We start from the raw sequence: 57,671 nt of genomic DNA, 5'->3' as shown, positions 1-57,671 counted from the left end.
TGATATAAAAACCCATAGATTATATGGTTTTATATAACGTGCGAGTCTCCGAAAAGCAGAATTTGATCGAAACAAAGGCATCCCTCTTTTTCGTTGCTCACACTTTAAGCCAGTGCGAACTTTTTAGATTGGCAATGGACGTCATTAAGATGTCTCTGTGTCTGGTATGAATGAGTGTCTATACAGAAAAATTGGATTCTCATCTGCGCTGGAAAATACATCATGGTGGTATTTTTATCGATTATTGTTGAGATGGTGATAACGGAAGTGTGTCGTGATGTGTAGGTCTTTCAACTCTGTCTGAATCGTGGTTGTTAAGTACTTGTATTGTAAGCAGTATGAGCAGCCGTAGCGTGAGCCTTCGGTGGGGATGCGGATAGAATGTTCTCGACTGCGCTCATAACCTCTTGCTCTTGTTCATGGATAAAAAAGTGATTCCCTTCGAACATTCGGACTTCCATAGGGAACGTCGTATGCTGCTGCCAGGCATGGAGCGAATCTGTGCTAACCTCAAAATCCTTCACTCCCCCTAGAATTGTCATTGGGCATACTAGAGGATTTCCCGGCTGATAAACATAAGTTTCACATACTTTAAAATCTGCACGCAGACGAGGCATAATAATTTGCATCAATTCTGCATTTTGCAGCACTTCTTCGGGTGTTCCTTGCATCAAGCGTAGCTCTTCGGTGAAAGAATCGTCTGCTAAATCATGGAGTTGTTTTTTGGAGTAGGGAAGATGTGGTGCAGACTTACCAGATACGATAATATGCACAGGTAGTTTTCCAGTTTTGCTGTGCAAATGCCGGGCTGTTTCAAACGCGATCAGTGCCCCCATGCTGTGTCCAAAAAAAGCAAACGGCTTATGAATGTAGGGAGCTATGGCGGGAACTAAGGATTGAACAATATCTTGAAGAGTTTCCATCGGAGCTTCAGTTGAGCGGCTCTCACGTCCGGGGAGCTGTATAGGCAGCACGGTAATATCGGGCGCGAGCCTGGACTTCCAAGAGTTAAATATGTAAGTGCCGCCACCTGCGTAGGGGAAACAGAATAGTTGAAGCTTTGCAGCTGGTTGGACCTCTGTTTTCGCGAACCAAGATTGTGATCGAGTCGTCATATGAATTCCTCCATCCTCTATGCAGTTCATAATTTTACAATAAATCCTTATATCTCTTTTTTTCTTCCAACACTTTCTAGCTTTTTTAAATATACAAACTTTAAAACCGCTTGGCATGGGACAAAAGGGCTAAATTGATTGGTTTCATAAAAATAAAACAAATTCCATATTATTACATATGTTTCTCGACTTCAAAAGCACAATTTCACTTTTTTCCTTCATTCGCTACTCATTATGAACTGTTAATTAGATACAAAACAAAATTTCAGATTTTCACGAATCTTGTAAAACTATAATCATTATGATTTACAAAAAAGCTCAAACCCCTTTTCCTACAACAATTTTACCTTTACATGCCATTAACATAAATGTAACAAATTCAACCTGATATCATCCGACAAATTCCGCCTTTTTTCGCACCCCCTCTCCACATCCTATATAATGGAATTAATTTAAAACAAGCTCACATAAACCCAATATAATAACTTTTTAAATATTAAATAAACGGAGTTTATTTGTGGTTCTAAAGAACTATATTATACATAACTTTCTTGGACCCTTCGTCTAAAAAATTTAGTTCGATTCGATTTTTCTCTTCCGATACTATAATTTTTCTTTTCAAATCCTAATAGAAACGTTTCTATTTTCACTTCAAAAGTGCAAGCTTTTTAGAAATTTATATCCCCGCTTTGTAGTCCTTCATCTCCTATAAAACAGTAACAGCAAACAGCAAGTCCCCAGTTGTTAGAGACTTGCTGTTTTATAAGTTGATTATGATTGATTTTAGCAGTAAGGTAAATCTTGACTTCAAAGATCAAGAGGATGCCGCGGCCGCAAGCGTACCGGAAGAATCCGCTGTATGATGAATACTTCGCACGAATCGAATCGTTTTTGTATCCGAATGCATTACAACTGAATGGGTTTCAGCTCTGTGACCAGGCAGAGAACGAACACCCTGCAACCATTCACCAGACGTCACACCTGTAGCGACAAACATCACGCCTTGGCGTCCAACCATATCCTCCATTGACAGCAATGCCCCCGGATCAGTAATACCCATGCGCTGGCAACGTGCAATCTCTTCTTCTCCATGAGGCAGCAGGCGGCCCTGTATTTCTCCACCCATGCATTTTAGCGCTGCGGCAGCCAATACGCCCTCAGGAGCGCCACCAGACCCGATATGCAAATCTACACCGCTATCCAGGCATGTTTCAATTGCACCCATCACATCCCCATGACCAAGCAGCTTGATCCGAACACCGCTTTCCCGCAAGAGCTGGATGATCCCGGCATGCCGGGTACGATCCAGAATCGACACCGTAAGGTCGGACAAGGATTTCCCCAGTATTCGCGCTGCTTTTGACAATGTGGTCGGGATCGATTCCTCTAGTGACAGCTTGCCAGCCAATGCGGGTCCCACGGCTAATTTTTGCATGTACATATCTGGAGCGTGAAGTAGACCCCCACGAGGTGCAGCAGCAATGACCGACAGTGCATTATTTAAACCGTTCGCCACCGTTTCCGTCCCCTCCAGAGGATCAACAGCAATGTCCATGGCTGGACCTCTGCGATTGCCCACTCTCTCCCCGATATACAGCATGGGAGCCTCATCCATTTCACCTTCGCCAATCACGACCGTGCCGTCCATGGATACCGCGTTAAAAAGAGTACGAATGGCTACTGTTGCCGCCTCGTCCGCGCTATTCTTATCTCCACGCCCTGTCCATTGTGCCGATTGCAGTGCCGCTGCCTCTGTTACCCGAACGAATTCCAATGCCATTTGACTCTCCATACTTATCCCTCCACCTCTCCTAAATATAATGGGTACCCATAGGCAAATAAATATTTTCAGGGCAGTTTTGCTGCCATTTATATTTACACTCCTGTATCCTGTGATTCATGTTCTCTTTATATAAGCTACTTCTAGGTTACTTCGCTTCTACAACATTCGGACAATCAAGCCTGCTGTCTCTTCAATTGCTTTATCTGTAACATCAATGACCGGACAATTCAGCTCTTTAAACAAAGACTGCGCATACGCGATTTCCTCTTCCACCCTTGTCGCTGTAGCATACTGCACATTATTAGGAAGCCCCATAACCTTTAGTCGTTCACTGCGTATTTTCAACAGCAGCTCCGGCTGGATCGTCAATCCGAACACTCGGCCATGCTGAATGTCCTTCAATTGAACGGGCGGTGTCAGCTCCGGTACAATCGGAATGTTAACTGTTTTATAACCTTTATGTGCGAGAAACATAGATAAAGGAGTTTTGGAGATACGAGACACGCCCAGCAATACTATATCTGCTTTGAGAATGGCGCTCACATCTTTGCCATCATCATATTGAACCGCAAAATCCAGTGCCTCTACACGCCGAAAATAGTTGTCATCCAGCCGGTGTAGTAGACCAGGCTTTTCTTTGGGATCGTTATGAAACGTATCAGCAAACGCCTGCATCATCGGTCCCATAATATCGACTGCTCGCACATTCAGCCGGACAGCCTCCTCCTTCATGGCCTCTCTCAATTCTGGCTGTACCAGCGTATAAGCTACAAAGCCCTTACGCTCGGTAACTTCCTCCATTACCCGACTCAGCTCGTCTTCATCCCTCACGTTCATAAATCTTTTAATCTCTGTGTCTGGTAACTCAAATTGGCGCATGGTCGCCTGTACGACAGCTTCTGCCGTCTCGCCAATCGAGTCTGAACAGATCGCTATAAAATGACTGCTCGCCTGAACCATTCGATTCCTCCCATTAATCCTCTGCTACCATATCGAGCAACATTTTAATAATATTTGTTTTTGTAATACGTCCCACAACTTTCCAGTGCTCTCCTGGTTTGTTGGAATCCGAGGGGACGACGACAGGCAGGCTGTCGATTTGACGGGCAATAATTTTGCGTGCCGCCTCTAATACGGTATCCTCTGGGGAAACAGTGACCACATTCGCCTGTCGGGTCATCACCAGACTGACAGGAATGGTTGCTGCGTTAGGATTGCCTAACGTGACCTTGAGCAAATCCTTGCGGGAAGCTACCCCTGCTAAATCCCCATCTTCATCAGTGACGATCAAATTGCTCACATTTTCCAAAAACAGGGCTACGACTGCTTCCTGAATTGTGGTTGTTTCACGTACGATGACTGGAACCCCGTGAAGATCACCGACCTTCATTTGCAAAAGCCGGAATTTTTCCTCCCGGTTCGGCGTGCCCCGCTTTCCAACAAAATAACCGACTTTGGGCTTTGCATCTATGTAATTCAGAATGCCCAATTTGGAAAGGTCGGTCCGAATGGTCGCCTTACTGAGATTAAGCATTTCCGCAATCTGGTCACCCGTAATCGGGGCATGCTTTTGTACGATATTTAAAATTTCTACTTGTCTTGCCGTAAGGTCGATGATGAACGCCCCTCCTTTTTAACTTGCGATCTGTTATTGAATATAATACGTCATATATGATAATAAATCAACCTAAAAAATTATATAAAACATCACATATATAAAATTAAGGTCGTTATTCATGTCCTTTTATCATTTAAAACACTTATTTCATGCAAATTTCATACAAAAAAACGGGTACTTTATCCCTCTCTTTCAAGTAAGGCAAAGCACCCGTTTCCCTATTCATATCTTAAAGCATCAATCGGACGCAGCTTCGAGGCCTTGCGCGCCGGATATACTCCGAACAGCACTCCAACTCCCATGCAGCACAGAAAAGAATACACTACTGGCTCCATCGAATACACAATTGGCATTTGGACGAATTTCTCGAGCAGCTTTGCACCCCCAAGACCCACCATTACGCCGACCAGTCCACCCATTAGACTGAGAAAAACAGCCTCGGCCACAAACTGCAGCATAATATCACTGCGCTGCGCACCGATCGCTTTGCGAATTCCGATCTCTCTCGTACGCTCCGTGACGGACACCAACATAATATTCATGATGCCGACACCGCCAACGCCAAGCGCAATTGCAGCCACGCCGATCAGTAGCATATTCATAACCCGGTCAACCCCGGACACTGTTTTTAGGATTTCCGTCTGGGTCATAATTTGAAAATCATCGCCCTCTGATGGCTTTAGCTCATGTCTGACACGCAGCACCTGCCGAATTTGAGCACTTGCCTGATCAATCTTGTCCTCCGTTGTTGCAGAGGCATTCACCTGCTGAATGCTCATATTACCTAGTCGTTCCATCCCCGTAGTGATCGGCACATATACCTGCTGTCCGCTATTATTCATATTTGAATTGGAATTAGCCAGCACACCAACCACCTTAAAGGGCAGTTGTTTGATCATAATGATCTCACCTATCGCTTTGGAAGCATCCGGGCCAAAAATATTACGGGCCGCATCACTCCCCAATACAGCCACATTCAATCGTTTATCCACTTCATAGTGGGTAAACGATCTGCCCTGAGCGAGCGACAACTTTCTCACATGAACAAATCCCAGCGAGGTTCCCTCGATTTGCCCGTTAACCTTATTGCGACTCCACGTAATATCTGCATTGGTCATCGCACTTGGCGCCACCTCGGCTACTGCCTTTTGCTGCTCTAGCGCCTCAATATCTTCCAGCGATATTCCTTTCGTCTGATTAAACGACATGGAACTTGACCCATCATATGGAGCATAAGGATAAATCATCAGCAGATTATTTCCCATACTATTGATCTGCGATGTAATCGTAGCCGTTGATCCTTTACCAATGGCTACAATCGCAATCACAGCAGCCACTCCAATAATAATGCCCACCATGGTCAGCAAGGATCGCAGCATATTAGTACGCAAACTGTTAAGCGATACACGAATAATTTCCCGAAATTTCATGCCTTCACTTCCTCTGCCGCCATTCTTCGTTCCTCAACAGGCTGATCCTCTTCAATCCGCCCATCCCGAAAGTGAATCAGACGCTTGGCATATTCCGCAACCTCTTGATCATGAGTAACCAGTACAACCGTTTTCCCTTGATCGTTCAATCGCTGGAAAATCCCCATGATTTCCACACTTGTTCGGGAGTCCAAGGCTCCTGTCGGTTCATCCGCCAAAAGAATAACCGGATTGTTCACAAGTGCACGTGCAATGGATACCCGTTGTTGCTGACCGCCTGACAATTCGTTTGGCCTGTTGTTCATCCGGTCGCCTAGACCTACGCTTGTGAGGGCTTCCATGGCCCGCAAACGACGCTCCTTGGCAGAAACCCCCGCATAGATCATAGGCAGTTCCACGTTTTCCAGAGCTGTGGATCGCGGAAGCAAATGGAATTTTTGAAATACAAATCCGATTTTCTGATTACGTATAATAGCCAGTTCATCCTCGCGGGCATCTAGTATCGAATATCCATCCAAATAAAATTGTCCTGACGTAGGTAAGTCCAGACAGCCAATGACATTCATCATTGTGGACTTGCCTGATCCAGACGGTCCCATAATTGCAACAAAATCACCGTCAGCAATATCAAGCTGAACCTCACGCAGAGCATGAATTTCCTGATCTCCAACATGGTATACTTTTTTCAAACCCTCAATTTGAATAACATGTCTCATGCCTGTTTAAAAGCCTCCCTGCATGCCGCCCATTGCGGAAGGATCTGGCGGAGGTTCAGGGGCAGGCACAATAACCGTGTCCCCCTCCTTAACACCGGACTTAATCTCTACACGGTCTGGCGTGTAAAATCCAAGTTCTACGGGCTTGAATGTGCGTGCCCCCGGATTCGCAGCGTTATTAGCGGATACATACACGCCGTCCTGTCCTCCTTCGGATCTCAGTGCAGTCGCAGGAACGAACAGTACATTTTTGTGTACTCCCAAAATAACGGCCACATTCATAATCATGCCTGTTTTAAGCTTGCCTTTCGGGTCGTGAACAGACAGTTCCATCAGATACGTGGTCATCCCTTCATCCGTAGAAGCTTCCGGTGAGACGAATTGCACTTTCCCTGGAAACGATTCACCCGGATATGCATTGGTCGACAACACAGCCGAAAGCCCCTTTTTTACCTTGACAATGTCATTCTGACTTACCTTCACAACTACCTTAAGATCGTTGGAATCCGAGTTATTCATGGTAATAAATGGAGCCGTCGGACTGGTCCCCACATCTCCGTTTACCTTCAGGATCACACCATCCCACGGTGCCGTGACCTGAAGCTTGTTCAGTTCATTTTTTTTCTGCTCCAGCTCGGTCGCCAGTCTTCGTACCTCTATCCGTGAGGATTGAATACTCGATGCATCAGCCGGAACCTGAGTCTTGTGAAGCTCAGCCAATGCGGCACGGTAACCGATTTCAGCCTCTGAAATGGTACGACGTTTTTGCGACATGATTTTGCGGAACTGTAAGTTTAGATTATCATAGTCTGTTTGTGCTTTATCCAGTGCTTGCTCTGCCTGCTCCAATTCACTGTTGGATACAGCCCCGGCATCGTGTAAAAACTTTTGGTCTTCATATGCCTTCCGCGCTTGCTCCAACTGCTTTTGGGAAGCTTTCTTCTGACTCTCGGCTTCTTCCAACTCAAATGATTCTTGCGCTGTATCGACAGCCATTTTGGCTCGAAGTACATTGGTTTTCTGAATTTCAACGTCCTCGGCCTTGGGACCCTTCTCCAATTCAGCCAGTTTGGATTTGGATATCTCCAAAGAATCAGACGCACTCTGAATTTGCATTTTAATTTCCGAGCTGTCCAGAAGCGCCAGTACTTGCCCTTTTTTCACCTTGTCCCCGGCTTTCACGTTGACCGCAGCCAGCTTGTTTTCGCCTGCACTCGTGAAGTTCAGCTTCACTTCCTTGGATGCTTGCACAGTACCGGACGTGTCCAGCTTCTCGCTCACATCGCCGCGCTCTACTTTAAGCTTCTCATCCTGAACTATAGGTGCTGCCTGCTCTTTGGGCATATTCAGATATACTGCTGCACCGCCACCGCCTACAACCAGTAAAACAATTGCAGTCCAGATCCATTTTTTTCTCCGTTTTCTCCGTAGCTTGATTAAAGCATCATTTAAAACCGTTTCTGCCAACGCCTTTTCCTCCCTATGTGCTCCATGGCTTGTTCAACGTATACTCGTTTTGATCCAACTCGATCGCCAGCTCTTCCATTTGGCGTTCAATCTGGTTCACTTTCAACTGATTATTTTTCAATTCCATCTCGATAACCAGACCTCTGGCCCACTTTTTGCGTGATAACTCCAAGGCTTCTTTTGCCGTGCGCAAGCTTTCCTCCAGCTGTACGTATTTCTTTTGGTTTTCCTTAACCGTAGCATACAAATTGCGGAGTGATTCGGCAAAATCCTTTTGACCTTTGGCAAGCTCCTCTTTAGCTGTATCGACATCCATTTTAGCTAGATCGTAAGCACCGGCGCCGTTGTTAAAATCAAAATATCTTACATTAAGTTCCGAAGTTTTGATACTATCCTCCAGCTTCCACAAATTTGGATTCATGTCTGTCAGCTGTTGTATATGTAATTCGATATCCAGCTTCTTCGGTTCTTTGTACACAGGTCGATCCACCATTTCATAGGCTGTCCCGTTAGGCTGTCCCATGAGGAAGTTGAGTGCATCTCTGGATTTTTGCAATGCAATTTTTCCCTGTTCGACCGCTTGTTCCGCCTGGACCCTGGCCTGTGTGCTCTCGTTTTTCGCATATTCAGACAGCTTGCCACGCGCAAATTTGGCAAGGGCAATCTTTTCCTCCGCTTGGGCGATTTCCAGCGCCTCCAGATCATTTTTCAGCTGATTCTCTGCTACAAACACACTTTGATAGCTTTTCATTACATTAAAATAAATCTGGTCTTTGGCGTATTGCGCCTGCTTTTTGCTGGCTAGATAAGATAACGTCGAGGAACTGTAATTCCTCCAGGACGTTTCATTATCCACATACGCATCGTCTATATAATCGACAGGTGAATTGCCCAGCTCCTTTTCTGCATTTTTCAATTCAAGTCTGCGCCGCTCTACATCCCGCTCGGCAGAACGCGTATTGTAGCTGTTCGTCTGTGCCCATTCTACTGCCTGCTTGAGCGTTAATGGAGGTAGAGTCTGTCCCGTGACAGATGGTGTCTTCGGCGTAGCCGCAGCAGATGATGAATTAACTGATACATTTGCTGTAATGCTTCCTGATGAACTGTCAGCCTGGACAGTGGTGACCAAGCCTGTTGAAAAAGACAGTACAAGCAGCACGGCAGCCGCTTTTGGCTTCATAAATGAGTTTCTCCCCTTTCAAGTGCATCCTTCGAATCTTTTCCATTCTTTTCGACATAAATTTCCACGAATTCCTCGCATTCTAATTGTACTTTCAGGTTTATGTTGGTACAAGGTGTCAAAACAATACATTTTTGTAACCTTTACTGCCAGATAACTCGTTGTAACCTACTTTACGTCCCACTAGACATAGATTTAATCTATTTTTACCTGAACTTTACCTGAATTTCAGCTAATTTTAAGGAAACCAACAGCATCTATTAAGGTTTGAAGCATATACTAGAGAAAGAATAACAGCCGCTCACTAGGAGGGTTAATAGATGATAAAAGAATCTCGCATGACAACTACTAACGAACCGTCTGACTTGTGGATGACTCGCTTTCTGCGCGAATCAGAACAAAAAAAGAAACAGCTCATTCGGGAAGCTCGAAAAAATAACGATATCCCGCTGATGAACAGTATTTCTTTTCACCTTGCCCAGCGGGATCAGCAGCATCTGATTGGATAAGCTTACTTGGAAATCTAGTGCTTTAAATGAACGCCATCCTTCATAATCCGCATGATACGCTAATTAAAAAGAGACAGGACAAATCATAGCTTGATTTGTCCTGTCTTTTTTGGGCGAGGATTCAGACCAGTGTATAGTAGCTCAAAGTCATTGCCACCTCTGCTGATTTCTCGCCTATTCGTCCATCTCCGCCTGCGGATGATAAAGATATTGATCCAATGGAATACGTCCGTTTGCATTAAACTGTATGCCTTCCTCTTCCAGGTACAAGCGCTGCAAGGATGCGGATTCATCCTCCTGTAAAGCAATCTCACCCAAGCGGTTGACTACTCGGTGCCAGGGGAGTCGGTGTTTTTGGCTCATTGTATGTAAAATTCGCACCACCTGTCTAGCTCCTCTTGGGCTTCCGGCCTCTGCCGCAATTTGACCGTAAGTCATTACTTTTCCCTCAGGGATCAGCAATATAATTTGAAGCACACGGGCAGTGAAAGGCTGCATGTTCTCATTCCTCCGCATTACTATTGCTTTTTCTATTATTATAGCACCCTGAACAGAGACCAAAAACCCCTGCTCCTTCACATGTAAGCAGCAGGGGAATTCTTTAATTGCAATTTAGAACCCACTCAGACCCTGTCTTTTTAAATCCTGCGCTACCAATCGCGCCAGTTCCCTTGCACCTGCATGGTTTGGATGCAGGGTATCACCTTTCATATACAAGGCCAGCGTAGCTTCTTTGCCAATAGAGGTGAAATAAGCTGAACTGAGAACATTCAGATCGACTAAAGGCGCTTGTTCTTCTTGAGCCAATGCCAAAATAGTGCTTCTATACCATCTGTTTTCTGCGTTGTGTACATTGTTAGCATTAAAGTCAGTGGCTCGGCCTTGCGGTGTTGATAGAATTACCGTCGCCCCCTTAGCTTTTACCTGCCGGATCATATCCCGCATCCAGTCCTTAAATTCCGCTTCGCTTTCGTTATGCTTTGGATTGGTATCATTAATGCCTAACTGGAGAATAAAATAATCCCCCGGCTTGATATATTGAACGATTGCCTCCAACTGGCCGTCCTGATGGAACCCTCTAGCAATTTGGCCCCCTGACGCCATATTGCGAATTTGAAAAGTATTTGGGTTTACAAACTCCGGCAGCAGTTGACCCCATCCCGCCTGCACGCTGCTGTCTAGCGGATAATAGTTACAAACCGTGGAATCCCCGCCAATATAAATTGTGCGCTTCGTAACCGGATTACTAGACAATTGCTTGATTTCCAGTGCACTGAGCGTGAAGGATGCACCCTCTTTGCCTTCAGTAACCAGCAGATTTAACTGACCGTCTGTCACTGGGATTTGAAAGCGATCTTTGGCTCCATTTCCCGTCATATTTATAACCTGATACACCCCTTCGGCCGCAACACTTGAACGGGAAGTATCTCCTAAAGTAACCGACACCTCGTACAAACCTGGAGGAAGATCGACGTCAAAAGTATTCTCGCTTTTCGTACCTGTAGCCAGGAATTGTACCGCATCACTTGCCACTCCAGTCCCTGACGCATTGACATTACGCATTTTCTCAGGGGTACGAAAGCCATAACCGCGTGCTGAATTATAGGACAGTGAGGCACTCACTCCGGTATAACCCGTTTCGACCGCACCCCCGCCAAAATCAAACTTGTACTCGATCGTAGATGCTTGTGCCGGGGTAGCTATACCTAACCCTGGTACGCTACATAAAAAAGCTGCCAAAAGCATACCAGTTAATCCTTTGTTCCACTTCATTTTTCATTCCTCCCCAGATTTTTAATTGTACGAAGCAAAAAACAACTTAATGTAAGCGCATACACAAAATTCTATCAATAGTTGCATGGTTGTACCTATGTTATTCTTATGCAAATAAAAAGGAGTCTGCATAGTAAGTTGATCTACTATAATAGTATGCCCGTACATAAAAAAGCTTCGCAGACCCAACTGCGAAGCTTTATGAAGCAAAATTCATTATTTTAAGATTACTATATTAATCGGCAACCAGAATACCGTCAAAACTCTCTGGACCTACACGTATTGTGCCCAGCAAGTTAGAAGAAACAAAAGCCGTGTATACCAGTTGTGGACTAATCGGCGGGTTAAAGTCATCTGCTGAGAACGCAATAACCTGTGGAGCTAATAAACTCAAATTAAAAGTTGACGTAGCTGAATAAACAACAGGATCTGTTACCTGCGTACCTCTTACAATCGTAATTGTAATCCCTACTAAAGCAAGCGGAAGCTGAAGCGATATGGTTCCTTTAAGCAAAACCCTTGGCGTACCTGTAGCTCCCTGTGTGTTTAATCCGATCTGCCCAAACAATTGAGGCGTATTGATAAGAGTAATCGGAATAGCAATAGAATTGGCTGTTGAAGCATTTTGGGATGTTCTTCCGTCAATAAATGTTCCCATGGTTTCTCCTCCTCTCTCTATCAGATATTCATAGTTTATGAGAAAATTCGTTTTCTGCTTGGACTGAATAACTTGTGAAACACACAACTTCTGCTGCATAGGCGAATGTACAGCCCTTTCGCCGGTGCTGTGAATACACTAAATCAACACTGGGAAAGGAGGGACGTAATGTCTAATAAGTTTAGAGCCACATTAAGAGGGGCTAATGAAGTACCTCCGGTCAGAACAAATGCAACAGGAACTGCGGAATTTCATTATCGTCCGTCAAGCCAGCAATTAAGCTTTGAGCTAACTGTTCGCAATATTTCACGAGTAACTGAAGCGCACATTCATCTGGGACGAAGAGGTGAAAACGGACCTATTGTTGCTACCTTGTTTGGTCCTTCAAAATTCGGGATAACTGTAAAAAGAGGCGTCGTTAGTGGTGTGCTACGTGCATGTGATCTTACTGGTCCGCTCAGAGGCAAAACCATTTATGATTTGGTATGCCAAATCAGAGAGGGCAATGCCTACGTCAATGTCCGCACAATCCGTCATCCGAACGGCGCCATTCGTGGACAAATTAGACGCGCACCTATCAAACGCTGCAAATAACAAATGAACATGATTAGTAAAAAGAACTTCCATGCCGCTCATTTTGAGCCTATGGAAGTTCTTTGCTTAATTCTTAACAAAAGTTAAGAAGTTGATAAGCGATTCTTAAGCCACTCCCTTTCAGGTTGTTAAGAACTTTATCTTTTAATAGAAGGAGTTCAACAAGATATAGTTCACTACTGAAAGGAAATGAAGCTTATGAAGCCTAGGACCAAAGAAAAAATTCCTGAATTACAGTTGGTCAGAGCCATGGCAATTCTAGCCGTCCTAATGGTACATGCCACGTCTTATGCAACAGTTCAACTTACACATTCCAGCCTGTATGTTGTATATAATGCGCTCAATGTATTGATGAAGTATGGTACCCCTGTATTTATCGCACTTAGCAGTATGGTGCTGTTCTACAACTATAAGGATCGTCCGATGGGACGACAGCTCTTGAGACGCTTTTATAGGCAAAGATTGCTGTACATCCTCTTACCTTATGTCATGTTCTCTCTCTTTTATTTCATCCTGTCCCTTATGGCTGGCAGTAACGAACCGTGGAGTATAGCTGCTTTGGCGGAAAGCTTTGCTCTGAAGCTGATCACAGGCAAAGCCTACACCCATTTATATTATATTTTTATCATGATGCAATTTTATCTTGCATTTCCATGCGTGCTGTGGCTATTCCAGCGCTATCGGCAATTTCCGCAATGGTCTATTGTCATTGGATTGCTGGTAGAGTGGGCATTTATAATTAGCAATAAATTTCTCTTTCAGGTTCAAAATAAAGGCAGCTGGGCACTGTCCTATGTGGCCTGCTACATGCTGGGCGCTGCTCTCGGTTACTACTATCCCCAGCTCCGAACTTGGTTTCTAATGCGTAAAGGGGAACGAAGCTTTGCCGACGTGCTGACATGGATTGTAATTTGGGCTTTATGGCTGATTTCAGCCACCATTCATGTCTATATGTGGTATGAAAATAGAATGAACGGAACTTCGTACAATTCGCTAGTTTTTGAACTTATGTACAATATGTACAGCCTATCTAGTACGTTAGTATTACTACAGATTTCCTTTCTCATGTATAGGAGACAACATTCCTTTGTCATTCGCAAGCTGGAGCGTCTGGGCACACTATCTTTTGGTATGTATCTGATTCATCCGTTCTTCCTGCTTCTGTATCGGCAGTTTTCACCACACATCGGCTCACCGCAGCTTATTCATGTGTGGTACGCTGGAGGTTTTTTTTGTGCACTTTTTTGCTCTTGGCTCGTCGTGTCAGTCATCGCTCGCTTCCTGCCCTTTGCCTGGATCTTGTTCGGTCAACTACCGGGAACAGGCAAAGGCAGCTCAAGCAAAGAGACCCTGCTTCCCCAGCCAAAATCGTTCTATCCAAAGGCTGATGACACCCAGCAAGCAACCTGAAATCAGTGTTCGTAGCCTCCGCCTTTAAAAAAGTATATAATACGCCCATATTGTATACAGCTGGAAAGAACAGAAAGGGTGCAAAATCATGCATAACGGAACCATTTTATTAGTAGACGATGAACCTGAGATTATTAAGCTCATGCAAATATATTTGGAAAATGAAGGGTATCGCTTGCTCGTGGCCCGGGACGGACTGGAAGCGCTGGAACAGGTCAATCGGGAGCAGATAGATGTAATGGTGCTGGATGTGATGATGCCCAATATGGATGGGATTGAAGCATGCATGAAAATCAGGGAAACCGAGCATTTTCCAATCATTATGTTGTCCGCGAAGGGACAAGATATGGACAAAATTACAGGGCTCAGCGTTGGGGCCGATGATTATGTCACCAAGCCGTTCAGCCCGCTGGAGCTCGTGGCGCGCATCAAATCCCAACTGCGCAGAGTACGGAAATATACCCAATCCTCGCCTGTTTTGGAGCATGAAATAGTACTGGATGAACTCTCTATTAATGCTGTTACGCATGAGGTCACTCTCGCCGGAGAACCCGTCAAGCTGACTCCACGTGAGTTCGCCATTGTCGAGTTTTTGGCTCGGCACCGGGGCCAAGTGCTGAGCATGGAGCAGATTTATGAAAAGGTGTGGAAAGAGCAATATCTGGAATCCAATAACACGTTAATGGTTCATGTGCGTAAAATTCGCGAGAAAATTGAGACAGATCCGAGAAAACCCAAATATCTAAAAACGGTGTGGGGCATTGGGTATAAAATGGTAAAATTTGATTGATGGAGGATTTGCGTCTTGAAGGCAAAACGATACGACACGCTGGGATGGAAGCTGGCAGCCCTTAGCCTTGCCGCCTTCACTTTAACTGGACTGATTTTAATGGTGTTTTATTATGGGGCATCTCTGCTGTTATGGCTGAATCCCTCCCGTTCATTTTTTGGTACTCGGTTGATCCGCTGGACCGTAAATCATATTGGTTCCTCACTGATCATGCTGGTAGGCGGGCTGCCTTTATATATTTATTTCTTTTTCCTTTTTACCAAAAATACGATTGGCTATTTACGCGAGATTACGACAGGGATGCAGAAGTTTGCGGACGGAAATCTATCCTATTCGATTCCGGTATCTTCAGCGGATGAGCTGGCAACCTTGGCGAAAAATATGAATACGATGGCAGACAAGCTCCGTCGTTCACTAGAAGAAGAACGAGCCTCCGCCAAAGCGAAAAACGACCTGATCACTGGCGTATCCCACGATCTTCGCACCCCGCTAACATCCGTGATCGGCTTTTTGGAGTACATTGAAACCGACCGTTACCGGGACGAAATTGAGCTGCGCTACTATGTGAACATTGCTTATGAAAAATCACTGACGCTTAAAAAGCTGATCGACGAGTTATTTGAATACACACGTGTGAGTGGTGGCAGCCTGCCACTGGAGCTGGAGCCTGTAGACCTCGGCAAATTGCTCACTCAGCTTGCTGAGGAATTTGTACCCTCGCTGGAACAGGCCGACATGTCTTATCGTGTCCGAATCGTTGAGACCGTTCGGATTTTGGCTGATACGGACGAGTTGGTACGCCTGTATGAAAATTTATTTTCCAACGCGATTCGATACGGCAAGGAGGGCAAGCGGCTCGATATCACCATCGGACGTGAAGGCGATGAAGCGATAGTCATCTGCACCAACTACGGTACCCCGATTCCACCAGAAGACGTTCCGCATCTGTTTGAACGGTTTTACAGAGTGGACAAATCACGCTCCAAGGAAACGGGAGGCACCGGTCTGGGGCTGGCCATTACCAAAAGCATTACCGAGCTGCACAATGGCCGGATTTCGGTTAGGAGCAATCACAGACAAACAGATTTTGAAACTCGTTTTCCGCTCTATCGTGCCCGTTAGACGGGAAGTGCAACGCTCTAACCAATCAACAGCGTATACACGATACCTGGTCCATGTACCCCGATCGTCAAGTCGTTTTCAATATCGGATGAACGGCTCGGACCGGTAATAAAATGAATGCCTGCCGGCAACTGCTCGGGTCCGGCTTCATCAAAGCGGCTTAAAATCTCGCCCAGTCGTGTTCGCAGACGCTCCACTGGCAGGAGAATGATCAGCGCGGTCGGCAGCAGGCTGACCGAGCGCCCCTTCCCCGGCGCAGATAGCACCGCTACCGAGCCGGTGTAGGCGGCGGCCTCATCGGCCATGACAATGCCGATATCGGCTTCCGCAGCGCGTGCCCTCCAGTTCTCGGCTGAATCGGTGTTCCACACCGACAGTCGAACTTCCGGTAGCGCTGCTTCCAACTGGAGCGCATCCAGGTCCGGCTCATTTTGCCGGACGATATAAGCCGCTCCCAGCTCGCGCGCCTTGTGCGCGATCCAGTCTGCCGTCTCCTCCAAATCCGGCAGACGCACGACATGTCCGCCAACACTTGTAAAGTTGGCGGTAAACTCCTCGATCCGCTGCTCCGCATCCCATTCGAATTCGTGCCAAAACGCAGGTGCGCCGCGAAACGGCTGCATCGGTGGCTCCGTCTGCCGCGGACGCTTGAGCCGCGCCGCAATTCCCCCCATAAAGCGCGTCTGTTTGACACGGGATTCGGCTTCCATTTGATGAAGCCACGCTTCATGCTCCGCTTTTGCTTGCGCAGAAGGACTACGCCGTTCATTCATGCTGGGCCCCTCCTTTACTTCTGTCTGCCAAGATTGTCTCCATTCGGCTGAGAATGTCCGGGTGCATGACCTTGCGTTCCTGCTCCAGCTCACGTGCCAGTGTGTTCCAGTGCTGACGGAAGGATTTTTTCGCTAAACCAGGAGCCACACGGTACGTATTCCAGCCTTTTAAGGGACCAAGCTTAAGGGTAATTTCTCCTTTACGGACGACCGCTTTCTGTGCGATCTGCCCAAGCCGGATCGCCGCAGCGAATCGCTTCGAGCTGGAAACGACTGCCGCAAAACCCTTCATCCCGGCCGTCTCCAGCTTATCCCCTTGTCCCCCTTCCACCTTGCGTCTACGCAAATAAACCAGCATATCATGCAGTGGGATTTTGACCGGACAAGCTTCATAACACGCCCCGCACAAGCTGGACGCACTCGCAATATCGTTCCACTCTTCAATGTTGCCATGAAGGGCAGGCGTAAGCACTGCACCGATAGGGCCGCTATATGTCCCGCCATACGCGTGTCCCCCAATGTGTCGGTACACTGGACAGGCGTTCAGGCAAGCACCGCAGCGAATGCAATTCAACAACTCCTGAAATTCGGGATTGCCTAACTGAAGCGAACGTCCATTATCTACGATGATGATATGCATTTCCTCCGGTCCATCAGCATCCTGGCTGCGCCGGGGTCCAGAAATACCGGACATATACATCGTCAGCTTCTGTCCGGTAGCGGAGCGTGGCAGCAATGTAGCCATCACTTCCAAATCTGTCCAGGATGGAATAATCCGCTCCATACCCATCAGTGTAATTTGTGTTTTGGGCAGCGTGGAAACCATACGTGCGTTACCTTCATTTTCGAACAGTACCATGGAACCCGTCTCGGCAATGGCAAAATTGCAGCCTGTCATGCCAATATCCGCATCCAGAAACTTTTCACGCAGCTTTTTTCGGACAAAGCCCGCCAGAATCGTCGTATCTGCGGACAGCTCCTCCCCCGCTTCTTTGGACAGCAACTCGGCAATCTGATAACGGTTTTTGTGAATCGCAGGGATTACGATATGAGATGGCGCCTCACCTGCCAGTTGAATAATATACTCACCGAGATCACTTTCAATCGTCTCGATATCTGCACCTTCCAGCGCCTGGTTCAAATGCAGCTCCTCTGACACCATCGACTTGGATTTGACGACAGAACGTACTTGGTTATGCGCGGCAATGTCCAGTGTAATGCCTACGGCATCCACTGCGGTGTCAGCAAAATGGATGTGCACCCCGTTGGCACGGGCATTTTCTACAAATAGATTTAGGTAATAGTCCAGATGGGCAATGGTATGAAGCCGAATTTGACGCCCTCGCTCACGCCATTCCTCCCAATTTCCGTGCTGTTCTGAAGCTACCCGCTTGCCGTTGCGCAGTCGCTCGGTAGTGAAACGAACTGCATTCCGCAGAAAATCGTCATTCAGAGCTAGCTCTGCGCGTTCTTTGACCTTTTGGTTCATAGAATAATGTGTATGTACAGCGGTCATGCATGTTTCACCCCTTCATACAGCAGCTCTGCCAGATGCATCACCCGAACTGGCTCTTCCCGATATCTAAGATTTCCGGCGATGTTCATTAGGCAGGCCATATCCAATCCCACCAATACCTCGGCTTCCGTCTCCCTGATATGGTCCACTTTTTCAGTTACCATCGCTCCCGAAATAGCGGGCATTTTCACCGCAAAAGTACCACCAAACCCACAGCAGTCCTCAGCAAAAGGAAGCGGCACTAATTGCAAACCCTTTACGCTGCCAAGCAGCTTCATCGGTTCCTCCTTTACGCCGAGCAAACGTGTTCCATGACAAGACGGATGGTAAGTTACCGTATGCGGAAAAGACGCGCCCACATCGGTCACGCCAAGCACCTGTACCATAAATTGTGTAAACTCATACGTCTTTTGCTCCAGCCTCCGTGCTGAATCCAGCCATTTGGGCTCATCCTTAAACAATTCCGGGTAATGATGAATCATATACGTGCAGGAACCGGAAGGAGCTACGACAAAATCGCTGTCATTAAACGCTCTCAAAATCGTTTTTGCCGCAACCCTTGTTTCGTCCCAATAGCCGCTGTTATAGGACGGCTGCCCGCAGCATGTCTGCACCTTGGGAAATTCCAGCTCGACACCATATCTGGCAAGCAAGCGTGCCATCGCTTCTCCTACTCTTGGATAAATGGCATCACTCAGGCAGGTAATAAATAAAGATACCTTCATACGACACACCCCTTCCGTCCATTTTCCACAAGGAAAACTTTCATCATAAGCATAAGCTTGCAGTGGGATGCTCGCCTATAGGTGTTTTACATCATCAATGAATCCCACTGCAACAGCAATCGTAAGATCAAATGAAACGAGGAGCGACCTCCCTCCAGAAACTCCATACTTACACAATCGTAACTGGAATGGACAGCTCTGCGAGTTGACTACGAATCGGGTCCGACAACCGTGAATCTGTGATTATTTCGGACACTTGTGACAAGTGCACGACATGTGTAAACGCCTGCTGCCCGAATTTGCTCGCATCCGCCAATAAAATCACGCGATCCGCAATGCTGACCATTTTCTGCTTCAAACGAGCTTGCAGCTCATTCGATTCACTAATGCCGCGATCCAGATGAACTCCCTGGCTGGAAAAAAATAGCTTATCTACATAATAGGTTTCTAATGAACGCTCTGCAAGAGGACCCACGAACGACAGTGAACGTTGAAGCAACTGACCTCCCGTCGAAATGACCTCGATTTTTTCCTTACCCGCCAGCTCTGTAGCTACCCGAATCGAATTGGTCAATATCGTTAAAGGAATATCTGGCAGACTGGAAGCCATATACCAGGCCGTCGTACTGGCATCCAGTAAAATGCGATCATGCGGCTGAATCTGCTTGACCGCTTCCTCAGCAATTCGACGCTTTTCCTCCGCGTTCATAATTTCCCGTACCGCATAGGGGGTTTCAGGCTGCTCGTTTTTGACGCTAACCGCTCCCCCATGCGAACGGCGCAGTCGCCCCGCCTGCTCCAGTCGATCCAGATCGCGTCGGATCGTTTCTTCCGTTACTTTACACAACTCACTTAATTCGGACACTCGTATGCTTCCTCTTTCATTCACGAGCTGTACAATCATCTCATATCTTTCTGCGACCAGCATGGCAATCTCACTCCACCTCTTTAATGTACAAAAAGTCCTGTCACCCGCCGGAACCGCCCATAGGCATCCTCCCACGCTTCTGACTCGGCAGGTTCATATTCCTCTACGACAATAGAATCTGCAATGACCCCGCGTGCTTCCCATATATCGGAGAACTTTCTCTGTGTCATCCATTGTACCGCAAGATTGCCAATTGCGCTCGCTTCTGCGGGTCCCGCCCACACCGGTTTTTGAATCGAATTGGCCGTCCATTGGCACAGCAAGTGGTTCTGAATTCCCCCACCGACCATATGCAAACCATTAAAACGCTGTCCTGACACCCGTTCGGTAAGCTCCAAAATATAACAATACTTTAACGCCAGACTTTCAAGAATGCAGCGCGTAATCTCTCCCGGCGTATCCGGCAATGGCTGCCCGGTATTGCGGCAGTATTGGCGGATACGTGTTTTCATATCCCCGGCATGCAGAAACAGTTCATCATCCGGGTCAATCAAACAAGTGAACGCCGGTGCCTGTTCTGCCAACCGAACCAATTCAGGAAAGGAATAGGAGTATCCCTGCCGCTCCCACTCTCTGCGCGCCTCCTGTAGAATCCACAGTCCCATGATATTTTTTAGCAGCCTGTAGGTCCGACCCACGCCGCCTTCATTTGTAAAATTAAATCGAAGCGTATCATCATTGATTACAGGCTGTGCGGTCTCCGTTCCCATCAGGGACCATGTTCCGCAGCTCAAGTACGCAAAGGACCGTTCCAGCGCAGGCACCGCAGCTACCGCTGATCCTGTGTCATGCTCTGCTACTGCAATCACAGGAATCGCTCCAACACCCAAATCCGTCATCACCGATGAACGGATTGTACCTGCAACACTTCCCGGCTCCAGTACCTCTCCAAACCAAGAACGGGGAATGTTGATTCCAGACAAAAGCTCATCATCCCATTTTTGCTGCAGCGGATGATATAATTGCGTGCTCGTTGCATTCGAAAATTCATGAAACATTTCACCTGTCAGAAAATATCGCAGCAAATCAGGGATCATTAAGAAATGCGTTGCCTGCTCCAGCAAGGGTGAACTCATCTTCCGCATAGCGGCCAGCTGATAAATCGTATTAAATGTCAAAAACTGAATGCCTGTGCGCTGGAAAATAAACTCTTTTCCCAGCCGTTTCTGTACGTTCTCCATCACCCCATGTGTATGCCAATCCCGGTAATGGTAAGGGTTGCCCAGCAATTCTCCAGTTTCCCCAATCAGTCCAAAATCAACTGCCCAGGAATCGATCGCCAGGCTGGACGGATTCACTCCCATATGCTTGGCTTTGAGCAATCCCTGCTGCACCTCGTGATAAAGACGCAGTATGTCCCAGTGCAGGCGTTCGCCGACCTTGACCGGATCATTGGAAAAGCGATGGATTTCCTCCACCACGATACGTGAATCGGTTAATTTTCCGAGCAGAACCCTACCGCTACTTGCCCCCAGATCATATGCAAGGACGCTCACCAGCTCGCACCGCCCTTGCCTCTTTGCAAAATCTGCGCACCATACTCAGAAGCCAAGTAGGCTTTCATGGGATCTGCAGGTAATCCTTGCTCTTCGCGGATCGCTTTGAGCAACGGTGCCACATCAAACTCGAACGCTTGGCGTACGGCATCCTCCGCACCCAGCACATCCTGACGACTCGCCGCTTCCTCCACTTCTGCATGATTAATCAAGAGTGCCTTCGCATATTGAGTTTGCACATTCAGTACCGAGCGAATCATGGCCGGAATTTTGGGTTCGATATTGTGCGACTGATCGATCAAATAAGCGATTTTATCGACAGCATGGCGGATATCTGCATCAACATCCTGCGCTGCGTTCAAAATCTGGTAAAAGATTAAAAACAGCTCATACGGATTGGCAGAGCCCACAATCAGATCATCATCCGCATATTTATAACTGTTAAAATGAAAGCCACCCAGTCGCTGCTCATCCATTAAAAACGCAACAATATGCTCTACGTTGGCTCCGGGCAGGTGATGCCCAGTATCCACCAGCACCTGTGCTTGCGGCCCCAACTTGGTCGCGTAATGGTACGCCATGCCCCAATCGGCAATATCCGTATGGTAAAAGGCTGGCTCAAACGCCTTGTATTCAATCAGCATGCGCATATCCGGCGTAAGCGCCTTATACATTTCACGCAGCGCCTCCAGCATCCAATTTTTGCGTTTGCGAATGTCCCCCTGGCCGGGATAATTGGTTCCGTCTGCGAACCATAAGCTAAAATCGTTGGAGTCCGTTTCCTTGGCAATATCCACGCATTCTAACAAATGGTTGATAGCCTTGCGACGGATTGCCGGGTCTACATTGGTAACGCTACCGAGCATATAGTCCTCGTCTTGAAACAGATTGGGATTGATTGCCCCTATTTTTAGACCGAGAATTTCAGCATGACTGCGAAGCTTGCCGTAATCGTCTACTTTATCCCATGGGATGTGAATAGCAACAGATGGGCATAAACCTGTCACGGCATGAACCTGTGCGGCATCCTCCAGCTTTTCGTACGGATCGCGCGGCACGCCCGTTTTCTGGAAGACCTTGAACCGTGTACCTGAGTCTCCATATCCCCAGGAAGGTGTTTCTATATTAAGCGCTTTCAGTCTTGACTTTACTTGCTTCAGGTCAATGCCTCGTTGCTGCTGTTGTTCCTCGAATAAGGCGTACGCTTTGTCACTCATCGTGGTTCCTCCTTGGAAAATGAAGTGAGTTATGGGAGGCCGCTTCGCGTGCGGATTGCTCTTCCGATCGCTGTTGCAACGGGATTTTTCATTTTGCAACACATAATAAGGTTAAAATCCCGTTGCAAAGGCGAACGCTCCGCTTCTTCAAAACAATTCCGCCCGCTCCGCTGGTGACTACCCATAAAGTCACTTTTATTTTAAAATGTTAGGTTCATTTCAATTTGGCTAGCGTGTAAAGGCTGCTGAGACGCCGCCGTCGATGGTCAACATACAGCCTGTCGTTTTCTCCGCCTTGGATGAGGCGAAAAAGGCAATGCCCTCAGCAATATCCTGCGGGTAAATGTTGACCAGCAGCGTCGTTCGCTTGCGGTAATGTTCCTCCAGCTGATCTGGCTCGATGCCGTAGGCAGCGGCTCGCTCATTGCGCCAATTGGAGTTCCAGATTGCCGAGCCTTGCAAAATCGCATCCGGCAAAATCGTGTTCACGCGGATGCCGTATTCGCCGCCTTCTGCGGCAATACAACGAGCCAGATGCGCTTCCAGCGCCTTGACCGAGCTGTAAGCCGTTACATTTTTACCTGCGTAGACTGAGTTTTTGGAACCAACGAACACCATGCTGCCGCCAAGTGTCTGTTCCTTCATCAGCTTGAATGCTTCACGCGCGACCAAAAAATAACCTGTTCCCAACACGTTTACATTTAAATTCCATTCCTTTAATGATGTTTCATCGAACGGACTGGATGTAGCAAGCCCTGCATTGTTAACGATGACATCTACACCACCATAGGTCAGCGCTGTCTCGGCATAGGCCGCCTGGATCTGCTCCTCTTGCGTCACATCCATTTTCACGGCAATCGCTCGGTTTTTACCGTAACTGCTATTGATGTCTGCGGCTACCTTTTGCGCGCCCTCCAGATTCAGGTCTGCCAATACGACATGCGCACCTTCATCCACCAAACGCCGTGCGGTTGCACTACCAATTCCTCCTGCACCGCCTGTAATGAACGCAATTTTGCGTGAAAATTCTGCTTCTGCTGGTACCAGTGATAGCTTGTAAAGCTCCAGCGGCCAATATTCCACGTTGTAAGATTCATTTTCACTAAGCGAAACAAACTCTCCTAACGCCGTTGCTCCTCGCATAACAGCAATAGCCCGATGATACAGAGCGCCGCTCACCTGTGCATTACTCCAGCTTTTGCCTGTGTTGATCATACCGATACCCGGAATCAGGATTACACGCGGTGCTGCTTCAAATCTCACATCTCCTTCATGTCGATTGCGCTCGAAATAAGCTTGGTATTGCTCTTTATAGGCTGCTATACCCTCGGCAAGCTTAACTTTCAGCCCCTCTACATCCTCCAAATCTGGTGTCCAATCTATATAAATCGGTTTCATTTTGGTATGAACGAGATGATCCGGGCACGCTGCTCCGACCTGGGATAAAGCGGCAGAATCGCGGCCGTTCACAAATTCCAACACATCCTCTGCGTCATCAAAGGTGAGGATCATCTTTTTCTCATCACTGACTGCACCCCGGATGGATGGCATGACTTGGGACACAATACTACGGCGCCCTTTTGAAGTAAGCGATTTATACTTTGCGCCTCCAAATCCCTGCTTTTTCGCTTGACGAGCTTTAATATAGCTTTCTGCTTCTTGAATGATTTCGATCGTTTTGGCATAAGCCGCTTCGGATGTGTCTCCCCAAGTAACCAAGCCATGCTTTTCCATCAATACCAACTCAGCTTGTGGATGATCAAGAACCCCTTGGGCTATCATTTTCGATAGCTTAAAACCGGGACGGATATAAGGTACCCATACAAAACGGTCACCGAAAATTTCCTTAGCGATTTCCTGGCCGTTATGCGAACAGCATAAGCTGATAATCGCGTCCGGATGTGTATGATCGACATGATTAAAAGGCAAAAATGCGTGTAGCAATGTCTCAATGGAAGCACGCGGATGCTTGGCATCTATCATACAGTTCGCCAAATATGCGACCATATCCTCGTCAGACATATCTTCCCGTTCAAACAATGGACGAATATCCTCCATACGAAGCCCGGTGAAGTTATGCGCTTTCATGGTTGCAAGATCGGAACCGCTCCCCTTAACGTACATCACTTCAACTTCACGCCCGCGAAAATCTTGTATCGTCGTTTTAGCCGAAGTGTTGCCGCCTCCCCAGTTGCACACGCTTCTATCCGTACCGATGAGATTAGAATGGTAGACGAGCTGCTCCAGCGTGCTTTTTGGCTCAGATGCTTGTGAAGAATTCCACAGACTTTGTACCATAGGAAAAAGACCTCCAAGTTCTGTTTTAGTTTTGAATCACTTTATTATAGTGTTTATTTTTGTTTATGGAGACTATAACACTTTTGTTTGAATTTGAAAATATGCAATACAAAAATAATCAAAAATAAATTTTAATTTTTACTAACCTGTAAAACGAGTATATTCATCCAGCTTAAAATATAATAAGGCCGTACCAGGTCAGGTCATAAAAACCTTTTCCGGTACAGCCTTTTGGCAGGTAAATCACTTCATTGCCAAGCAGATTGCTACGAATTTGAATATGCTCTGTTTCAAAAGAAGGAGGCTTAAGGCATATCAAGTCGTTTTTTAACGACGGCTGGTATACCTGCAGCCATGCTAAAGCTGGGTATATCCTCTTTCACAAAAGCACCTCCACCGATCATAGAACAACAGCCGATGTGGCATTTCTCCCGCACCGAGGCGCCAATGCCGATATAGGCTCCCTCATCTATGGTTACATTGCCTGCCAAATTTACACCGGGGGCTATGGTTACATAATCGCCAATAACCGCATCATGACTCACGTTAACACTCCGATTGATAATTACGTGCTGTCCGATCTTAATATTGTCCGACAGGACAGCTCCTTCAAAGATCATACTTCCCTCTCCAATGGTGTTTCTTCGAGACAATCGAACACGTGGATGTATTAGCGGGGCCGCGATACGAAATCCCGATTGAATTGTATGATAAGCGAATCGCTTCTTTAACGCTGGATCACCCACCCCCGCACATATCAGCTCTACCTCATATTTTAACGCTTTAATGTCGGTCAACGTCCCCAGTACAGGAACACCATCTACACTCTGCCCTTTTGTCTCAGGCCGTTCGTCTAAGAAACCTATCACTCGAACTCCTAGCTCTTCACATAACCAGTTGATTTCCCTCGCATGTCCGCCCGATCCCCAAATAACGAGTTCCCTCATCTGGCTTTCTCTTTTCCCAGGTTTCTTAGAACGTTCACAATTTTTCGAATAATAATCTCGTCCAGTTCCTCCCACAAGGGCAGGCTGACAATATGTTTGGCAATATGTTCGGTAACATGAAGAGTAGACCGCGTATAGCTTTGGAACTGCTTCTGCTGATGGCACGCCGGAGAAAAATAGGTTCTAGCTTCTATTGAATTAGAGGCTAATAACTTAACAACCTCTTGATTCGTGTGTGAATCCGGACTAAGAATAGGGACAAATTGATGAACAACCGATCCTTGCGTTTTTTGTACGGACCATCCTCGTTCTAATAAGTCTGCTTGGATCAGTTCTTGAAGATAATATTCGTAGATCGTCCTTCTATTCTCCCGTACAGTCTTGAAATGATCGAGTGTGGCTAAAGCGATAGCGGCGGTATACTCGGATATCTTACTGTTAAGACCTTGGATGACAGATTCCCTGCTGCTGGAGAAACCAAAATTTCCCGCTTGACGAATTCGCCTAATAACATCTCGGTCCAAACTGTATACCAATCCACCCTCTCCAATACCAAATGATTTGGTGGCATGAAAGCTGAATACTACGGCTCCTCCAAAGCCTTTGCCAAAATGGGTGGCTTCCTCGGAAGTTATCGTTCCAAAACTGGCAGCAGCATCAATGACTACCGGAATTCCTTGCTCCTGCAGCTTATTGTACACGGATAAATCAAGGGCTGTACCGAAAGTGGCATAAGGAACGATTACCGCAATCTCATCTCCCAGCAGCTTGACTGTCTGCTCTAACTGCTCCCTATTCATTTGCCAATTTTCCGGCTCAATATCAAGGAAGTAGGGTTCTAGCCCGCACCACTCAGCGGCAAGTGGAGTGGCAGCAAAAGTAAAACTTGGCATAACAGCATATTTGCCCTGTGGTCGCTTGCTTTGAGCGATCGCCAAAATCAAGCCGATTGTAGCGTTATGAACGGTCACAGCTGAACCGATTCCATCAAACATTTGTGCAATTACCCGCTCTTCAAACAGATTATTTAAGGGACCATAATTGGAGTAAATCCGCGTCTCTTCTATTTTCTCAAAATTAGCAATAAATCGTTCCTTTTTTACTAAATTAGGTCGTAAGAAGGGAATGTCGAACATCAGCCAGCCTCCTTTGCATATGGGATGAGCAAGCTAGGTTTCTAATGTTTTTAATATCATTTCAATTCGCTTGATATCTGCAACAAATGGTGGACGACCTCTTATACGTTCCTGATAAGAATGAAGTGCAGCTTTAAACAAATCGTTAGTATCAAGAAATCCATCCTCTCTTGAGGCAATTATAATATCTAACCATTCCGTGAACGCACTTTGACCAAGCGTCTGATTATTTTGATTGGGATGTATTCGGAAATAGCTCAGCGCTTCAGTAATATACACTGCTTTTCCCTTTGATAGTAAGTTCAACCAAGAAGCTAAATCATTAAGAAGAGAATACTGTTTTCCTTTATATACTCCAAACCGTTCGATAAGATCTGCTTTTTTAAATAACACTGTCGTAGGTTCACCAATCACATTTAAACAACGAGTTAATGCAACGTTTGCCAACATTCTTCCGTCCATTATCCTTGTTTCCTCGTACAACCTTTCCGTTGCACAGAGCGGTGGGAGAATAGCCCCTGATTCATCCATGGTTTGCCGATACGAGGTAACCAGTGTGATGTTTTCAAAATTTTCAAAAAAATAAATCATCTTTGCTATTTTTTCTTTGTGAAACATGTCGTCATCCATCAAGTAATTGATATATTCACCTGACGCTAAATCAAAACATTTATGCCAATTTCCGAGAAAAAGATTTTTATCATTTTTATAATATTTAATTTGGGGAAAAGAATCTAAATAAGAATCAAGCATTTCTTGTACTTCATTCGTTGTACTGTCATCGCAGATAATGATCTCGATGTTCGGATAAGTTTGTTCCAATACACTGTCGATGGCGATTTTTAGCGTATACGGCCGATTATATGCAGGTATAACTACACTTACTAATGGGCATTGCACGCTTACTCCACCTTTCTTTTATGCTTAGGTGTCTAACGGAGGTTTCAAACGATTTAATTCGCTATGTTTATATGGGCTGGCATTTTCCTCACATCCCCGAACACATGCACATACACATACATATATATTGCTGGGAAATAGAATGATGCCGGGAAAATGAATGTTTCAGTAAAAACAATAACTTACGTCTGATCGGCACATCCCTCTCGTTGATGTTCGAAACTGGTAAAGGGGAATGATTATGTCATTGAATTTCACTCCGCTATTGACAGCTCATTTATTTGTATCGAAGAAGGTTTTAAAGGATCATGTAAAAGAATTGATAGATAGATTAGAAAAAAATCACATTACAATAAACTTGTATGAGGCTGATCAACCACTTATAGACAATAGCCTCCAAAAGCCTCGGGTTTACGTCTCGCTTGGAGGAGAGTGGGGAGAATTTTCAGCACTAAAGGCGTTACCTCGCCACGAAAAAAAACGCTGGTTGCACTTCCAATCACCAGACGGAATTCAACCTATGCATTTATTTTTCTGCTGGCTTAAGGCAACAGATCCTCTTCCGGAGAATAAAATGATTCCTCCAACACATTTCTCTTCAAACACACCTTTAATATCCGTGTTTACTGCCAGTTACAGATCAAAAGAAAAAATTCAACGACCTTACCAATCTTTGTTGAAGCAGACTTACAAGAACTGGGAATGGGTAATCGTGGATGATTCCGGGGATGAAGATGAGACATACCAGGAGTATTTGCTCCCTTTAGAGGATCACCGTGTGCGGAGATATCGCCAAGATTCCCGCAATGGTTATATAGGGGCTATCAAAAGGTTTGCAGCAGGTCTCTGTACAGGGGAAATTTTAGTAGAAGTCGATCATGATGATGAGCTAACTCCTGACTGCCTAGAGAAAATCGTCAAAGCATTTCAACAAAACCCTGACTGTGGCTTTGTTTATGGAGATTGTGCTGAGGTGTATGCAGGGAGCAATCATGCGCATTGGTACGGCTGGGATTGTGGCTTTGGTTACAGTGTTCATTATCGAGTCTGGTTGCATGAAATGAACAGATGGCAAAATGCACAAAAGCATACGACCATTAATGGCAAAACCATTCGTCATCTGGTCGGTTTACCCAATCATCCACGTGCGTGGACGAGGGACTGTTATCATCTGATCGGAGGCCATCGCAATGAACTGCTGGTAGCAGATGATTACGATATGCTGGTTCGGACATTTCTTTGTACTAAAATAGTGAACGTCCCTGATTTAATATATATCCAGTATCGTAACGAACATGGAAATAACACTACATTCCTCAGAAATAAGCAGATTCAGGTTCTTGTAGGGGAACTATACAGATGCTATTTTCAAAGGATTCAAATGAGATTGAAAGAACTCGATTTACCCCAGCTACTGCCATATCGTCGTATATGGGAGACTTCTACGAACGATCCTGCCCGGAAATCTGCTCACGTTATTCAAGAAGATACCTCAAAATTCTCAATATTGTTCCCGATCCCCCATTCCTACCCTGAAATAGAGCATACACAATTAAATAAGACACTCCAAAAGGGCATTGAAAACAACTTTAGGGAGATTGAAATTGTGGTTGTAGGTCGAATTCCATCAGAAATCGAAACCTATGCCTCCAAAGCTCCCAGGGGAGCCATTCGATGGTGGCCAATGGAGCCAAATGATTCATTGGAAACTTGTATTCAATATGCAAAATTTGTTGCGTCCTGTAAAGAGAAAGTGGTTGTGTTGCCCTAAATTACAACAAGGCTGAATAGAATATTGGCCAACAATTATTTCCCAATGCCTTTGTCGAAGTCTCTTGGAATAATTTCCATGAAGCTTCGACAAAGGTATTTTTTCGTTACACCATAACTGCAAACATGAACTTAAGAAAAAAAGAACCCAAAAGTTATAAATAACTTTTGAGTCCTCTAAATATACCTTGACCTTAAGCTGGTCCTTGCTCGCCTTGAGGTCCCTGAGGGCCTTGGTCACCTTGGACTCCTTGTGGTCCCTGGTCACCTTGGACGCCTTGCGGTCCTTGATCACCTTGAACACCCTGAGGTCCCTGGTCACCCTGAACTCCTTGAGGTCCTTGATCACCTTGAACACCCTGAGGTCCCTGGTCACCCTGAACTCCTTGAGGTCCTTGATCACCTTGAACACCCTGAGGTCCTTGATCACCTTGAACACCCTGAGGTCCTTGGTCGCCTTGAACTCCTTGCGGTCCTTGGTCTCCTTGAACACCCTGAGGGCCTTGATCACCCTGAACGCCTTGAGGGCCTTGATCACCCTGAACTCCCTGAGGGCCTTGGTCGCCTTGAACTCCCTGCGGTCCTTGGTCTCCCTGAACTCCCTGAGGTCCTTGGTCGCCTTGAACTCCTTGCGGTCCTTGGTCTCCTTGAACACCCTGAGGGCCTTGATCACCCTGAACTCCCTGTGGTCCTTGATCGCCTTGGACTCCTTGTGGTCCTTGATCACCTTGAACACCCTGTGGTCCTTGATCGCCTTGAACGCCTTGAGGTCCCTGATCACCTTGAACGCCTTGAGGGCCTTGGTCGCCTTGGTCGCCTTGAACTCCTTGCGGTCCTTGGTCGCCTTGGACTCCCTGAGGTCCTTGATCACCTTGAACTCCTTGCGGTCCTTGGTCACCTTGAACTCCTTGTGGTCCTTGGTCGCCTTGCGGTCCTTGGTCTCCTTGAACACCCTGTGGTCCTTGATCACCTTGAACACCCTGAGGTCCTTGATCGCCTTGAACGCCTTGAGGTCCCTGATCACCTTGAACTCCTTGCGGTCCTTGGTCGCCTTGAACTCCTTGTGGTCCTTGGTCTCCTTGAACTCCTTGTGGTCCTTGGTCGCCTTGCGGTCCTTGGTCTCCTTGAACTCCCTGAGGTCCTTGATCGCCTTGGACGCCTTGAGGTCCTTGATCACCCTGAACTCCCTGAGGTCCTTGATCGCCTTGGACGCCTTGAGGTCCTTGGTCGCCTTGGACACCCTGTGGTCCTTGATCGCCTTGGACGCCTTGAGGTCCTTGGTCGCCTTGGACACCCTGAGGTCCTTGATCACCTTGAACTCCCTGAGGTCCTTGAACTCCTTGAACACCCTGAGGTCCTTGGTCGCCTTGAACTCCTTGTGGTCCTTGGTCTCCTTGAACACCCTGAGGTCCTTGGTCGCCTTGGACTCCTTGTGGTCCCTGATCACCTTGAACTCCTTGTGGTCCTTGGTCGCCTTGGACTCCTTGTGGTCCTTGATCACCTTGAATACCCTGTGGTCCTTGGTCTCCTTGAACGCCCTGAGGTCCTTGATCACCTTGAGCTCCTTGAGGTCCTTGATCACCTTGAACTCCTTGAGGTCCTTGATCACCTTGGACTCCTTGAGGTCCCTGATCACCTTGGACTCCTTGCGGTCCTTGATCACCTTGGACTCCTTGAGGTCCTTGATCACCTTGGACACCCTGTGGTCCTTGGTCTCCTTGGACTCCTTGAGGTCCTTGGTCACCTTGAACTCCTTGAGGTCCCTGATCACCTTGGACTCCTTGAGGTCCCTGATCACCTTGGACGCCTTGAGGTCCTTGATCACCTTGGACGCCTTGAGGTCCTTGATCACCCTGAACTCCCTGAGGTCCTTGATCGCCTTGGACGCCTTGAGGTCCTTGATCACCTTGAACACCTTGCGGTCCTTGGTCTCCCTGAACTCCCTGAGGTCCTTGATCACCCTGAACTCCTTGAGGTCCTTGATCACCTTGAACACCCTGTGGTCCTTGGTCGCCTTGGACACCCTGTGGTCCTTGGTCTCCTTGAACACCCTGAGGTCCTTGGTCGCCTTGAACGCCCTGTGGTCCTTGGTCTCCTTGGACTCCCTGTGGTCCTTGGTCTCCTTGAACTCCTTGCGGTCCTTGGTCTCCTTGAACACCCTGAGGTCCTTGGTCTCCTTGAACTCCTTGCGGTCCTTGGTCTCCTTGAACACCCTGAGGTCCTTGGTCGCCTTGAACGCCCTGTGGTCCTTGGTCTCCTTGAACTCCTTGCGGTCCTTGATCGCCTTGGACGCCTTGAGGTCCTTGATCACCCTGAACTCCCTGAGGTCCTTGATCGCCTTGGACGCCTTGTGGTCCCTGATCACCTTGAACTCCTTGCGGTCCTTGATCACCTTGAACGCCTTGAGGTCCTTGATCACCTTGAACGCCTTGAGGTCCTTGATCGCCTTGGACTCCTTGTGGTCCTTGAACACCTTGAACACCTTGAGGTCCCTGATCACCTTGAACTCCTTGTGGTCCTTGATCTCCTTGGACTCCCTGAGGTCCTTGATCACCTTGAACTCCTTGCGGTCCTTGGTCTCCCTGAACTCCCTGAGGTCCTTGATCGCCTTGGACTCCTTGAGGTCCTTGATCACCCTGAACTCCCTGTGGTCCTTGATCGCCTTGGACGCCTTGAGGTCCTTGATCGCCTTGGACTCCCTGAGGTCCTTGGTCGCCTTGGACTCCTTGTGGTCCTTGATCACCTTGAACTCCTTGTGGTCCTTGGTCGCCTTGGACACCCTGAGGTCCTTGGTCGCCTTGAACTCCTTGCGGTCCTTGATCGCCTTGGACGCCTTGAGGTCCTTGATCGCCTTGGACGCCTTGAGGTCCTTGATCACCTTGAACACCCTGTGGTCCTTGGTCTCCTTGGACACCCTGTGGTCCTTGGTCGCCTTGAACTCCTTGTGGTCCTTGGTCGCCTTGAGCGCCCTGAGGCCCTTGGTCGCCTTGAACTCCTTGTGGTCCTTGGTCTCCTTGGACTCCTTGTGGTCCCTGATCACCTTGAACACCTTGCGGTCCTTGGTCGCCTTGGACTCCTTGTGGTCCCTGATCACCTTGAACACCTTGCGGTCCTTGGTCACCTTGAACACCTTGCGGTCCTTGGTCACCTTGAACTCCTTGTGGTCCTTGAACACCCTGAGGTCCTTGATCGCCTTGAACGCCTTGAGGTCCTTGGTCGCCTTGAGGGCCTTGATCACCCTGAACTCCCTGTGGTCCTTGATCCCCTTGGACACCCTGTGGTCCTTGATCACCTTGAACTCCCTGTGGTCCTTGATCACCTTGAACTCCCTGTGGTCCTTGAACACCTTGAGATCCTTGGTCGCCTTGAACTCCTTGTGGTCCTTGGTCGCCTTGGACTCCTTGTGGTCCTTGATCACCTTGAACACCTTGAGGTCCTTGGTCACCTTGAACTCCTTGGACTCCTTGTGGTCCTTGGTCGCCTTGGACTCCTTGTGGTCCTTGATCGCCTTGGGCTCCTTGAGGGCCTTGAGCACCTTGTGGACCTAGAGGACCTTGAGCACCTAGAGGGCCTTGAACGCCTTGTGGACCTAGAGGACCTTGAGCACCTAGAGGGCCTTGAACGCCTTGTGGACCTAGAGGACCTTGAGCACCTTGGACACCCTGAGGTCCCTGGACGCCTCGATCGGTTCCTAAAAGTTCATCAGATACTAACCGATGCGCAGGTACTAATTGTCCCAATGCATCTTTACCCCAAACAGAAATTTGAGTTTCATCCTCTGCTGGTCCGCTTGTGGTAAACACAAACTCAAATGCGTTGAAACCTGCAAAGAAATTACTAGTCAAAACTGCATTTGGTCCCACTACTACTTGTTGTTGTACATATAATGTTCTGCTACCGTTTAAAATAAAACCCTCAATCAAAACAGTAGAAGAATTTGCAGAATCTCGGTTATCTATTTTTACTGTGACTAGTTGGGTGGGTCTGACTCCTAGAACAGGATCGTTTGCAATGGGTCCAGTTGATAATACTGCCATTTAGACACTTCCTCCTCTCTAGTAAAGTCAAGCTTTTGTTGAACAGTGAGATCTTTCTCAATATCCTGTTCCCTCCATTTTATGTCTCAACCATTTGCTGCGATTGTGGTTCTATCTCTATAGATATGTTGAGTTTTAAGACCCTAGTTGCTCATCCGCAACAATACGCTGAACATCAATGATTGTACCGCTCGCGTTTTTTCCCCAAACTGAAATATCAGTACTTTCTTCTGCTAAACCGCTTGTGATAAAAACGAATTCATATGCGTCGAAGTTCGCTAGATAATTTCTCGTAACAACTGTATTGGGGGCTAAATCTATTTGTTCTAGTACATACAATGTTCGTAAACCATTTAAAATGTAGCCCTGAATTAAAATAGTTGAAGAATTGACCAAATCGCGGTTAATTATTTTAACGGTAACCTGCTGAATAGGCCTAATTCCACTAACAGGACTATTCTCAATAGGTCCAGTTGATAATAACGTCATTAGGTTGACCCTCCTTTACTGATTATTAATAATCCATTAAATCAATTAGACATGCTGGAATGGAAATAGCAAAAGACATTAGGATTTCCATTATTATATTTATAATTAGTTAAATATGATTGTTTGTTTACCTATTGAAATAAGATATTTATTCTGTCATTCAATCCGATCAAGCCTCTATCTATCGTTGGTTCTCAAGTTTGGATTTGAAAGGCTTGCCTCCCCATTCCCGAAATATAAAAAAACCCTCTAAGAGAGAGGGGCGCACTCATCCTGTTACCCATACCATTTACATCATGCTATAACACTCCTACAGACTGTTTATCAACAAGTTATTTAAATATGTTAGCAAGCTTTGATTTCACTATTTGACTAGCCCGAAATTTACTTTTCACTTTATCCGAACCATTTTTCCCAACGATCAGCGCTTCTTCAAAGTGATTCTGAATCCAAAATAATCTTTCAGAAATTGCGTACCCGTTAGGTTCAACTTCAAAATAGTCCTTACCTTCCTCAAGAATAAATCTATCATTTCGGGGGTTTGTCGTAACAAGTATACATCCTGTCGATAGTGCATCAACGGCAGCTGTGGTTGGAAAACCATCTAATGCAAATCTATCCGGAACACTGCAATTTAGAAATATATGAGTTCGTTCATACACTGGCTTTAATTCTTCAGGGGAAAGTAGACCATAGAATGTATAATTCTTATTTTTCAATAAATGTAATTGGTCTTCCCAATCACCAATTAGATTAAGATGAAAATCGTCCGTAAGTCGATTAAATGCATCTGCCATAAAGGGGAAACCTTTTCTAATAGCATTAAAAGCACAAAATGTCAACTGTATCGGCTTTTCAACTTTCTTATGTTTAAATATATATAAGTCGGTATTAATCACAACAGGATAATAAATACTTCCAACAATCGCTTCCATGACTTCATTAATATTTGTGAATACAGTCGAACAATGCTGTCCTGCGATAGAAAGAAACTCTTTTTTGGTCCATGGATCCAGTCCGCCACCTGGGTATAAGGTAGCATGAAGATGGATATTCCGCTCATCTAAGAATGGCTTGATATTAAGATTAGGATTTGCTCCTGGCAAATAACTTCCATCCGGAAGAAAGCAATGTCCAAGCAAACTAAGTGTTAAATTTAAAAAAACACAATATACATCTGTAACCCCCTCAGACACCGCAACTTTCATAAAATCAGAGAAAGGATAAACTTTACATGGAAAATAATCATCATGAAGTTCGGTTGCAAAGAATAATGTATCAGGCTTTTGCTGGAATATATTCAAGTTCTCCCAATATCGAAAACCACTTAGTTTCCATGGAAACTTTGTATCAATCACAGCAAGACGCCGGTTAGTATGAGATTGAATCTGAGAATCAAAGAGATCCATATCTTCCCCCTTTCTTGTAGTCACTGCTCATAAGCTACGCTTCACAAGCACTTCCCGTATATCTATGGTTTCAATGGTCGAGTTTTCAATACAACATCGCGAATAATCCCTGCAATTGCAAAAAAAATCACCAAATATGTAGTTCTCCACCAATTCACAAGCAGGTGATCCTCTGGCAGGAACAGGTGAGTTTGTAGATTGGGAGCGATAGCAATCAACTTTATCCCTTTAGACATACACTCCTTACAAATATGCTCTCACGTTAGGGGCATAGAAATCCTCATCTACGTTATAGATCTAACTCAGTATTATCTTCTATTTTTCACAAAAATTAGTTTAATTTATTTTATACGGATCTCTCACTAGAATATTGCCTTTTACTTCAAATTTATCATATACGGGAGCATCTTTTCTTCATTCTCAGCATAAAGCATTACATGAATGTGTTCTTCCCCTTTCAAACTCAAAGCTTATGGACCAACTTGCTTGATATTATATGCAATTTATAGCTGTAGGGTTCTAGTCGATAGAGCTCCTGAAATGTTTTTCCTGCTCACATTAAATTCCTCATCCATAGGATAGAAAATGCTGCTCAATGGATTAAAAAATGTTGTGTTCACGTTCTGGGAATTGTACACGTGAACTGCACTGCACTGAACCTATTTTATTGTTAAGTATGAGCTTTTAAAAATATAACAAGGCCGTGTCAGTATCGGTTATAAAAACCTCTCTGGCACAGCCTCGTTTGTTTAACTCATCATTTAGCCATCTATGCGCATCATTTGGGCTAGCAGCTCGTATGAGCGCAAACGTGCCTGATGATCATATACCTGAGCGGTCGTAATCAACTCATCGGCTCTTGTCTGACTGATTATAAAATCCAACCTTTGCTTGACGGTGTCAGGACTTCCGATTGCTGAATAACCCAGCATATTACCGCGAACCATTTCCTTCTCCTGCTCACTCCACAGCTTATCCATATCATCGACTGGTGGTTTTAGCCCTCCACTGTGCCCACGCAGCACATTTAGAAATTGTTGTTCTTGTGAAGTAAAAAGCCGTTTTGCTTCCTCATCAGAATCTGCGACAACCACATTCACACCAACCATCACATACGGCTGATCCAGTGCCTTGGACGGTCGGAAATTGCGATGATACAATTCCAGCGCCTGTAGCAAATGAGCCGGGGCAAAGTGGCTAGCAAACGCGAACGGCAAACCAAGCTGACCTGCTAGTTGAGCGCTGAATCCGCTTGAGCCCAGCAACCAGATAGGTATATCCATCCCTTCTCCTGGAATTGCTCTTACACCCGGAACGGCTCCGTTTAGCGCTGGATTCAGATAAGAACGCAGCTCGTTCAATTGCTCGGGAAAATCTTCTCCCGTGCTGTGCAGCCCTCGCCGCAACGCTCTCATTGCAGGTTGATCCGTGCCAGGAGCCCGACCAAGTCCCAGATCAATTCGTCCCGGATAAAGCGACTCTAAGGTTCCAAACTGCTCTGCAACCATGAGTGGAGCATGGTTAGCCAGCATAATACCGCCTGAGCCGACCCGAATCTTATTCGTATGTGCAGCTACATGCCCGATGATCACGGAAGTAGCTGCACTGGCAACCGCCTGCATGTTATGATGCTCCGTTAGCCAATAGCGAAGGTACCCCCATTGTTCAGCATGCTGGGCAAGATCCACCGTATCACGAAAGGAATCGGCAGGAGTACCACCTTCAATGACAGGTGCAAGGTCTAATATAGATAGTGCAATATTCCGCGTAGTCATTTTATATAAACCTCCTGTCAAACTATTTATTTTACGTATTTCTTTTAACGCCTTAATTCTTTGACCCATCAATTGATGCATCAACTATAATAATGCGTCCCCTTATGAATTGCAAATAATTTAAATTTTAGTTTTTTTCAAAAAACAGTTTACTTTTACGATCAGCTCGTCTATCATGCTCATATGTGGATAATGATTATCCATATTAGCCTGGTTATAATGTATTGAGGTGATTGCTAGTGCATATGAAAACAGGTGTCGAACAATCTGTCTACGCCCTCCTTCTGCTCACGATGCTGCCGGATAAAGCGGTTTTACCTGGAGAGGCCATTAGCCAGCAGTTAGGCGCTTCACCTACTTATTTTCATAAGTTGTTACGAAAATTGGTTAGCTCCGATTTGATTACTTCTGTACCTGGTGTCAAGGGCGGGTTCAAATTAAAGAAAAAACCTGAAGATATACGGGTGTTTGATATTTATCTGGCGATTGAGGGCCAGCAAACCCTCTATTCTTCCAGCGGCATATACAATGACATGCTTGAATTAAAGAAGGACGATCAGTGTTGTTTACTGACCAATTTGATGGAAGAAGCGGAAGATTCCTGGAAGGCCGTTCTGAAAAGAGAAACCATCGCGTCACTATCCGCTGAATTTTTTAAAGAAGGATATGAAGCCAAAATTACTTCTTTGGAAAATTGGATTCAGGAAAAAATGGTGTTGTAAAACTTTAATACACAGAAAGGGATATGAACATGAATGATTATTTAGTAAAAGCTCTTGCCTACAATAACCAGGTGCGGGCTTATGCTGTGACAACAACGGAAACGGTAAGTGAGGCCCATCGGCGTCATTATACTTGGCCAACAGCATCAGCTGCATTGGGCCGTTCTATGACGGTGGGCGTCATGCTGGGAGCCATGCTTAAACATGAGGATAAACTGACGATCCGGGTTAACGGCGGGGGGCCCATCGGCACTATTCTGGTTGATACCAACGCCAAAGGGGAAGTTAGAGGCTACGTAAAAAATCCGCAAACCCATTTTGCGCTTAATCAGATCGGGAAATTAGATGTCGCCCGAGCCGTAGGGACAGATGGAGCGCTGATTGTATCCAAAGACATCGGCTTAAAACAACCCTTTGTTGGACAAGTCCCTCTCATATCGGGTGAACTGGGTGAGGATTTCACTTCTTATCTCGTCCAATCCGAACAAATCCCTTCTTCTGTAGGGGCAGGGGTTATTGTGAATCCAGACAACTCTATTCAGGCGGCTGGAGGTTTTATTATTCAGCTATTGCCGGGTACACCGGAAGAGGTCATCAGTTTTATCGAGAGACGGATTGAGAGTATCCCGAGTATCTCCGCAATGGTCATGGAAGGTCTTACACCAGAGCAGATTCTGGGCCAGATTTTGGGAGAAAGTAACATGAACATATTGGAAACTATGCCTGTACAATTTCATTGTCCCTGCTCGGAAGAACGAGTTACCAACGCCATTATCAGCTTAGGGAATCAGGAAATAGAAGACATGATCCGCACCGATGGACAGGCTGAAGCCCACTGCCATTTTTGTAATGCACACTATCATCTTACCAAAGAAGATCTCGAAGGCATGCTGGAGACAAACTCCATTTAATTACGAGCTGTTCTCAAAAGTAGTTCAAACTACTCGGGAACAGCTCTTTTCTTTCCCAATGCTTCCGAAGGATTCCTCCTTATCTGAATACGGTAGACTTGCTCATTATATAAGTGTTAATGTTATATTATTCCAATCACTTAAAGCGAGGTGCGCTATGTCCGAAAAAGATACACATGACATTCTGGCTTATTATGATGGTGGTGCAGAAATAGGCAGATTAGAGCGTGGCATCGGAAAAATAGAGCTGGAAAGATCAAAAGAAATCATTTCCCGTTATCTCAACAAGTCCACTCATGTTATTTATGATATTGGCGGTGGTGTAGGGGTCTACTCTTCGTGGCTGGCAGAACTGGGATATGAAGCTCATCTATTTGATCTTTCTTCTCAAGCCATTGAATTCGCTCGTCAGCAGCAACTGAATAAACCCATTATCAGCAAGCTGGAAACCGCGGATGCCAGAAATCTTGATCGTAAAGATGAAAGCGCAGACATCGTGCTATTGATGGGGCCTTTATATCATTTAACAGAACAAAAGGAACGAGTAAAAGCACTGCAAGAAGCAGCGCGTGTCTTAAAGAAAGGGGGAACGATGATTACTTCGGCGATCTCCAGGTTTGGCTCGCTTCTGTGGGGGCTGTCGGTGTACGGCGAGTGCAATACCATTGTGGAGGAAGATGCGTTCATGGATATGGTCAGACAGGAGCTGACAGATGGTCAGCATGTACGTCCGGCGGCTTACCCCTCTTTTATCGCACGTTCCTACTTCCATACTCCGGATGCTTTGCGTGCAGACTGGCAAGCAGCTGGATTGCCGAAGCCTCGTGTACTGGGCGTGGAAGGTCCTATCTGGATTGCACCTGGATTTGAAGAAAAGTGGGCGATTCCAGCCCATCGCAGACGTTTGCTGGATATAGCACGGCAGGTTGAAGAGCAAGAATCCGTGATCGGTATGAGCCCGCATATGCTTGCAGTAGGTACCAAGTCTTGAAGCTCATCAATTATATCGTTGATGGATGGCTGTACAACATGCCAGTTATCACGTTGCTTCCCAACCGAAAAAGACGAGCCACACAGGCTCGTCTCTACATCATTCTAAATTATTGCTCCAAACTTTCCAATATGGTTTTGATTTCGCTATTCAGACTAAGTGCGTTATAAATCGCTGTCAAGGCTTCAGCACGTGACGCATGATACTTAGGCCCAAACTGACTCGTGCTTATACCCGAAAGCACTCCAGCTTGTGTCAACTGTTTGATCGTATTAGCCGCGAAAGAAGTGGACAGATCGGTGAAGCTTTTTTCATTCGAGGCGTCCCCTTTCAAACGGTCTAAATCCAAGATCCGCGCCAAAATGGCTGCCATTTCTTGACGAACGATCGTTTGGTCTGGCCTAAATGTACCGTCCTTATAGCCGTTTAATACTCCAGCTGCGGTCAGTTTGGTAATGGCATCCTGCGCCCAGTGATTCCCAATATCGTTCAAAGCCACAGGCTGGTTTCCACCACTAATATCAAAGATTCTAGAGATGATAGCAGAAAACTCCGCACGGGTAATTTCACCATCAGGTCTGAAGCTTCCATCCTTATATCCATTTATAATACCCAGCTTTGAAAACGTGTTGACCGTCTTTTCTGCCCAATGTCCTTGTAGGTCCGACGGTTTAACACTAGCAGAAGAATTTAAAGCAGATTCTGCTTTGGACTTTATATTCTGCAGTACTTTGTTGTCTGCAACCACTACATTACTGTTGAATATGTCTTGCACGGGAACGGCTGGTTCAGTCACCCGTACTTCAGGTACAGCTACTGATTCTGTAGATACAGTCACTGGTGAAGATGAAGCCTCTAAGGTTGCCGTATTGCTGCTGAAATCTTCGCTAGACCTGTCACTTTTTCGATGGCCAGACCCCCCACCATTGGAACTACCGGAATCACTGCCAGCATTACCGGACGGTGCGGGAGCAACAACCGCTGTTACTGTAATTGGAACGTTAAAGCTATATCCGCTGTATGTGGCGGAAATTACCGTGTTTCCTTCTGAAAGGGCCCTAATCTCTCCCTGATTAACCGTAGCGACATTCGTATTGCTGGAAGTCCAAGTTGCTTTTTCACTGACATCAATCTCTGACGAATCTGATTTTACAACGCTTGCTGTAGCCCGTTCTGTACCCCCTACTAGCATTTTTCTATTATTAATAGAAGCACGCAATTCTGTGTAATTGTCATCTGTTGGTACCGGATCTGGCGTTGGCATTGGATCTGGTGTTGGCACCGGATCTGGCGTTGGCACTGGATCTGGTGTTGGCACTGGATCTGGCGTTGGCACTGGATCTGGCGTTGGCACTGGATCTGGCGTTGGCACTGGATCTGGCGTTGGCACTGAGTTGATAGTGAATGAAGCGGTAGCCGTCGAGCTCTTCTCATCTAACGCTCCGTTCGTTGTACCGTTATCAATCACAGTATAATCAAAACTTGCTGGACCCTGATAGCCTGAATTCGGAGTGAAGAGCACAACCGCTCCGTCTAGAACTACCGTGCCACCTTGTGCATTTTCTACCGATGCGATGCTCAGATGTTGTAAGCTCTCATTGACAGGGCCTGCCGTGTCGTTTGCTAAGAGGTCATCAACAGCGATGGATTGTGTTCCTGCATTTGCCGGTAACGATGGCAGTGTATCATTCACAGCTATCGGACTATTGTTTACCTCACTTACAGTGATTTTAGCTTGGTTGGGCTCGCCGATCCCTGTTCCCGCCGCATCTAGTGATGACTGTACGTCGAAACTGAAATGGTCACCTGACGGAGAGTTAGCATAACGATCGGGCGTAAATTTTAGCCCTGCTTCACCATCCGCTACAGAAATGAATTGCCCATCCCCGATTTCCATTACTCCATCATTTTTATAGAGAGTTCCACCAATGATGTTTGAGATTCTAAAGTACGACACATCAGATCCATCTACTTGATTACGAGTGAGGATCAGTCCATCAAAGCTTTGCTTGTCTTCCTCTGTCAAAGCGTCTGTCACATTAGGGACATCAGCAACGGAATTGACCGGAAAGGAGGCTTGCTTGACCACCGACAGCGGAACTGCGGCACCATTCGATGTTCCATCATCTGTAACGGTAAAAGAGAAGCCAGCGATTCCATTAAAATTCGGCTGAGGTGTAAAAACTACATTGGTTCCGTCCAATCGTACAGCGCCTCCAGCGATGCTGCTGACTGAGGATATCGTTAAATGTTGACCATTCTCATTCGGACCGGCTGACGCATGCGCAAGCAGTTCTGTAAAAGGGATGGTCCGCTCTCCTGAGTCTTCTGAAATGGAGGATAGCGTTTGGTCTTGAGCTGTCGGAGCATCGTTTACTTCCGTAACATGGACAACAGCCCTAGTAGCATCGCTTAGTCCATCCCCCGTCGCACTCTGAGCCGCCTTTACATCGAACGAGAAGGTGTCTCCCGCTGTATTGTTGGCGTTTGCTATAGGCACAAACCTCACGCCATCGCTGGCTTCTGCTGCCGTGATAAAAGTTCCATCAGGAATCTCCGTTACCCCATCGCCATGATACAGCCTGCCTCCGATAATGTTCGTAATTTGATAATGTGTCACTACCGTTGAATCTTGCGGGTTGGGTGTAATGGTTATATTGGATGTCGGAATATCTTCCTCAGTGGTTACAGCAGCTACCTCGGGCATTTTGGATACAACGGGCAGGGCTGCTGTTTCCAATATCAACTGGGGAGCATTTACGCCATTGTCATCAGCCGAATATGCAATTTCCGAATAGTCTCCAGGGTTCCCTGCTTCATTGGCGAGCAATGCAAATGAGACAATATCATCCGTCTGTTGTTGTACAAAAGGGGTAACATCAAAATCAACCCAGCCTACTTGAAGGTCTGAGCCTGTTTTCGTATTCAAAGGCTGATCCATCGGGTTCAGTGGAAAAACTCCGTTACTCCAAACATCAGCAGTCGATCCATACACAGTCAAAAAAGGATTCAAGTTAGAGCTATAGCTAATAGAAGAGATATAAATTCGCAAGGTTGCCTTCGCTACAACCTTATCTGTCAGCTCAGGCATGTTAAACTGAATCGCTGATCGGTAATATCCTAACGTTGTGTCCGAAGACCTGCCAACATAGTTCTCTGGAGCATCCATCCAAGTGTCAGACTTGCTCCATGTTCCGTCTTGGATTAAGTTGGGTTGTGCGATTGGTGCTGCACCAGCATCTGTCACCGAGATGGCCGATGAGAAGATTAGTGATACTGCTGTCAATGCGTATGTGAATCGTTTAGTAGACTTGCAAAAATGCATACCTTTCCTCCTACTGAAATAAATCTATAATTGCTGCTTGGTATTATACAATGTCGTCACTGAACAAATTCTGAACAATTCTTTTAAGCTTGGTTACTGCTAAGACCCTTTCTCTGTTGCATTCTATCCTTTTATTCAATGAACTCAGTAGGAATCTTGAATGGCTTCTGGGTATAGGCTATTGTAAGGGTAGGATACCTTTTCCAGACAAAAACTTATAGGAGGTCGTTTTCCTTGACGATTCTTGAGCTGGTCGCCATTATTACTTCTGCTGTGTTGTCTACGCTTTTTTCCTTTCAATATCGCTTGTGGAGACGACTATAGTATCTTCCATGGATAGCTTTATTCAGGAACGTGGCTGGATTCGCCACTTTGGAGAATTGATCATTATGCAGACGCCTGATGAGCATACGAAACTTACTTCGACATCCCGTGATCGCTTTGCCTTTCTCATGTTATTTACCGATGGAAATCGCATAGATCTTACGCTCTGTCCTACAGAAAACATTGCCAATTGGCACCGAGACAGCTTAAGTGTGCTGCTCTTGGATAAAGACGGTCTGGTGAAGCCTTTTCCATCGCCAATTCTTCAAGATTATGAGACAGTTCCTCCAACTGCCCAAACTTATGCAGACGCTTGTAATGAGTTCTGGTGGGTCAGTACTTATGTGGCTAAAGGACTATGGCGGCATGAGCTTCCCTATGCCAAGTTCATGTTGGATCGACCTGTAAGAGATATGCTTCACTTGATGCTGGAATGGCGTATTGGTATACAAACCGACTTCACGGCAGATCCGGGTAAGCAGGTGAAATATTTGGAGAAGCACCTTGAGCCTGATCTTTGGACGACCTATATCCAAACGTTTGCGGATGCAGATTATGAACATCTATGGCAGTCTCAACGATCAACGTGAGACAAACTATCTCTATCATGTAAAAGCTCTCCCTGCAGATGCAACGGATATCTATTGATGAAAAAAACCAGTCCGGCACTTGATTTACATGTGCTAGGCTGGTTTTTTATACACTAACGTTGTTTGTCCAAAATGCCGTTTGGGATGGGCTATCCCCTCATATTAGTTTTCGGTCAGAACCCGGTCGCCTCTGCTGGCAGGCTGTGAAATAACCAAAAATTCAACATCCACATTCGTTTCATTAAACATTTGATGGGGCACCAGAGGAGGAACCTCACACCCTTCCTGAGACCCTAATTGGATTCGTTCACCATCTACCTCAAGTACCGCTGTACCTGATAAAATAAAGAAAAATTGGCGCGCATGGTGATGATAATGTCTGACTTCATGGGTGTTTCCCGGCATACGCTCATGAATAATGCTCAAATCATCATTTTTCACCAAGCGCCAACCATCACATTGATCTCCCCATATATAATGTTCAGCATTATGTTTACTTATTTTCAAAACGAACTCCCCCTTTGCAGTTACAGTTTTATTGTAAATCTGGAACTACAAAGCCACAACCTTAATATAAAAAACGACTGAACCCATATAAAATGTTCTCTGGTCAGACCGTTTTAGATATCCGCCTCGATAATTTCCTCCAACTTAATCCAGCTAAAATCCTCTTCCCCACGGGATAGCTTTACTTCTCGCCGACTTGTGTTAATCACTGTAACCAATCCGCACAACTCCTCATCATCAAACGGATTGAAAACTCTTAGTGTAATAGGCTTCCGTTCGTTGTAGGATACGACAATGGCCTGTTCAATCTGCTGCATCTCCTGATCGTCAAGTGTTGGCTTGCCGCGTCTTCCCTGCTCCTTCATCAGTCTTAAATATGCCTCCCGATGTTCGGGCAAAATCATACGCGAACTTTCCCATATGCCGTTTCCTTCAAGCTTTTTCCCCATCGTAAGTTCCCTCCTATGCTGTTCTGGTTACCGGATGCCATGCCAATACATGATCTAATCGAAAAACACGTGGCTGACCCGACTGCAAACAGGTGGCCCGGATCAAACCATTCTGCACACGATGCACCTCTATCCGGCGATGAGACAGTTTGCCCTTTCGGTCCATATACACGATTTCCACGATCTGCCCCACATATTTCTCCAGCATCATTTTCCACTCCTCATCAGAACGTTTGTTTGTATTATATGCGAACATGCGTTTGATTATCAATGTAAAAAAATCCCCTGGAGGAAGTTGGCTCTCTCAAGGGATTTTATATATCCATATCTATAAATTCATTATTTACTTTTTTTCCATTACAGCAAAGTAATTGTCTTCATGATCTGCAAAGTTAAATACTCTCCCGAACGGCATATCTACAATTTCTCCGACTTTAACATTTTTATTAGATAAATCGCCGTTATATTTCTCGCTTTAAAATTCATAGGTGGACAGCTTAATATCCTCTTTATTCAAATCTTTCAGCGGATACACAGGACCATTCCAATAAGTCAAAATATTAAGCGGCTCATTAGTACCATGTTCCTTTAAAGTATGAGATAGTTCGAGCAATATATGAGGAAGTTGATAAGAGCTTGTTAAAAATTGATATTCCTCTGGATTCTCGCAGTCTTCTGCTCGATAGAACACAAAGTAGCCCTCGGTATAATCCCCAATGAGTACAATATGTCGAGCAAGAAAGATAATTTCACCATTAGCAAACGGAATAGAAAATGTCGAAGCAGAGATCAAATCTGTCTCTAATGCCTCAATACGAACGGTGAGTTCATTGTTAAGAGCATCCACTTTTTCTCTTTGTTCACTGACAAGGTGTTCATAATTTACAGGAAGAAGCCCTCCACTCTTGATCGTAGCGATCAGTTCATCTATAAATACTTTTTGAGACAATACTCGATTGCTCATCCTATTCATCTCCATATTCGTAAAAATAAGCATGGAACTCCCGCTTCATTATGTTCAATAATTATGTATTAAAAGCTTGATTCATTAATTATCCAGCATTTTTGTGACTGCATTCACGACCCTTTCCATCTCAAATGGCTTCACAATAAAGTCTTTTGCACCTGCCTTAAATGCTTGTATAATCGCTTCCTGCTGACCCAAAGCAGAACACATCAAGATGTTGGCTTTAGAATCAAGCTCTACAATCTTTTTAACAGCCTCAAGTCCATCCATTTTAGGCATATTTATATCCATCGTAATTAAATCAGGGCGAAAATGTGCATATTTCAAAACCGCATCATACCCATTTTCCGCTTCTGCAATAACAGAGTGACCTAAATCCATAAGAATATCCTTGAGCACAGAACGCATAAATAAAGAATCATCCACTATTATGACTGTTGCCAAGTTAACCTCTCCAATCCGTTGTCTTATGATATGCACGTCCAAACTTCAATATCGGTGAAGAAACTAGTTATATTAATAGAAAGAATCTGTAAAAAGAAAAACGCTACCATTGAATTATAAAAGAAATTTGAAACTAGCTACTACAGCATTAATTTCAATAAAAACGTTTCGCAATGACGTAAATCATCTCTATAGCATGAAGATTACAAAGTACTAGGTCTTCCATGAACCCTTAGCACTATGCAAGTGAATTTAAAGGTGAAAGAAGCTTGGGACAATTTCATTAAACAGACACAAAAAAAGACGCCGCTATCATGCCAACGTCTTTTTCGAACTATTTGTTTAAATATACTTATTCATTCAGAGCTTTTTTCAAAGCCTCCAGATTGTTTTTCATTACACCAATGTAATCCAGATTCTTCTGTTTGTCTTCATCTGTCAATCCTTCAAGCGGATTCAGCACATCCGTTTTCGAACCAATTTCCGTAGCTACGGTCTCAGCAACCTTCGGATCAACCAACGTTTCAAAGAAAATTGTCTTTACATTCTTTTCTTTAGCAAACTTGATGATACCTGCCAACTTGTCTGGTGTAGGTTCTTGTTCTGGAGATAAACCGGCAATAGGTACTTGGGTCAGACCATATTGCTTAGCCAAATAGCTAAAAGCAGTATGCTGCGTAATAAAGTCTTTACGTTTTACATCTTTCAGACCTGTTTTGAACTCGGTATCCAGTTCTTTCAGCTTAGCAATATAAGCATTGGCGTTTTTCTCATAGTCTGCTTTGTTTGCAGGATCGGCTGCTGCCAGCCCTGCTTCTATAGCTTCTACTTCTTTTTGAGCTAAGACCGGATCAAGCCATACATGAGGGTCCAGCACATGATCGTGATCGTGGCCTTCCTCTGCGTGTGCTTCTTCTCCTTCCTCCTCAGCAGATCCTTCCATCAGGTTCAACCCTTTGCTTGCTTCCACGACTACACGCTTGTCATTCGATGCACTACTCAAAGCCTGTTCTGCCCAACCTTCAACAATCCCGTTATAAACAAATACATCAGCATCCTTAACCTGTGCCATATCTTTGGCGCTTGGCTCCCAGTCATGTGGCTCAGCACCCGCAGGAATCAACGCAGTTACGTTAGCATGATCTCCGGCAACTTGCTTGGTGAATTCATACATTGGATAAAACGTAGTGACCACATTCAGCTTTTTACCACTGTCCGCTGTTTGAGCCGGATTAGATTCGGCTTGGGATGCATTCGTGGCTGCATGATCAGATTTAGCTCCACAACCGGCCAAAATAAGTGCTAGTCCTGCAGACAATACAAATGATTTTTTGAACCATGTATTCATATTCATAGCTCCTTATGTGTTAGTTTTTTATACACTCACTGGCCTGCCGCATTCTTACGTCGGGAAGCCTGTTGCTTGCCGAGCTTACGGACCAGCTTTTGAATACTAGCTCCTATGATCAGGAATAATAACAGCACCATAGCAATCGTTCCCCCTGGGGGTGTACTGAGTTCATATGATGCGGATAATCCCATAAATACGCCGATCAATGCGGTGATCATAGAGATCCAGATAGCTGCCACGAAGCTTGGTGCAATTCGAATCGCCAGTGCAGCGGGCAGTACGATTAGCGAGGAGACAAGCAGCACACCAACAATCGGCATGGCTGCGGCTACAATCATCCCTGTTAAAATACTAAACGCAAATGAGATAGACTTGACAGGAAGACCATTAGTCTTTGCCGTTTCTTCATCAAAGGTAATCTGATACAAAGGGCGCCGGAACACGAAAAAGAAAATACCTCCGATGATAGCCACAATGATCATCAACATTAGTTCGGTCTGATTGACAGCTACTACCGAGCCAAACAAATAAGCTGAAAATCCTTTGTTGATGCTCTGATTCAGATTCATTAAAATAACAGCCGTCGAGAGACCCCCTACCATTATAATAGCCACAGAAATCTCACTATACGTTTTATAAGACCTGCGAACATATTCAACGATAATCGCGCCGATCACAGCCACAACAAATCCGGTGATCGTCGGGTTAATGCCTAAATAGGCACCTGCTGCCACCCCTGCCAGCGACACATGCGATAGCATGTCCGCCATGAGAGCCTGGCGCCGTAGCATCAGGTATACTCCAAGCACCGAGGCCAGCAGTGCAATTACCCCACCGGCACAAAATGCCCGCTGCATGAAGTCGTAGTGCAGCATTTCCATCCGCCATCTTCCTTCCTTTCAAGCTCAATAATACGATCCAAATAATGTTGCACTTCCGATAGTCCATGAGTAACCATGACTACAGTTCTTCCATATTGCTTAACCTGCTGATTCATCAGATCGTAGAAGTGATATCGACTTTCCTGATCCATTCCGGTCGTAGGCTCATCCAAAATGAGCAAATCCGATTCCTGAGCAAGCGCCCTCGCCACACATATACGCTGCTTCTGTCCACCAGACAATTCGCCGATTTTACGATGCCGTAAATCCCACATCCCTACCTGACGAAGCGCCTGCTCTGTCAAAGCATGATCCTCAGCCCGCATCCGGCGCAGCCAAGAGCCATGCGTATATCTACCTGAACGGACAAATTCCAGAATAGTACTTGGAAAACCTCCATTAAAGGCAGCAATTTGTTGTGATACAAATCCGACAACGAGCTTTTTGCCTTCACCTGTACGGTCGGACATAAACACTTTGCCTTTCCAGGGCTGAAGTAAACCGAGCAGCAACTTGAGCATCGTCGATTTGGAAGCACCATTCGGTCCGGTAATAGCCACAAATTCTCCGGAGAAAATTTCAACATTGGCATCCACCAAATTAGGAACATCTCCGTATCCAAATGTGACCTGTTCCAATGAGGCCAATAACATGACGCAAATCTCCTTTTCCTTTAAAAAGCCTGGAGCCATCTGAGCGGTCATCATACCGCAGATTTTCCAGGTCGTTTATGATCACTAAACCATCTACCGTAATTATTACGATTTGGCATTAAAAAAATAAGCGCTTGATAAACGTAACCTTTACGCATTAGCAAGTTTAACAGTTTGGGCAAGGTTCGTCAATGTTTTGGCAACCCTTTTGTTTGTTTATTTCACTTTGTCCGGGTACAAGCCTGCAGCCAACGTTTTCAATGCAATCGGTGCGCGCACACCTTCAGCCGCTGCGGATAAAGGCAACACCACGAACCGTTTGTTTTTGATCGCTTCGACACCAGCCAGCGCGGGCTTGCTCAACAGCAGCTTTTCTTTATCAGCCAATGAGGTATCTCCGTAGTCGAGAATGACAATAACATCAGGGTTGCGATTCACGACTTCTTCCCAGCTTACTTCCGTAAAACTTTTGTTGATATCATCAAAAATATTTTTCGCTTTCACACTTTTAATCAAAGATGTCAGGTAATTATTGGCGGCTGTAAATGGCTTGTCTTCGCCGCTGTCATAGACAAAAACCTTGGGTGCCCGTTCAACCGTACCAATTTGAGTCTGGATGGACTGCACTTGTGCACGCATGTCATTTACCAGCTGTTCTGCACGCTTTTCCACGCGGAATATACGCCCAATATTTAGTATATCCCGATATACATCTTCTAATATAGGACCTGGCTTATTGGAGGATTCCTGTACATAAGTTTGTACGCCCTGTTGGGCAAGCTCCTCACGGGAACCCAAGCTTTTATCATTAAAGGCACTCTTCCAGCCCGCGTAGGCAAAATCCGGTGCAGCTGCCATAAACACCTCTTTGGACGGATATTGTTTGGCCAGAACCGGGATTTTATCATATTGATTCTTATATTTAGGTAAAATCTGGTCATCCAAATATGCAGTTCCTACCATAGAAGACTCCAGCCCAAGGGCCAGCATAACTTCTGTTGCATGCTGGTTCAATGTAACCGCGCGTTTGGGCGCTTCGGGAAATACCATTTTTACACCCATATTTTCAATCTCTACTGCCTTCTTTCCGGTCGTTGATTGCGATGCGTCAGGTTGCTGTCCGTTTGCAGATAAATTTGTGTTTTTAGCCGTGTTTCCTGATATGCAGGCCGATAATAACAGCATCAGCAAAACAAGCACAACCAACGGGAATGCAGGTTTGCTATATTTATTCATATGTAACGTCTCCTCTTCCATTCACAGTTTATCATACTTCATCGGATCACCATTTGTTCTGTTAATGTCGTGGGCGGCTCCACCTCTGAGCGAATCCGGTAAAAAGGTAATACTCGGTTTCCCGGTTCTTGGATGAACGCAAATTTCTGTCTCCACCCCGAATACACTGCGCAGCAAGTCAGGCTGAAGCACATCCTCCGTTATTCCAGAAGATACCACTTTGCCTTCTTTTAATACATACATTCGGTCACAATAAAATGCCGCCAAATTTAAATCATGCAACGCAGCTAAGGTAGTGATCTGAAGTGTTTTGACCAAATCGAGAATTTGCAACTGATACCGAATATCCAAATGATTCGTCGGCTCATCCAAAATGAGAAATTTCGCTTGTCCAGCCAAAGCTCTGGCAATCAGCACACGTTGCTTTTCACCGCCCGACAGAGTAGCAAAACTTTGATCCGCCTGAGCTTCCATCCCCACCCGCTCCAGCGCCTGTTCAACCAGCTCATGATCAAGGGCGCTATCTGCTTCCAACAGTTTCTTATGGGGATGACGGCCCATCAGGACGATGTCTCGTACTGAAAAATCAAACGTTTGGGGCGCATCCTGACTCACCACGGCCATTTGTCGTGCCGTTTCTTTGTACTTCATCCGTAGTAAATCCCGGCCATCCAGCGTCACTAAACCACTGTCAGGCCTGAGTACACGATACATATTTTTAAGCAACGTCGATTTACCGCTACCATTGGGACCGATCAGTCCAACCAATTCCCCCATTTTTACCTGGAGACTAATGCTGTCGATCAACCGTTTATCGTGAATACTGAAGGTCACGTCTTCGACTTCTATATTCATTTTTCGCCTCCAAACGAGTAGGAACTGCGCCGCAGCAGCCATACAAAAAAGGGTCCGCCACACACCGCCGTTACAATACCAATCGGCAGCTCCTGCGGAGCAAGCACGAGCCGGGCACATACATCTGCCCACACGACAAAGATAGCTCCCGCTAACAGACTCACGGGCAGGACACGTCGATGATCCGATCCTACTATTAGCCTAACGATATGTGGAACCATAAGCCCGACAAAGCCAATCGAGCCACTGACTGATACGACTGCGCCAGTTAATAGGGAAGCGACAACAACCAATAATACACGGAACGCCTGCACGTTCACACCGAGCGTTATGGCGGCTTCTTCCCCCGTTAGCAAAGCATTCAAAGATCGGTATCGGGTTAAAAGGACGGCCGTTCCAACGGTTATAATGAGGCTTGGAATAAAAAGCGTATTCCATTGAGCGCCTGCCAGACTTCCCATCATCCAATACATCGCGTCACGGATGCCTTTTTCATTCGGAGCCATCGTAACGATAAAGCTGGTCACAGCCGACAGCATCATAGATACAGCTACCCCTGCCAACAGCAAGCGGGTCGTCGATATACGCCCGGCCACACGGGCCAACGCGAACACCATAAGCATTGCAGCTAAAGAGCCTATAAAAGCAGATAGGGGCAATGCAAGTCGTCCCAAAAATCCAAAAGCCCCCAACACAATAACTAACGTCGCTGTCACTGAAGCCCCCGATGAGACTCCTAAAATATAGGGATCCGCTAACGAATTACGAATTAATGCCTGTATAGCCGCTCCGGTAACAGCAAGCCCTGCTCCTACGACAACCCCTAGCAGTACGCGTGGAAAGCGAATTTCCCAGACGATATATTCCTCCGGTTTGCTCCAAGTCACAGGTATCCACTGATCCAGCCAGGGAAGATGGGACAGCACAATTCGCCATACTGTCCCTGGAGCGACAGCCACAGGACCTAGCATGACCGCGAGTGTAACTGACAGCACTAACCCGGCAGTTAGCAGCAGCAGAATTGTCGTAAATCCCCATGAAGTCTTCCCTGCTAGGTCAGCTTGAGAATTAGGTTGGGATGAATAAACGCTGCTCGTTCTCGAACTCATGAACTAGCCAGTGGCTTTGCGGCCGCTTCCAGCTTTTTCAATCGCTCTCCGATCTCAGAAGCAGAGAAATTCTCGCCCATAATAACCGCTACATCGTTCACTGGCTTTTGCGGTCGGATCGGAATGATTTCCAGTTCACGATAGGCAAATTGGAACATCATCTGACCCTCCGATTCCAAGAACCGAACAATTCCTTTGGCTCGGTAAATTTCCGCAGGCAAACTACGGAACAACTGTTCAAACTCAAAACGTGACACAGGTTGTCCAAAAAAATGCGTATGAACAACTACATGATCGTAGGAATGATAGTGCTCTCCGTGTTTGTGGTCATGGTCGTAGTGCTCAGACTCATGATGGTCATGAGTCCGATGCTCTGTATGGTCATCATGACCATATGTGTGATGATGATCGTTCGCAATATCAACTGTGGAATCCTTTTTCCGCAAAACATCCATCCGTTCCTCTCCTTGAACGGAGAAAAAGGTCATCGGATCTACATCACTCCGCTCCGTGCTTACAGTCAAAGCGTAGGGATTTAATTCTTTTACAAGGGCCTGTACTTTCTGCAATTCTCCCGTAGTCAACAAATCAGTCTTGTTAATAACCAGTTTGGAAGCGCACCGCAGCTGATCCTGCATCAGACGAAACGACTTGTTTCTCTCACTCCCCATGGAAAAATCCAAAAATTGACGCGCATCCATAACCGTAATAACGGATTGTAAAACCATAGAAGAATATATAGAAGCATCTGTCACTGCATCTACGATTTCCATCGGGTTAGCCACTCCGGTACATTCTACAACAATTACATCTGGTTTATATTCCTCGGCAAGATTCATGAGCTCTACGCCCAAATCCCCGCGAATGGTACAGCAAATACAGCCACTAAGCATTTCCTTCATAGGGGCTTGGTTGTTCACCAAACTGCCGTCCAGATTAACATCACCCAACTCATTCATCAAAATAGCTGGCTTGAGACCCTGTTCCTTGTAGTAAGCCAGCGCATGCTGAAGAAGAGTTGTTTTTCCGCTGCCCAAAAATCCGGATAAAACAACAATCGGTATCATATAATCCTCCTTGTCTTTACAGCACTAATATGGATCGTACCGTAAAAGTTTTCTTCTTGCAATCATTTATCAGATATTAATCGTAATAATTACTATTAATAAAGATAAATATATATGAATTCACTTTGAATTGTCAATATAGGAGGTGATTTAGATCTAATCCGCCAGCATGATTGTCCCAACACAGGCATAGGATGTAGATAAGAACCCTTATTCCCGAGGAGATGTGGAATGAAAAACAGTACGCTGTTGAAGATGCTGCCTTTTATGATTCCGTTTGCCTTTCTCATCCCTGTACTTATTACGCTATCTCCTCAGTGGCTTCGTTTGATAGATATAGGGCAGCTACAGTCATTAAAGACAGTATTTATGGGTATTTTTCTGGAAGCTGTTCCGTTTCTCCTAATCGGTGTGCTTGTCTCATCCCTTTTGCAGTGGCTTGTACCAGAAACATGGATTCGCAAAATAGCCCCTGCGCATCCTGTACCAGGTGTCCTGCTCGCCTCCTTGCTAGGTATGCTATTTCCCATCTGTGAGTGCGGCATGATTCCTGTCGTTCGCCAATTAATGCTCAAGGGAATGCCTGCCTATATGGGTATCACTTTTATCTTAAGTGGGCCTATTATCAATCCGGTAGTACTGGCTGCGACGATGATGGCTTTCCCTTCCCACCCAGAGATCACTGTCGTGCGAATGGGTTTGGCCTTTGCCGTTTCCGCGACTATCGGATTGATCGTATATGCCTGTGTGCGTGTGCATCCGCTCAAACGGTCGTTACTTTCCTTCAACCAACAGCAGCAGAACAATCCAACTCATCGGCATAACCGCACCTGGCGGGGCTTTTTTGTACATGCTGGTGACGAGTTTTTGGACATGAGTAAATATCTCATTATCGGCGCGTTATTGACTGCTTGCATCCAAACCTTTATCCCACGTGATGAAATGCTTTCGTTAAGCAATGGAACGGTCGGCTCGTACGCCTTTATGATGGGCTTTGCCTACGTGCTGTCGCTGTGTTCCACCTCCGATGCCTTTGTAGCTACTGCTTTTTCGCATACCTTTACACTAGGCCCGCTGGCAGCCTTTCTTGTACTCGGCCCAATGCTTGATTTCAAAGGCACACTCATGCTGCTAAGCACCTTCCGCACCAAATTTGTCGTAATCTTAGGCTTGCTTATTGTTGTACTCGTCCTGATAGGCTCTATAACTGCTGAATGGTTATTGGGGAGGTGAACATAGACGTGAACTCAACTTTTAGTATCCGTTGCCAATATGGCATGCGCTCCTTGCTCATGATCGGATTAGCTGTATACATCATCACATTACAACACACGAGTGCACTTCATTACTACTTGGCTCCGCATATGCAAAAGCTGCTTTTGCTCTGTCCTGTGCCACTCATGTTCATCGCCTTGGCGATGGCATGGCACGTAATCGTCGGTGGGCAGGAAAGTGAAGATGTTTGCGATTGTGAACATCCGTTACCGCAGAGCTGGTTCAAAAAAACACTCGTATATGGAATGTTGCTCATTCCGCTGTTGTTCGGTTCACTGCTGCCCAACCAAGCGCTTGGCAGTGATATGGCAGCCAAAAAAGGCATGTCCTTCACCTATCCCAACCCGGATATCCGGCGAAAAACAGACATACAAACCACGAACACATCCGCCTCCTCCCTTTTATCAACTGTATCTTCTACACCAACTTCGCTCCCTCTTAAGGGAAAATGGAGTCAGGAAGCGCTGGATAAGCTGTTCGTTCCACCTGATAAGTACAATGTAGAATTCGCCGAGCTCGCGAAACGTCTGTATCAGCAACCCATTATTCAGATCCAGCCGGAGATTTTCTCCGAAACTATAGGAGCGATCGAACTGTATAAGCACGCTTTTGAAGGAAAAAAAGTACAGGTGACTGGCTTTGTCTACAAAGACGACAACCTGCTGGGTAAAGGTCTATTCGCAGTAGGAAGATTCCTTGTTATGTGCTGTACTGCCGATGCCATGCCATTCGGGATTATCGTCCAATCTCAGAACCCTCCGTCCTTTGACAAAGATACCTGGGTCACTATTGAAGGAACACTGCATACAACGCAAAAGGACAACGCACCCATACTTGAAATTCGATCCGATAAAATAACGACTGTCGAGCAGCCGAAATCCCCTTATGTCTATACGCAAGCAGACTCGGTAGCTACCTATGATCGTTTGAATACAGCACACTAAACCCACCAAGGAGGAAAAATGATGAGCAAGGTTCCTGTTATACTAATCAGTGGTTTTCTTGGAAGCGGCAAAACAACACTACTTTTGCGGCTGTTAGCCCATACCCGCCAAATTCCCCTCCATGCTGCTGTTTTAATGAATGAAATGGGCGAATATGATGTAGACAGTGCTATTATTTCAGCGGAAATGCCTGATGTGCCAGTCGAGGGACTACTAGAGGGCTGCATTTGTTGCAGCAAAAGAAATGAGCTGGCTGGGGCACTGCATACCCTGCTCAACCAAAAGCCAGATGTGATCTTCATGGAGACCACCGGGGTAGCCAACCCCGAGCAGGTGTTGGAGGAGCTTCGCTCCCCATTACTGGCAGATCGACTGTATCTGGTTCACAGCATCAGCGTGGTGGATGCTGAGCTGTTCCTTGAATACAACAGCCGCTTCACCGCAGATAAGGAGCTGGTTCGGACTCTGCACGGACAGCTTCGCACCGCCGACTTCATCGTGGTGAACAAGACAGATGTTGCAAGTGTCCGTGAAGTTGTGAAGGTCGTCAAGAATATCCGCAAGCTTAACGATACAGCCAAGCTGCAAACTACTGAATACAGCCGGGTTGATCTCGAACCACTGCTGGAGCCTGTATTGACTTCCATATCCGTTGGCGCGAAACCTATGCAGGTATCTCAACCTGTAACAGCACCGACTCAGCCAAACGAAGCAAAGGCAGCATATATATCAGGTCCGGTCAAAAATACCGAAAGATCTGACAGTGTGCCCAAGCCCAGAAGTACGGCATTCAAAGTGATTTCTGCACATCATCACAGTCATAACCATACTCTTGTTTCCAACCAGCCCCATTCATTTTCCCGTCTAGAGAGCCTAACACTGCATCAATATTCTCCTCAACCATTGGAAAAGCAACGGTTGGAAGACTTTCTGACCGGACTAGGCTCCTCGCTGCTTCGAGCAAAAGGTTATTGTGTCCTTCCGGAGGAAGGTACAATGCTTCTGCAATTTTCAGGCAGTCGCTTAGAATGGCAGCCCACGGCACTTCCTGTGAACCAGGGATATGTCACGCTCATTGGAGAACAGCTTGACAAAGCATTGATTACCGACCAATGGGAACAGTGCTTCTTGTCGCTGTAATCCACACATTTGGCTCAAGATGAAAAATTCTTCTGGATGTTTACGAAATTAAATTATAAGGCTGTTCCTTTGACCTTAAAAGTCAGAAGACAGCCTTTTTTTGTATTTATTATGAATTTGTATATACGCAGTATGTACCTTATAGGATACCATGTTGAATGATTGGAAATAAAAAAAGCTGTCGAGACTCTCTCGACAGCCTGAGCATGACTCTGTAAAGTCATACTATGATTTGCTTGGCGGCGTCCTACTCTCCCAGGACCCTGCGGTCCAAGTACCATCGGCGCTGGAGGGCTTAACGGTCGTGTTCGGGATGGGTACGTGTGGAACCCCTCCGCTATCGCCACCA

Annotated in this window: 53 protein-coding genes, 1 rRNA gene and 1 pseudogene (1 of these 55 running past the window's edge); 13 read left to right on the top strand and 42 right to left on the bottom strand. The window is 45.9% G+C overall.

All coding sequences use genetic code 11. The features are described 5' to 3' along the window. The 9 genes from FKV70_RS24280 to FKV70_RS24240 all read right to left on the bottom strand — a co-directional run. On the bottom strand, positions 1–75 hold the 5' end (the start) of the coding sequence (locus FKV70_RS24280) for an ABC transporter ATP-binding protein (RefSeq protein ID WP_142614830.1). 1,776 nt of this gene lie to the left of the window's left edge; 75 of the gene's 1,851 nt are visible here — the first part of the coding sequence; it begins with the start codon at positions 73–75; its stop codon lies beyond the left edge, outside the window. 239 nt (positions 76–314) lie between these two features. Further along, complete coding sequence (locus tag FKV70_RS24275; RefSeq protein ID WP_142614829.1) at positions 315–1,115, bottom strand: thioesterase II family protein; 801 nt, start codon at positions 1,113–1,115, stop codon at positions 315–317. Between the two features lie 814 nt (positions 1,116–1,929). After that, a complete protein-coding gene (gene glpX / locus FKV70_RS24270) occupies positions 1,930–2,907 on the bottom strand; it encodes a class II fructose-bisphosphatase (protein WP_142614828.1) in 978 nt (325 codons plus the stop codon). Positions 2,908–3,054: 147 nt separating this feature from the next. Beyond that, positions 3,055–3,858, bottom strand: a complete 804-nt coding sequence (locus FKV70_RS24265; protein ID WP_142614827.1) for a pyruvate, water dikinase regulatory protein — start codon at positions 3,856–3,858, stop codon at positions 3,055–3,057. A 13-nt stretch (positions 3,859–3,871) separates the two neighbouring features. Further along, positions 3,872–4,516 (bottom strand): helix-turn-helix transcriptional regulator, encoded by a 645-nt coding sequence (locus tag FKV70_RS24260; protein WP_063213725.1) that lies wholly within the window; start codon positions 4,514–4,516, stop codon positions 3,872–3,874. Between the two features lie 218 nt (positions 4,517–4,734). Continuing rightward, complete coding sequence (locus tag FKV70_RS24255; RefSeq protein WP_142614826.1) at positions 4,735–5,946, bottom strand: ABC transporter permease; 1,212 nt, start codon at positions 5,944–5,946, stop codon at positions 4,735–4,737. Then, positions 5,943–6,662, bottom strand: coding sequence for an ABC transporter ATP-binding protein (locus FKV70_RS24250; protein WP_063213947.1), 720 nt, complete (start codon positions 6,660–6,662; stop codon positions 5,943–5,945). Before FKV70_RS24250 ends, FKV70_RS24255 begins: the two co-directional genes overlap by 4 nt. Before the next feature lie 6 nt (positions 6,663–6,668). Further along, the gene (locus FKV70_RS24245) at positions 6,669–8,129 is read right to left on the bottom strand and encodes an efflux RND transporter periplasmic adaptor subunit (RefSeq protein WP_063213946.1); all 1,461 of its coding nucleotides are present in this window, start codon (positions 8,127–8,129) and stop codon (positions 6,669–6,671) included. A 13-nt stretch (positions 8,130–8,142) separates the two neighbouring features. After that, positions 8,143–9,309: a TolC family protein gene (locus tag FKV70_RS24240; RefSeq protein ID WP_142614825.1), complete on the bottom strand. Its 1,167-nt coding sequence runs from the start codon at positions 9,307–9,309 to the stop codon at positions 8,143–8,145. A 320-nt stretch (positions 9,310–9,629) separates the two neighbouring features. Between FKV70_RS24240 and FKV70_RS24235 the strand changes: the two genes are divergently transcribed. Continuing rightward, positions 9,630–9,818 (top strand): hypothetical protein, encoded by a 189-nt coding sequence (locus tag FKV70_RS24235; RefSeq protein WP_013370989.1) that lies wholly within the window; start codon positions 9,630–9,632, stop codon positions 9,816–9,818. A 174-nt stretch (positions 9,819–9,992) separates the two neighbouring features. On the opposite strand, the gene FKV70_RS24230 is transcribed toward FKV70_RS24235, so the two are convergent. The 3 genes from FKV70_RS24230 to FKV70_RS24220 form a co-directional block, all read right to left on the bottom strand. Continuing rightward, entirely contained in the window at positions 9,993–10,316 is a 324-nt protein-coding gene (locus tag FKV70_RS24230; RefSeq protein WP_064797382.1) for an MGMT family protein, read from the bottom strand. 114 nt (positions 10,317–10,430) lie between these two features. After that, positions 10,431–11,591 carry a rhamnogalacturonan acetylesterase gene (locus FKV70_RS24225; RefSeq protein WP_142614824.1) on the bottom strand — a complete coding sequence of 387 codons (1,161 nt, stop codon included), beginning with the start codon at positions 11,589–11,591 and terminating at the stop codon, positions 10,431–10,433. Between the two features lie 235 nt (positions 11,592–11,826). Then, entirely contained in the window at positions 11,827–12,249 is a 423-nt protein-coding gene (locus tag FKV70_RS24220) for a hypothetical protein (protein WP_142614823.1), read from the bottom strand. Positions 12,250–12,417: 168 nt separating this feature from the next. On the opposite strand from FKV70_RS24220, the gene FKV70_RS24215 reads away from it, so the two are divergent. From FKV70_RS24215 to FKV70_RS24200, 4 genes are all read left to right on the top strand, one after another. After that, on the top strand, positions 12,418–12,843 hold the full coding sequence (locus FKV70_RS24215) for a CHRD domain-containing protein (RefSeq protein WP_142614822.1): 426 nt from the start codon (positions 12,418–12,420) through the stop codon (positions 12,841–12,843). A 198-nt stretch (positions 12,844–13,041) separates the two neighbouring features. Then, the gene (locus tag FKV70_RS24210; protein WP_244310840.1) at positions 13,042–14,253 is read left to right on the top strand and encodes an acyltransferase; all 1,212 of its coding nucleotides are present in this window, start codon (positions 13,042–13,044) and stop codon (positions 14,251–14,253) included. An 88-nt stretch (positions 14,254–14,341) separates the two neighbouring features. Further along, positions 14,342–15,043, top strand: a complete 702-nt coding sequence (locus FKV70_RS24205) for a response regulator transcription factor (protein ID WP_142614821.1) — start codon at positions 14,342–14,344, stop codon at positions 15,041–15,043. 15 nt (positions 15,044–15,058) lie between these two features. Next, positions 15,059–16,165 (top strand): sensor histidine kinase, encoded by a 1,107-nt coding sequence (locus FKV70_RS24200; protein ID WP_142614820.1) that lies wholly within the window; start codon positions 15,059–15,061, stop codon positions 16,163–16,165. Positions 16,166–16,182: 17 nt separating this feature from the next. Here FKV70_RS24200 and FKV70_RS24195 read toward each other — a convergent pair whose 3' ends face one another. The 10 genes from FKV70_RS24195 to FKV70_RS24150 form a co-directional block, all read right to left on the bottom strand. Beyond that, entirely contained in the window at positions 16,183–16,938 is a 756-nt protein-coding gene (locus FKV70_RS24195; RefSeq protein WP_142614819.1) for a LutC/YkgG family protein, read from the bottom strand. Beyond that, positions 16,931–18,454, bottom strand: coding sequence for a LutB/LldF family L-lactate oxidation iron-sulfur protein (locus FKV70_RS24190; RefSeq protein ID WP_142614818.1), 1,524 nt, complete (start codon positions 18,452–18,454; stop codon positions 16,931–16,933). The genes FKV70_RS24195 and FKV70_RS24190 overlap by 8 nt, the downstream gene beginning before the upstream one ends. After that, on the bottom strand, positions 18,451–19,179 hold the full coding sequence (locus FKV70_RS24185; RefSeq protein ID WP_142614817.1) for a (Fe-S)-binding protein: 729 nt from the start codon (positions 19,177–19,179) through the stop codon (positions 18,451–18,453). Before FKV70_RS24185 ends, FKV70_RS24190 begins: the two co-directional genes overlap by 4 nt. Before the next feature lie 169 nt (positions 19,180–19,348). Continuing rightward, on the bottom strand, positions 19,349–20,107 hold the full coding sequence (locus tag FKV70_RS24180; protein ID WP_063213937.1) for a DeoR/GlpR family DNA-binding transcription regulator: 759 nt from the start codon (positions 20,105–20,107) through the stop codon (positions 19,349–19,351). 20 nt (positions 20,108–20,127) lie between these two features. After that, on the bottom strand, positions 20,128–21,603 hold the full coding sequence (locus FKV70_RS24175; RefSeq protein ID WP_142614816.1) for a rhamnulokinase: 1,476 nt from the start codon (positions 21,601–21,603) through the stop codon (positions 20,128–20,130). Continuing rightward, on the bottom strand, positions 21,600–22,820 hold the full coding sequence (gene rhaI, locus FKV70_RS24170) for an L-rhamnose isomerase (protein ID WP_142614815.1): 1,221 nt from the start codon (positions 22,818–22,820) through the stop codon (positions 21,600–21,602). Before rhaI ends, FKV70_RS24175 begins: the two co-directional genes overlap by 4 nt. A 228-nt stretch (positions 22,821–23,048) precedes the next feature. Beyond that, positions 23,049–25,118 (bottom strand): bifunctional aldolase/short-chain dehydrogenase, encoded by a 2,070-nt coding sequence (locus FKV70_RS24165; RefSeq protein WP_142614814.1) that lies wholly within the window; start codon positions 25,116–25,118, stop codon positions 23,049–23,051. Positions 25,119–25,423: 305 nt separating this feature from the next. Continuing rightward, positions 25,424–26,065: an acetyltransferase gene (locus FKV70_RS24160; protein WP_142614813.1), complete on the bottom strand. Its 642-nt coding sequence runs from the start codon at positions 26,063–26,065 to the stop codon at positions 25,424–25,426. After that, positions 26,062–27,201, bottom strand: coding sequence for a DegT/DnrJ/EryC1/StrS family aminotransferase (locus tag FKV70_RS24155; RefSeq protein ID WP_142614812.1), 1,140 nt, complete (start codon positions 27,199–27,201; stop codon positions 26,062–26,064). Before FKV70_RS24155 ends, FKV70_RS24160 begins: the two co-directional genes overlap by 4 nt. A gap of 33 nt (positions 27,202–27,234) precedes the next feature. After that, entirely contained in the window at positions 27,235–28,101 is an 867-nt protein-coding gene (locus FKV70_RS24150; RefSeq protein WP_142614811.1) for a glycosyltransferase family 2 protein, read from the bottom strand. A gap of 241 nt (positions 28,102–28,342) precedes the next feature. On the opposite strand from FKV70_RS24150, the gene FKV70_RS24145 reads away from it, so the two are divergent. After that, positions 28,343–29,872: a glycosyltransferase gene (locus FKV70_RS24145; RefSeq protein WP_142614810.1), complete on the top strand. Its 1,530-nt coding sequence runs from the start codon at positions 28,343–28,345 to the stop codon at positions 29,870–29,872. Here the strand turns inward: FKV70_RS24145 and FKV70_RS26795 are convergent. From FKV70_RS26795 to FKV70_RS24120, 5 genes are all read right to left on the bottom strand, one after another. After that, complete coding sequence (locus FKV70_RS26795; protein ID WP_244310839.1) at positions 29,801–33,406, bottom strand: hypothetical protein; 3,606 nt, start codon at positions 33,404–33,406, stop codon at positions 29,801–29,803. The two genes, FKV70_RS24145 and FKV70_RS26795, sit on opposite strands and share 72 nt — an antisense overlap. A 637-nt stretch (positions 33,407–34,043) precedes the next feature. Further along, positions 34,044–34,397: a hypothetical protein gene (locus tag FKV70_RS24130; RefSeq protein ID WP_142614809.1), complete on the bottom strand. Its 354-nt coding sequence runs from the start codon at positions 34,395–34,397 to the stop codon at positions 34,044–34,046. Between the two features lie 332 nt (positions 34,398–34,729). Then, positions 34,730–35,806, bottom strand: coding sequence for a glycosyltransferase (locus tag FKV70_RS24125; protein WP_142614808.1), 1,077 nt, complete (start codon positions 35,804–35,806; stop codon positions 34,730–34,732). A 62-nt stretch (positions 35,807–35,868) separates the two neighbouring features. Next, positions 35,869–36,042 (bottom strand): hypothetical protein, encoded by a 174-nt coding sequence (locus FKV70_RS25990; protein WP_162305690.1) that lies wholly within the window; start codon positions 36,040–36,042, stop codon positions 35,869–35,871. 525 nt (positions 36,043–36,567) lie between these two features. Next, positions 36,568–37,581, bottom strand: a complete 1,014-nt coding sequence (locus FKV70_RS24120) for an LLM class flavin-dependent oxidoreductase (RefSeq protein ID WP_142614807.1) — start codon at positions 37,579–37,581, stop codon at positions 36,568–36,570. 239 nt (positions 37,582–37,820) lie between these two features. Here FKV70_RS24120 and FKV70_RS24115 point away from each other — a divergent pair, with 239 nt between their 5' ends. The 3 genes from FKV70_RS24115 (at position 37,821) to FKV70_RS24105 (ending at position 40,205) form a co-directional block, all read left to right on the top strand. Next, positions 37,821–38,303: an Rrf2 family transcriptional regulator gene (locus tag FKV70_RS24115; protein WP_167669751.1), complete on the top strand. Its 483-nt coding sequence runs from the start codon at positions 37,821–37,823 to the stop codon at positions 38,301–38,303. Positions 38,304–38,332: 29 nt separating this feature from the next. Then, positions 38,333–39,214 carry an Hsp33 family molecular chaperone HslO gene (hslO, locus tag FKV70_RS24110; protein WP_142614805.1) on the top strand — a complete coding sequence of 294 codons (882 nt, stop codon included), beginning with the start codon at positions 38,333–38,335 and terminating at the stop codon, positions 39,212–39,214. A 157-nt stretch (positions 39,215–39,371) separates the two neighbouring features. After that, positions 39,372–40,205, top strand: a complete 834-nt coding sequence (locus tag FKV70_RS24105; protein WP_142614804.1) for a class I SAM-dependent methyltransferase — start codon at positions 39,372–39,374, stop codon at positions 40,203–40,205. 109 nt (positions 40,206–40,314) lie between these two features. Here FKV70_RS24105 and FKV70_RS24100 read toward each other — a convergent pair whose 3' ends face one another. Next, the gene (locus tag FKV70_RS24100; RefSeq protein WP_142614803.1) at positions 40,315–43,530 is read right to left on the bottom strand and encodes an S-layer homology domain-containing protein; all 3,216 of its coding nucleotides are present in this window, start codon (positions 43,528–43,530) and stop codon (positions 40,315–40,317) included. Positions 43,531–43,862: 332 nt separating this feature from the next. On the opposite strand from FKV70_RS24100, the gene FKV70_RS24095 reads away from it, so the two are divergent. Beyond that, positions 43,863–44,444 carry an aminoglycoside 6-adenylyltransferase gene (locus tag FKV70_RS24095; protein ID WP_244310838.1) on the top strand — a complete coding sequence of 194 codons (582 nt, stop codon included), beginning with the start codon at positions 43,863–43,865 and terminating at the stop codon, positions 44,442–44,444. A gap of 162 nt (positions 44,445–44,606) precedes the next feature. Here FKV70_RS24095 and FKV70_RS24090 read toward each other — a convergent pair whose 3' ends face one another. The 13 genes and pseudogenes from FKV70_RS24090 to FKV70_RS24030 all read right to left on the bottom strand — a co-directional run bounded on the left by FKV70_RS24090 (position 44,607) and on the right by FKV70_RS24030 (position 53,963). Continuing rightward, positions 44,607–44,951 (bottom strand): cupin domain-containing protein, encoded by a 345-nt coding sequence (locus FKV70_RS24090; protein ID WP_063212541.1) that lies wholly within the window; start codon positions 44,949–44,951, stop codon positions 44,607–44,609. Between the two features lie 113 nt (positions 44,952–45,064). Further along, complete coding sequence (locus tag FKV70_RS24085; RefSeq protein WP_063212542.1) at positions 45,065–45,400, bottom strand: YolD-like family protein; 336 nt, start codon at positions 45,398–45,400, stop codon at positions 45,065–45,067. Positions 45,401–45,413: 13 nt separating this feature from the next. Next, complete coding sequence (locus FKV70_RS24080) at positions 45,414–45,608, bottom strand: hypothetical protein (protein ID WP_063212554.1); 195 nt, start codon at positions 45,606–45,608, stop codon at positions 45,414–45,416. Positions 45,609–45,743: 135 nt separating this feature from the next. After that, positions 45,744–45,857, bottom strand: a pseudogene (locus FKV70_RS26790) (VOC family protein); the annotation flags it as partial. Between the two features lie 18 nt (positions 45,858–45,875). Continuing rightward, positions 45,876–46,364, bottom strand: coding sequence for a hypothetical protein (locus FKV70_RS24070; RefSeq protein ID WP_142614802.1), 489 nt, complete (start codon positions 46,362–46,364; stop codon positions 45,876–45,878). 84 nt (positions 46,365–46,448) lie between these two features. After that, positions 46,449–46,811 carry a response regulator gene (locus tag FKV70_RS24065; protein ID WP_142614801.1) on the bottom strand — a complete coding sequence of 121 codons (363 nt, stop codon included), beginning with the start codon at positions 46,809–46,811 and terminating at the stop codon, positions 46,449–46,451. A 352-nt stretch (positions 46,812–47,163) separates the two neighbouring features. Then, positions 47,164–48,159, bottom strand: coding sequence for a metal ABC transporter substrate-binding protein (locus tag FKV70_RS24060; protein WP_142614800.1), 996 nt, complete (start codon positions 48,157–48,159; stop codon positions 47,164–47,166). A 35-nt stretch (positions 48,160–48,194) separates the two neighbouring features. Continuing rightward, on the bottom strand, positions 48,195–49,043 hold the full coding sequence (locus FKV70_RS24055; protein ID WP_142614799.1) for a metal ABC transporter permease: 849 nt from the start codon (positions 49,041–49,043) through the stop codon (positions 48,195–48,197). Further along, positions 48,989–49,696, bottom strand: a complete 708-nt coding sequence (locus FKV70_RS24050) for a metal ABC transporter ATP-binding protein (protein ID WP_063212555.1) — start codon at positions 49,694–49,696, stop codon at positions 48,989–48,991. The genes FKV70_RS24055 and FKV70_RS24050 overlap by 55 nt, the downstream gene beginning before the upstream one ends. Positions 49,697–49,912: 216 nt before the next feature. Further along, positions 49,913–50,932 (bottom strand): ABC transporter substrate-binding protein, encoded by a 1,020-nt coding sequence (locus tag FKV70_RS24045; RefSeq protein WP_142614798.1) that lies wholly within the window; start codon positions 50,930–50,932, stop codon positions 49,913–49,915. 21 nt (positions 50,933–50,953) lie between these two features. Beyond that, positions 50,954–51,787 carry an ABC transporter ATP-binding protein gene (locus FKV70_RS24040; RefSeq protein ID WP_142614797.1) on the bottom strand — a complete coding sequence of 278 codons (834 nt, stop codon included), beginning with the start codon at positions 51,785–51,787 and terminating at the stop codon, positions 50,954–50,956. Next, positions 51,784–52,896 (bottom strand): FecCD family ABC transporter permease, encoded by a 1,113-nt coding sequence (locus tag FKV70_RS24035; protein ID WP_142614796.1) that lies wholly within the window; start codon positions 52,894–52,896, stop codon positions 51,784–51,786. The genes FKV70_RS24040 and FKV70_RS24035 overlap by 4 nt, the downstream gene beginning before the upstream one ends. Then, positions 52,893–53,963: a CobW family GTP-binding protein gene (locus FKV70_RS24030; RefSeq protein WP_142614795.1), complete on the bottom strand. Its 1,071-nt coding sequence runs from the start codon at positions 53,961–53,963 to the stop codon at positions 52,893–52,895. The genes FKV70_RS24035 and FKV70_RS24030 overlap by 4 nt, the downstream gene beginning before the upstream one ends. Positions 53,964–54,194: 231 nt before the next feature. Between FKV70_RS24030 and FKV70_RS24025 the strand changes: the two genes are divergently transcribed. Genes FKV70_RS24025 through FKV70_RS24015 form a run of 3 tightly spaced genes read left to right on the top strand, consistent with a single transcriptional unit; the run spans position 54,195 to position 57,322 of the window. Continuing rightward, positions 54,195–55,196, top strand: a complete 1,002-nt coding sequence (locus FKV70_RS24025) for a permease (RefSeq protein WP_064795771.1) — start codon at positions 54,195–54,197, stop codon at positions 55,194–55,196. 8 nt (positions 55,197–55,204) lie between these two features. Next, positions 55,205–56,182, top strand: a complete 978-nt coding sequence (locus FKV70_RS24020) for a TIGR03943 family putative permease subunit (protein WP_064795772.1) — start codon at positions 55,205–55,207, stop codon at positions 56,180–56,182. Between the two features lie 18 nt (positions 56,183–56,200). Then, positions 56,201–57,322 (top strand): CobW family GTP-binding protein, encoded by a 1,122-nt coding sequence (locus tag FKV70_RS24015; RefSeq protein ID WP_142614794.1) that lies wholly within the window; start codon positions 56,201–56,203, stop codon positions 57,320–57,322. 234 nt (positions 57,323–57,556) lie between these two features. On the opposite strand, the gene rrf is transcribed toward FKV70_RS24015, so the two are convergent. Then, positions 57,557–57,671, bottom strand: a 5S ribosomal RNA gene (gene rrf / locus FKV70_RS24010); the annotation flags it as partial.

Origin of the sequence: Paenibacillus ottowii (genome assembly GCF_006874425.1) — a bacterium.
Lineage (GTDB): Bacteria > Bacillota > Bacilli > Paenibacillales > Paenibacillaceae > Paenibacillus > Paenibacillus ottowii.
Note: the sequence above shows the minus strand (reverse complement) of the source record. Positions and strands in the feature narration are given on the sequence as shown.

What these genes read in the sequence shown, in the direction of transcription:
- FKV70_RS24275 (WP_142614829.1), bottom strand. Translation starts at nt 1,115, where the DNA reads ATGACGACTCGATCACAATCTTGGTTCGCGAAAACAGAGGTCCAACCA.
- glpX (WP_142614828.1), bottom strand. Translation starts at nt 2,907, where the DNA reads ATGGAGAGTCAAATGGCATTGGAATTCGTTCGGGTAACAGAGGCAGCG.
- FKV70_RS24265 (WP_142614827.1), bottom strand. Translation starts at nt 3,858, where the DNA reads ATGGTTCAGGCGAGCAGTCATTTTATAGCGATCTGTTCAGACTCGATT.
- FKV70_RS24255 (WP_142614826.1), bottom strand. Translation starts at nt 5,946, where the DNA reads ATGAAATTTCGGGAAATTATTCGTGTATCGCTTAACAGTTTGCGTACT.
- FKV70_RS24250 (WP_063213947.1), bottom strand. Translation starts at nt 6,662, where the DNA reads ATGAGACATGTTATTCAAATTGAGGGTTTGAAAAAAGTATACCATGTT.
- FKV70_RS24240 (WP_142614825.1), bottom strand. Translation starts at nt 9,309, where the DNA reads ATGAAGCCAAAAGCGGCTGCCGTGCTGCTTGTACTGTCTTTTTCAACA.
- FKV70_RS24235 (WP_013370989.1), top strand. Translation starts at nt 9,630, where the DNA reads ATGATAAAAGAATCTCGCATGACAACTACTAACGAACCGTCTGACTTG.
- FKV70_RS24230 (WP_064797382.1), bottom strand. Translation starts at nt 10,316, where the DNA reads ATGCAGCCTTTCACTGCCCGTGTGCTTCAAATTATATTGCTGATCCCT.
- FKV70_RS24225 (WP_142614824.1), bottom strand. Translation starts at nt 11,591, where the DNA reads ATGAAGTGGAACAAAGGATTAACTGGTATGCTTTTGGCAGCTTTTTTA.
- FKV70_RS24220 (WP_142614823.1), bottom strand. Translation starts at nt 12,249, where the DNA reads ATGGGAACATTTATTGACGGAAGAACATCCCAAAATGCTTCAACAGCC.
- FKV70_RS24215 (WP_142614822.1), top strand. Translation starts at nt 12,418, where the DNA reads ATGTCTAATAAGTTTAGAGCCACATTAAGAGGGGCTAATGAAGTACCT.
- FKV70_RS24210 (WP_244310840.1), top strand. Translation starts at nt 13,042, where the DNA reads ATGAAGCCTAGGACCAAAGAAAAAATTCCTGAATTACAGTTGGTCAGA.
- FKV70_RS24205 (WP_142614821.1), top strand. Translation starts at nt 14,342, where the DNA reads ATGCATAACGGAACCATTTTATTAGTAGACGATGAACCTGAGATTATT.
- FKV70_RS24195 (WP_142614819.1), bottom strand. Translation starts at nt 16,938, where the DNA reads ATGAATGAACGGCGTAGTCCTTCTGCGCAAGCAAAAGCGGAGCATGAA.
- FKV70_RS24190 (WP_142614818.1), bottom strand. Translation starts at nt 18,454, where the DNA reads ATGACCGCTGTACATACACATTATTCTATGAACCAAAAGGTCAAAGAA.
- FKV70_RS24185 (WP_142614817.1), bottom strand. Translation starts at nt 19,179, where the DNA reads ATGAAGGTATCTTTATTTATTACCTGCCTGAGTGATGCCATTTATCCA.
- FKV70_RS24180 (WP_063213937.1), bottom strand. Translation starts at nt 20,107, where the DNA reads ATGCTGGTCGCAGAAAGATATGAGATGATTGTACAGCTCGTGAATGAA.
- rhaI (WP_142614815.1), bottom strand. Translation starts at nt 22,820, where the DNA reads ATGAGTGACAAAGCGTACGCCTTATTCGAGGAACAACAGCAGCAACGA.
- FKV70_RS24165 (WP_142614814.1), bottom strand. Translation starts at nt 25,118, where the DNA reads ATGGTACAAAGTCTGTGGAATTCTTCACAAGCATCTGAGCCAAAAAGC.
- FKV70_RS24160 (WP_142614813.1), bottom strand. Translation starts at nt 26,065, where the DNA reads ATGAGGGAACTCGTTATTTGGGGATCGGGCGGACATGCGAGGGAAATC.
- FKV70_RS24155 (WP_142614812.1), bottom strand. Translation starts at nt 27,201, where the DNA reads ATGTTCGACATTCCCTTCTTACGACCTAATTTAGTAAAAAAGGAACGA.
- FKV70_RS24145 (WP_142614810.1), top strand. Translation starts at nt 28,343, where the DNA reads ATGTCATTGAATTTCACTCCGCTATTGACAGCTCATTTATTTGTATCG.
- FKV70_RS24130 (WP_142614809.1), bottom strand. Translation starts at nt 34,397, where the DNA reads ATGACGTTATTATCAACTGGACCTATTGAGAATAGTCCTGTTAGTGGA.
- FKV70_RS24125 (WP_142614808.1), bottom strand. Translation starts at nt 35,806, where the DNA reads ATGGATCTCTTTGATTCTCAGATTCAATCTCATACTAACCGGCGTCTT.
- FKV70_RS25990 (WP_162305690.1), bottom strand. Translation starts at nt 36,042, where the DNA reads ATGTCTAAAGGGATAAAGTTGATTGCTATCGCTCCCAATCTACAAACT.
- FKV70_RS24120 (WP_142614807.1), bottom strand. Translation starts at nt 37,581, where the DNA reads ATGACTACGCGGAATATTGCACTATCTATATTAGACCTTGCACCTGTC.
- hslO (WP_142614805.1), top strand. Translation starts at nt 38,333, where the DNA reads ATGAATGATTATTTAGTAAAAGCTCTTGCCTACAATAACCAGGTGCGG.
- FKV70_RS24105 (WP_142614804.1), top strand. Translation starts at nt 39,372, where the DNA reads ATGTCCGAAAAAGATACACATGACATTCTGGCTTATTATGATGGTGGT.
- FKV70_RS24100 (WP_142614803.1), bottom strand. Translation starts at nt 43,530, where the DNA reads ATGCATTTTTGCAAGTCTACTAAACGATTCACATACGCATTGACAGCA.
- FKV70_RS24095 (WP_244310838.1), top strand. Translation starts at nt 43,863, where the DNA reads ATGGATAGCTTTATTCAGGAACGTGGCTGGATTCGCCACTTTGGAGAA.
- FKV70_RS24085 (WP_063212542.1), bottom strand. Translation starts at nt 45,400, where the DNA reads ATGGGGAAAAAGCTTGAAGGAAACGGCATATGGGAAAGTTCGCGTATG.
- FKV70_RS24080 (WP_063212554.1), bottom strand. Translation starts at nt 45,608, where the DNA reads ATGCTGGAGAAATATGTGGGGCAGATCGTGGAAATCGTGTATATGGAC.
- FKV70_RS24070 (WP_142614802.1), bottom strand. Translation starts at nt 46,364, where the DNA reads ATGAGCAATCGAGTATTGTCTCAAAAAGTATTTATAGATGAACTGATC.
- FKV70_RS24060 (WP_142614800.1), bottom strand. Translation starts at nt 48,159, where the DNA reads ATGAATACATGGTTCAAAAAATCATTTGTATTGTCTGCAGGACTAGCA.
- FKV70_RS24055 (WP_142614799.1), bottom strand. Translation starts at nt 49,043, where the DNA reads ATGGAAATGCTGCACTACGACTTCATGCAGCGGGCATTTTGTGCCGGT.
- FKV70_RS24050 (WP_063212555.1), bottom strand. Translation starts at nt 49,696, where the DNA reads ATGTTATTGGCCTCATTGGAACAGGTCACATTTGGATACGGAGATGTT.
- FKV70_RS24045 (WP_142614798.1), bottom strand. Translation starts at nt 50,932, where the DNA reads ATGAATAAATATAGCAAACCTGCATTCCCGTTGGTTGTGCTTGTTTTG.
- FKV70_RS24040 (WP_142614797.1), bottom strand. Translation starts at nt 51,787, where the DNA reads ATGAATATAGAAGTCGAAGACGTGACCTTCAGTATTCACGATAAACGG.
- FKV70_RS24035 (WP_142614796.1), bottom strand. Translation starts at nt 52,896, where the DNA reads ATGAGTTCGAGAACGAGCAGCGTTTATTCATCCCAACCTAATTCTCAA.
- FKV70_RS24030 (WP_142614795.1), bottom strand. Translation starts at nt 53,963, where the DNA reads ATGATACCGATTGTTGTTTTATCCGGATTTTTGGGCAGCGGAAAAACA.
- FKV70_RS24025 (WP_064795771.1), top strand. Translation starts at nt 54,195, where the DNA reads ATGAAAAACAGTACGCTGTTGAAGATGCTGCCTTTTATGATTCCGTTT.
- FKV70_RS24015 (WP_142614794.1), top strand. Translation starts at nt 56,201, where the DNA reads ATGATGAGCAAGGTTCCTGTTATACTAATCAGTGGTTTTCTTGGAAGC.